Raw genomic sequence first — 57,671 nt, forward strand, 5'->3', positions numbered from 1 at the left:
TATAAATATTGCGGAATTCCTCTTCTTCCGTTTTTGCAGTACCCGTCATACCTGATAACTTTTCATACATACGGAAGTAGTTTTGGAATGTAATTGTTGCAAGCGTCATACTTTCGTTTTGAATTTCTACGCCTTCTTTTGCTTCAATCGCTTGATGTAAACCTTCGCTATAGCGACGACCTTTCATAAGACGCCCTGTAAATTGGTCTACAATTACGATTTCGCCTTCTTGTACAACGTAATCTGTATCACGGTGCATAACAACGTGTGCACGAAGGGCCTGATTAATATGATGAAGAAGTGCAACATGTTTTAAATCGAATAAGTTTTCAATATGGAAAGCTTTCTCTGCCTTATTGATCCCTTCTTCTGTTAACATAACGTTTTTCGTTTTCACGTCAAATGAATACTCTTTCTCATCTGTTAATGTACGTACAAATGCATTTGCAAACATATATAATTCTGCTGATTTTTGTGCTTGTCCAGAAATAATAAGCGGTGTACGTGCTTCATCGACTAAAATAGAATCGACTTCATCAATGATGGAAAAGTGAAGAGAACGCTGTACACGTTGTTCCTTATATAGCACCATGTTGTCACGTAAATAGTCAAAACCAAGCTCATTGTTTGTACTGTATGTAATATCTGCAGCATAAGCGGCTTGTTTTTCCTCACGTGACATGCTATTTAAGTTGATTCCTACTGTAAGACCGAGGAATTCATGTAGTTTTCCCATTTCGCTTGCATCACGCTGTGCTAAATATTCGTTGACTGTAACAACGTGAACACCTTTACCTGTTAAAGCATTCAAATAAACAGGTAATGTAGAAGTTAATGTTTTACCTTCCCCTGTTTTCATCTCAGCGATATTCCCTTCATGCAAGGAAATACCACCCATTATTTGTACAGGATACGGACGCATACCCAGAACACGTGTCGCTGCCTCACGAACAACCGCAAAAGCTTCTGGTAATAGATCATCTACTGTCTCACCTTTTGTAAGACGATTTTTAAACTCAATCGTTTTTCCTTTTAACTGTTCATCAGTTAGCGGTGTAATGGATGACTCTAGTGCTTCTACTTGATCCACGATTTTTTGCATACGTTTAATTTGGCGTTGGTTTACATCAAACACCTTTTTTAAAATACCGATCATGGGAAATACGCTCCTCTTTTATTAAAATAAAACTTCCGACAGTGCTATTTATTTCTGTTCACCAATCAGTCGTTATATAAATCTAAATTTATTTTTCTGCCATTTTCTCTCCTAATTTTAAAAACCCCAAAAAAGTATAAACCTAATGATAATTGTAACACTTGTTTTATAGCTATGACAACAATCGACCACGTGCACCATCCTAAAATAAAAAATAAGAAGCCTTCACATATTTCCCTGACCCTTACTTGAAGCCCTGCATGCAAATTGCACATTAAAAAAACGCAGCCTATTACAGCTGCGTTTTCTACTTATTATTTTGTTTCAATTAATCCATATTTTCCATCTTTACGGCCATATACAACATTAGTTTCATCTGTGTCCGCATTAGTGAAGACGAAGAAATTATGCCCTAGCATATCCATTTGTAGAATCGCTTCTTCTACGTCCATCGGTTTTAAATCAAACCGTTTTGTACGCACAAGCTCTAATTCATCCTCTACAACTTCCTCCTGAACTGTTGGTTGCTCTGGAAGAATGAAGACATTTTTAGTAGATCCTTTTTCACGGAATTTACGATTTACTTTTGTTTTATGTTTACGAATTTGTCGCTCAATTTTATCAACTACTAAATCAATTGCAGCGTACATATCGCTATGAGTTTCTTCTGCACGAAGTAATAAATCCGGGAATGGGATTGTTACCTCGACACGTTGCTTGTCAGAATATACTTTTAAGTTAACTTTAATCTCTGGAAATGTATCAAAATAACGCTCTAATTTGCTAATTTTTTTCTCTACATAATCCTTTAATGCTGGAGTTACTTCAATATTTTCACCACGAATGTTGAATTTCATAGATGAATTCCTCCTTTCAAGCCTATGTATACACTTTCGACAAAGGGTTAAAAACTCCTTCTAACTTTTTTAAAAAAGCTAGCGAAATTGCAATTTTTTATCGTTTTTTGTTGAAAAGAAAAGATGCATCGTTTCTACTATTAGTTTATCCTATTTACATCATAAATAAAGAATATAAGTATGGACAATTCGTTACAGAAAAGAAACAACTTTTTGACAATACTTTCTGTACAATAAAGACCCCCGCATTGCTACAGGGGTTTTCTAGCTATATGAAACGATTGCCACAAAAGCAGCTCTATGTTTGTATAGAAACAATTCTCTATAACCCTTACAACTTCACAACATTCGCTGCTTGTGGTCCACGCGCGCCTTCTACAATGTCAAATCCAACTTTTTGTCCCTCTTCCAACGACTTATACCCTTCTTGCTGAATTGCAGAAAAATGAACAAAAACATCATCACCGTCTTCACGCTCAATAAAGCCAAAACCTTTTTCTGCATTAAACCATTTTACTTTTCCTTGCATGTTCATTCCATTCCCTTCACTCTCAAAATAAGGGTATATGCCCCATGGTTTGACTATAACGAATGACAAACCATCAAGTCAAAGAAGACTTGTCGTCTTTTTATTGTACTTTTCGACATTCTCTCACCGTGAGGATAGCCTTTAATAATCTTATTTTATCCCCGGCAAAGAGTAAGACTAGAAACGGTTTTGGCTTTAGCTTCATACAAGCACCGCGCAACTTGTCTGATTGTAATCCCGGTCGTATACACATCATCAATGAGTAAAATATGTTGTCCAGCAAACGTTTCTTCTTTCTGAAAGTAAAAGGGGTTCGATTGCGAAAGTCTCTCTATCCGCGTTTTTTTACTTTGTTTTTCCGTATCTTTTCTACTTAAAGATGTTTGCAAAATCGGGATTGGTAAACAAGCGGCTAACAACTCCGCTTGATTAAACCCACGTTCATATTCACGCTCTGCACTAAGAGGAATTGGAATAATATGATGACAATCAGAAAAATACTTTTGGAACGAGGTGACAAAGGCAGCCGCAAAAACTTGAACGAGCACAGCATCACCCCGAAATTTAAAACGGGCTAACACTTCTTTCATCCAATCATTGTATGCATACAGGGATCGATTTTTTACAGGTTGAAATGTTTCGTCTTCCTTCCATCTTAAACAATCTCGGCAAATATCCCCTTCTCTATATTCACGAGAAAGAGCCTGAAAGGGACGTCCACAGTCGTCACAAATTTCTCCTATTACATAGGAAAGCTTTTGTTCACATTGTTCGCATATATAACGCATTTCTGCTTGTACAAAAAACGAATACCAACTAGCAAAGTTCGAAATTATATCGTCACAAAGTAAACAATGCATCAGTCAATCAAACCTTGCTTCTTCGCCCTTTTATTCATAGATTGAATATGCCTTTTTGCACGTAACATCGCCTCTGTTTTCCCATAATGAAAATAGAACACATCGCCTTTTGGTGCGCTACCGCTTCTGCCAACACGACCTGCAATTTGTACAAGTGCACTTTCTGAAAAAACGGCTTCCTCTGCCCCTAATACAGCAACTTGTAAATTTGCTACTGTCACGCCACGTTCTAAAATCGTCGTTGTTACTAGCAATGGAATATCCCCCTTTCGAAACGCAGCGACTTTCTCTTTTCGCCTTGGATCTTCTGCATGAACACCTTCAACTCGTACATCAAATTCTTTTAACAGCATACTTACTTCTTCGATATAACGTACATGTGGAAGAAATAAAAAGATGGGATATTGCTTGAGGAGACACATATGGAGCCATTCTAAGACAACGTGAGGTATTCTTTTTTTCCCTAGTGATTTCTTCCAATTTCCGCACCACCGAAAACGAGGAACTGGTAAAGGATGACGATGATAACGTCCTGGAATAATAGCACCTTTTTGTTTTCCATTCCAAAGTTTTCGTTTCCATTTATCTGATGGAGTTGCTGTTAAGTAAATGCGAGTTGCTCGCTCTTTACTCGCTTGCTGGACAGCATAATGTAGCGTCCTATCCATAGAATAGGGAAAAGCATCAATTTCATCGACAATCATGACATCAAATGCCCGATAATAGCGCAGCAACTGATGCGTTGTGGAAACGACAAGTCTAGCTTCCTTTTCACGTTCTAAACTCCCACCGTATAACGCAGCAATAGGTATACCTGGAAAAACCGTTTGAAGACGCGGATATAGTTCGAGTACAACATCGGTACGTGGTGTCGCAATACATATGCGCTTGCCTTTTCGAAGCGCTTCTTCTATACCGTAAAACAACATCTCTGTCTTACCAGCTCCGCACACTGCCCAGATAAAAAATGATTCTCTTTGCCGCACAGCCTCCGTTACGCCAAGCGCTGCCAGTTCCTGTCCTTGCGATAATGTTCCTTCCCACCGCAAGGTATGTTGCACTGGGATTCTTTCTAAATCCCGGATGCCCCGAACAAGTACTGTGCATTCTCCCACTCGTCCCATCATGATGCATTTTCGGCAATACGTACAATTCTGATTACATCGTTTACATAAAAATGAAGCAAACAACCGTTGTTCCGAATTTCCGCAGCGTTGACACAAATAGTAGGGCGATTTCCGTACAACACCTCTTTCCAAAGAAACATCCCCTTGCCGCTGCAAACGATCTAGTTCATCCTTTGATAACGAAAGTTCTTCTAATAGCATTTGCCGCCCTTCTAACATAGTAAAGCACCTCCTGCTTTACTATAATCTTTTCTATTCATCTCGTAAAAAATCAAAAAAGCCGATAACCTACCTTTAAAATAGTAAGCTATCGACTTTATACACATATTTTATATAAATCCATTTTGATTTTTCGACATATAAGCCGCGGCTATGAATAACAAAAGGTGACCTGCACTCGTTTTCTCTCTTTGTTTTCACTTGGCATGGGGCAGGAAAAGGATCTGACCGCTTCTATGCATGGCCGGATGCTCTCTCCCACCTAAAAAGAAGGGGTTTATGTCGGTTTTTTAATTTATATTTATATAGTTCTTTCACCTTTAAAATCTTATTGATATAAACGGATTTAAGCTACTTTAGCTGAAATTACAATATAACCTAAATTTTTAATCGTTTCCTCGATATTTTTTGCATTAGTTAGAGATTGATCAAATTGTGTTTTTACCTTGCCTAAGTTAAATAATACTTTTACTGATTCTACACCAGCTTTTTTAGTAAGTGTAGATTCAATTTTCTTAATACAAGATGGACATGTTAATGGTTCTAATTGAAATACTGCTTTTGTCATATTGTTTTCCTCCCTTTGTTTTATACTCCTATCTTAATGCCTCTTATGTTTAAAAGAATTGACCTCAATCAACCTTTTAGAAAATAGATGAAAAACTCAAATCAAATGAAAAGCGAACAGTGACACTGTTCGCTCGTCAACTACCCACCACTTACCCTCTAACGAGGCTTGAAGTGGGGGCTTGTAACTACCCAGTAGTACAAACGCCTTTCGACTCCTACCTTAGAGTGGTGTTACATTAAGGGCAGGTTGACAGCTACCCAACAAGAGAAGTCATGCTTCTTTTGTTACTGCAACGATGTACTCAATTCCTTTTCGATGCAGATTCATTGCTCCGATTCTGTCGTCATTTGATGTGTAGTTGCATGTTTTACAACAGAATGTATGTGTCTTTTTATTGCGGTTTGCCTTCTCTGTATGTCCACACTTTGGGCATATTTGAGATGTATACGCAGGGTCTACTGCAATTACTTTTGCTTGATGTAACAGTGCTTTGTATTCCAGCATTTGGCGCAATTGATAGAAAGCCCAAGAGACAGACACGTATCTATCTTTTACACGTACTTTTTCTGTTGCATGACGAACACCAGTTAAGTCTTCAATTACAAATAGCGTGTTTGCTCCGTATTTGGAAATGAGTGCCTTACTAACAGAGTGGTTAATGTCTGTCACCCAACGGTTTTCTCTATTTCCAATTACTTTCAATCGTCTACGAGCAGACGGAGTTTGTTTCATTTGTAATTGTTTGCGAAGACGTTTGTATTTCGCTCGTTTATGCTTCATTTCTTTTCCATTAAAAAAAGAAATTGAGCCGCTTGAATCATACGAAGTGGTAACAAAATCAATACCAAAATCAACACCTACTACTTGATTTATCTCATGCTCAGACGCTTCTTTATATTCTTTTGTCATTGGAATATGCAAAAACCATTTGTTGTATTTGTTTACTAATTTTGCAGTTCCGAACGACCAAGAACTGTCAAAGTATTGTTCCATTCCTTTTGTTTCAAATGGTACTTTGATACGTCCTTGAAGTGTGTTTACAGAAAAGACATAATTTTAGCTGTGGCGGGACGGTTAATGTACGAATGGATAAATTAGGCCACGGCTTCTCAATGAGCTCACTTAGGTTAACTCCTTGGTCTAATTCATTTAAAACCCAACTCGGTTGAAAAGAAGAATACACAAGTATACCGCCAAAAATGGACGCCGCAATATCGACACCGGAACCATTTTTTTGTGTTTTTAAATGAGCAAGTGCTGCTAGCTTAAAAACTTGGTCAAGTGTTGGTGGGGAGATCTTGCTACCATACAACATGAACATGGCGGAAATGACGGCTGCGACTACTGCCGCACTTGATCCCATACCATATTTTCGGCCTGTTAAAGGGTCATCAAGTTCACTTTTAATGATTAAATGAAACGACTGCAGTGGAACCGAATTTTCCGATAAAAATTGGTTAACGACTGCAATCGAATTTTGAATAAAGTTCAATCTTGAATCGGAAACATTGAATTGAACATATTTATCCCATGTAATGTGTTCTAACCCTAACTGTGGAAGGGAAAGTTGATTCTGTCTGCTCGGTTTGATATAAGCGGTAACATAGCGGTTAACCGCCATAACGACAGCTTGCTGTTTAGGTTCAAGAACGGCATATTCACCGGCAATAAGCAGCTTCCCTGGTACTTTGACACAATATCCTGAAAAAGTCATGATCATTCATTCCTTCACATGTGGTAGATTTATTTTTGATTTTTTACCATTCATCGCCCAACATTTTTTCAATTTGTTTTAACTTAATGAATTAGGTAAGTACGTGACGCTTGGCCCTGGATGGCACACATAAACGTCACGAACAGAAGGTATAGATAAAAGCTTATCACGAACAACCTGCTCATCCTTTGGTTGGCAAAGGACTTTGACATTTGGCCCGGCTTCAATCGTAAAATAGGCTTCAATCCCTGAGCTTCGGAGTGCTTGAACTTGCCCCATCACCTCTACTGTGGCACTTTGCCAGTAGAAAAACGGCGGTTTTGCACCAAGTGTCGTCACATGCATTTTCAATGCATTTGCCTCGATAGTCTGACCAAGTTTTTTTAAATTCCGTTCCTTAATGGCAGCTTTAGCGATAAGCAAATCTTTTTCAGCTTCCCTCACCCAACTAGAATAAAATGGAGATGTTTCTACGGTTCGTTTCATTCCTTCCCGGCTTGAAACTTGCTTTTGTTCGGTTGTCAAAAAAACAGAAAGAATGCTAAGGTTCCAGTTTTGTTTCTCTTCAATAGGCATTCCATAAGAATCCGTTCCATCTTCGTTTCTTCCTTTTTTCCATTCTACATAACCTCCGAATATGGATCGGCAGGCAGACCCTGAGCCTTGCCGTGCTAGTTGGGATAACTCCGTTTTACCTAACTCTAAGCCAATCGCTCTTGTTGCTGCCGCTGCTAATGCAGCGAAACCTGAAGCAGAGGAAGCAAACCCTGAAGCAGTCGGCACTTTGTTTGTCGATTGTACGATAGCATGGATTTCTTTTCCGGAGATTTCCCTAATTCGATTTAGAAATTGAGAAACTTTAAGGGTTTCAGCCTCACCAGCTATCATTTTATTAAGAATGAAAAGATCCTCCTTAAGCCTTGGGCAAAATTGAACGGTCGTTATTGTATAAAACTTATCCAGGGTAATAGAAAGGCTGCTATTCATTGGTAAAAAAAGCGACTCATCCCGTTTTCCCCAGTACTTAATCAGCGCTATATTGGTATAAGCTTTTGCGGTCGCTTTCATTAGATCCAATGTCATCTTATAAATCACTTCCTTCAATATGGTTAAAAACAACTAATCGAATGCAGCTTATCCATATAAAGTGAAACTTTAATCAGTGGGGTTTTCTCTATCCCCCACCTATTCTTAGAAACTTGAGGTGGGAGGATTACTGCCCGCGAATAGCGGGATAAATTCTGTAACCTCAATAAATGTAATGATAAAGATTAACAGAGCAATAGGACTACCATTTGCTTTAAACAGTAATATATAAATTCATTTTGATTTTTCGACATATAAGCCGCGGCTATAGATAACAAAAGGTGACCTGCACTCGTCTTCTCTCTTTGTTTTTACTTGGAATGGGGCAGGAAAAGGATCTGACCGCTTCTATACATGACCGGATGCTCTCTCCCACCTAAAAAAAGGGTTTTATGTCGGTTTTTTAATTTGTATTTATATAATAAAATCTGCTATAACCATTAAATATACTGTGACAGTGCTTCCTCTAATGTAAAATGTCTGCCAACAATAAATGGCCATTCATGCTTCGTATATAATCTAGCTTTACAATCTCTTAAACTTCGAACACAGTCTACCAAAGAACCTAAGTCATCTGTCTCAAACGACAGCAGCCACTCATAATCCCCTAATCCAAATGCGTGGACAGCATTTGTTAAAATCCCTGGAACAAATGCATGGCCTACTAACCCATGGTCACGCAGAAGTGCCTCCCTTTCCCATTTAGGAAGCAGGTAGTATTCAGGAGTACGAATAAATGGGTAGAAACAAAGATAATCCCGTGGCGGAATCCCCATTTGGAAGGAAGTGGGGTGCTCTGAGAATTCAAACGGCTTTGTCATCCCTGTAAAGGCATAAGGACTATCAACAGCCTTTCCAAAGGTAGAACGGCGCAGTTCCAATTGTAAATCCTGGATATCTTCAAAACGATCAGCATACATCCAAAGTAAAATATCGGTATGTGCTTGAAAAGCTTGTGTCACATAAGTTCCCCGCAGCCAAACTTTTCCTTCGTACTTAGCGAATAGCCCAACTACTTCCTTTATCGCAGCTTTTTTCTCTTGCTCTGCAAGTTCATTCCAACGTGGTGTATATTTCAATGCTAAATGATTTGTAAATTGTACCACCATACTTTTTGACTCCTCCTAAAAATAAACTCTATATCGTTTATGATAATGATTATTATTATTATTTATAGTTTAAGAACGATCTAAGCTTACAGCGGATAGGGAGATCCAACCTTGATATAGGTCAATTTTTTGCCATCAACATTGTTTTTTTCAAATGGCATAAAATAAAGTGAAACTTTAATCAGTGGGAGTTTTCTTTATCCCCCACCTAACTTCTTTGCTTCCGCTGAATTTTAAGGTAGGAGTATTACTGCCCCCGAATAGCGGGATAAATCTACGAGGATTGATAAATGGGGGGAAAACAGTAAAAAGCCGCACAGTTGACTAAATAACTGTGTGGCTTAAGGAACGCTCCAAACGGATTTTTTCTAACAAAAACGAGAATCGGTTGAAAAATACCAGGTTTTGTTCGCACCTGCCTTCATTAATACATCAGCAATGACTTTTGCATGCTCAAGATTAGGGGCGAGGGTAATTACACAGCCCCCGAGGCCGCTACCTGTCAATTTAGCTCCTAGTCCGCCCGCACTTCGGGCAGCCTCAACCAATCGATTAAGACCATCATCGCTAACACCAAGTGTAATGAGTTCTGCATGGTTTAAATTTAATAATCTGCCAAGTAAATAGGAATTCCCATCCGCAAGAGCACCGTTCGCTTCCAGTGTAATTCTCTCAATCCGTTCCAGTGACCTTTGCATTTTTTCCGGCTCTAAGAGAAATTTCTCCCTCACTTTTTTAACAGCAGTATGTGTGTTCCCGATCCGACCAGAATCAGCTACAACGATACTAAGGGGCGAGCCTACGTTTAGCGGAATTATCTCTTTTCCGTTTTTAAACCAAATCGGTAATTCACTCGATGCTGCAGCCATATCAATTCCACTGGGATTTCCATGGGCATAAATCTCCGCGATTTCAACAAGCGCCATTAATTCCTTTTGTGAAACCTTTTGTCCATAAAAAGAGAATAAACTTTTTACAATGGCGATGGCAATCGCTGCACTAGATCCTAAGCCCCGACCTATCGGTATTGATGAATGAAGTCGAATCAATAATCCATTAAGAGGTTTTTTCAAATCATTCAACGTTGCTCTGATACAAGCAGCGATACCTTGCATTCTCACTGGCATTCTGTTAATAGGACCAACGTAATGACCACAGGCAATCATAATCTCCCCTGCTTTCTCTTCAATGGTAGACGTTACCCCCAGTGGAAAGGGAATGGCAATCGCAGGCTTTCCGTAGACAACTGCATGTTCGCCAACTAAAATCAATTTACTATGTGCATAACCCACTGCTGCTTTAGGCGTAGATGTAATCATTACGAGTCCTCCTTCCCTCCAAACTAACTCACCAGTCATCAAATTCTTTTAAACAATAACTATGCTTTCCATTCTCCACAAAAGAAGTATGTTCTTTGGCTCTTCCTATTTTGGAAAAAGTATTTTTATCAATCATGCCGGTACCTCTTTTTATTACAGTTGTTTTCCTCTTTTAAGGTTTTTTACAAGCTCGTATTCACTTCTCCTAAATCCATTAAGGCAAACTTATCTTTTAACACAGCACAAGCATTTTCGCAGGATAATTTTACTAGTTCTTTTTTTTGCCCACGTTTTGGCACAATTAATTTCACTTGTGACAAATGTTGCGCTGACTCTTTATCAATTAACACGGGAAGCAATATCTCTTTTGGCATCATAATGTTGTCTCGCAAATAAAATTGTTTAAGAAAGGTGGCAAATTCTAAGTTTACCTTATCAGAAATCGGAAAAGTAGACACATCTCGTCCCATCACTTTCCCTTGTCGGACAAAAAATACTTGTACACACATCCAACCGTTTCTGACATCATAACCAAATACATCTCTTTCTGTATCGTCAGTTGTAAGCATTTTTTGTTTTTCCATTACTATTTCGATTTGGGCAATTTTCTTTTGATATTCCTTTGCTTTCTCAAAGTCTAATCTTTCTGATGCGAATTGCATTTTCCTTATTAATTGTCTCTTGATCTCTTTATAACCACCATTAAAAAAATGAACGATTCCGTCAGTGGCTTCCTTATATTCAGCTTCACTTACTTCTCTTGCACATGGACCAATGCATTGACCTAACTGATAAAATAAACAGGGGCGTTTGGACGAAGGCGGGCATCTTTTTAATGGATAAATATGTTCTAGTAGCTTTTTTGTTTCTATTGCTGCTTTAACATTCGGGTAGGGTCCAAAATACTTCCCTTTATCATTTTTCAGTTCTCGGGTGATAATAAGACGCGGATGACGCTCATCTGTAATTTTTATATAGGGATAGCTTTTATCATCCTTTAACATGACGTTATATTTAGGCTGATTCCTTTTAATCAAATTCATTTTAAGAATAAGTGCTTCAGTATTGGATGAAGTAATAATATAATCAAAGTCTTCGATTTCATTAATGAGACTCCGTGTTTTCCCCTCATGTGAACCCATAAAATAGGAACAAACACGATGTTTTAATACTTTTGCTTTTCCAACATAAATAATTGTGCCACGGCTGTCTTTCATTAAATAACACCCTGGCTCCTTAGGAAGAAGCATTAATTTATTTTTGATCGTTTTGTTCATTTCAATTACCTACCAATCATCCTCTAACAGTTCTTTCAAACGATAGCTATGCCTACCTTGTATTTTTATAATGTTCTGTTTTGACATACCTTGGATTAAACGGTCCGTAATTTTAGGCCCATATTCCAAATATATGTCTTCGATCTCCAGATTGGTTGTCACAAGAAGACTTTTTGATAATCTAGAATTGAGGATAGTGAACAATAATTCCTTCGTCCATGGTGTGTCCCCCTCTGCTCCTAAATCATCAAGTATTAACAAGTCAACTTCAGCAATTGCCCGCATGATTTCTAATTCTGTAAAAACACTATCTTTTGACCAAGAAGACTTAATCATATGTTTTAGTGTTGGAACTTCTAAAAATAAACAAGTTTTTTGTAATTTCGTTTCGACAATCTTGCTTATTCCCACTGACAAGTGTGACTTTCCTAACCCTGATTCTCCATAATAAATGGCACGAGCTATTTTATTTTGAGCTAATTGTTCAATGAACTCAATGGCTCTTTTAACTGCGTGAGATTGAGAATCGTTATGAGGAGAGTAATTTTGCAAGGTTGCATTTATTAAAGAATGATTAATTGTGGATAGCTCTTTAAAATATTTAATTTTTGTCCTTATAGTCGTTTCTAATGCTTGTTTTGCTAAATAGCAACTGCATTCCTCTGTTACGGCAGTACATTTACCTTTATTCGGACCGCCCACTAGCTTCACTCTGTAGGTTTTAAGCTCTCGACCGCAATTCTTACATGGTTCAGCCTTTATAATTTCTCTGTTTAAGTTCATCTCGTTTACACCGAAAAGTGTTTTTGTCATATCTAAAATTCGTCTCATATTCTCTCCAGCTTTCTAACCTTGCGGCAATCGATCTATTACACGGGAACCTTACATGTTTCTCTCAGTGAATAATGAAGTCACATGAGTCGTAGAATATTCCCCTCCTTACTATTTATTGATGGAGATTTCTCGGTTCTGGCACTATATCGTCATATTTAATACGTTGTTTCATTTCTATTACCTCATACAAATAAAGTGAAACTTTTATCAGTGGGGGGTTTTCTTCATCCCCCACTGATAATTAGTTGAACCAATCGGGCTTTTACGGGCAGTTATCCCCCACCTATCTTCTTTGTTTCTCTCTGAATCTTGAGGTGGGGGTCTTACTGCCCGTTAATGCGGGATAAGGCGTTTTATTTTCTAAAACATAGAGAATTAGTTTCATATGAAGCTGATACTATATATATCCATTTTAATTTTTCAACATATAGCCGCGGCTATGGATAACAAAAGATGACCTGCACTCGTTTTCTCTCTTTGTTTTCACTATGTCTGGGCAGGAAAAGGATCTGACCGCTTCTATTCATGAACGGATGCTCTCTCCCATCTAAAAAGAAGGGTTTTATGTCGGTCTTTTAATTTGTATTTATATAATTTTTAAATTCCACATGTAAAATGATACACCATCATACGAAAATTATTTTTGACCTATATCAAGTTATTGAATTTTTTTTTATGAAACAATGAGAGTAGCTTTACTTTAAATGAACGTACTATTTTTTTGCTATTTTCAGGTTCCACTGTTGGATTTTGAAGGGGGTTCTGCACAGAAAGGTTTGTTTTTATACAAAGTGAAACTTTAATCAGTGGGGGTTTTCTCCACCCTCCGCTGAATTTTGAGGTGGGAGGTTTACTGCCCGTTAATGCGGGATAAACAAATCGGAAGGAGAAAAAATGAAGAAAGAATATTTAAATAAATTCTATAAAAAAAATCGTGTTGAGAGAATTGAGGGATTAGCTTTAGCTAAAGTTATCTCTAAAGAAGATGCTATGCTCTTAAAAGATGGATTACAACTACCCGCAGAAGTTGCTGATCATATGATTGAAAATCAAATTGCAACTTATGAACTGCCGCTCGGTGTAGCTTTACATTTTTTAATTGATCAAAAGGAATATGTTGTACCAATGGCTGTCGAGGAACCTTCAGTCATTGCAGCAGCTAGTTCCGCGGCTAAAATTATTAATCAAGCAGGCGGCTTTCAAACAAGCATTCAAAAACGCACCATGATTGGGCAGGTAGCTTTAAAGGATATTCCAAATATGACATATGCTCAAAAAATATTAATAGAACACAAAGTAGACATTATACGAAAAGCAAATGAAGCACACCCTTCCATTGTAAAACGAGGCGGCGGGGCAAAAGAGGTCATGATTCGACCTATTGCCGCAGATGAAAAAGCAAATACGCCTTCCTTTTTAGTCGTCCATCTTCATATTGAAACCATGGAAGCAATGGGGGCGAATATCATTAACACAATGGTTGAAGCCATTAAACCCTATCTGGAGGAATTAACAAATGGAACGGCCTTAATAGGGATTCTCTCCAACTATGCAACAGAATGTTTAGCCTCGGCGAGCTGTCATATTCCTGTTTCTTTACTGAAAAAAGGAGACTATTCTGGCGAAGAGGTGCGTGACCGGATTATTGAAGCTTGCCAATTTGCTATTGTTGATCCATACAGGGCTGTCACCCATAACAAAGGAATTATGAATGGGATTGACCCAGTCGTTTTGGCGTCGAGAAACGATTGGCGAGCTATTGAGGCTGGAGCTCATGCCTATGCTGCACGGTCTGGACAATACCGTTCCCTATCAACTTGGAGTAAGGCAGAAAACGGAAACTTAATGGGCACTCTGACCATTCCCTTGCCAATTGGTGCCGTTGGTGGTTCCATTAACATCCATCCTGCTGCCCAATTTAGCAAGCAACTGTTAGGCTACCAAAATGCGAAAGAATTAGAATCAATTATTGTTTCAGTTGGACTCGGACAAAATTTTTCAGCCCTTAAAGCACTTGTAACCGAAGGAATCCAAAAAGGACATATGGGTCTTCAAGCAAAATCTCTTGCTATTAATGCCGGAGCTAAAGGTAAGGAAATCGACTATGTTTCGGAAAAATTAAAACAAAAAAAAGACATGGACTTAGCTACTGCAAAAGAAATTTTAAAGCAACTAAAATCATACGACTAAAAGAGAAATGTTAACAGGCTATATTTCTGAGTTAAAAAAGATGGCATCCCTAAGGCAAATTATTGACTTAAAGATGCCATCTTTTTTAATTGTTTTTATTCACATACTGACGCATATGCTCATTTATCCCTGCCAAGCAAATCACAGCTGAATCTTTTTCAATAGGCAATGTCACACTTGAACCATCAACAGGCAAAGTTTCTTGGAACATTTCTTCGTACTCAGAAATGCTGACTTCTCTACGTTCTGACAATAATTTCGCATGTTGATCAGTGTGTAAAGCATCCCGATAATGAGGCTGTAGAATGCCAGAAAAGAACTCGCCAACCGACCCTGAGCCATAGCTGTATAGGCCAATTCTTGAACCCGCTTCGATGTCTGTATTTAATTCAAGTAAAGAGAGCAGACTCAAGTACAAAGCACCTGTATAAATGTTGCCAACAACCTTGTTATAACTCTTGCTGATTTCAAAGTTGACTAATAGTCGTTCTCGATCTGCATCCGTTCCCTCGTCAATTACTGTTCTTAATGCTTTCAAGCCCATTTTTGTATAAGGCAAATGGAAACAAATAGATTCAAAATTTTTTAATTCGAACCCTGTTTTCTTCTTATACTGCCCCCAAACATTTTGGAAAAAGGCAATGTATTGTTTAACAGAATACTCGCCTTGGACAAAAGCCGTATCAGAGTATATAGGACGCCAAAAGTCCATAACATCTTCTGTATAATACGCACTTGAATCTTCTATAGTCATGATCCTCGGATTGGCACTCATTAAAATTGCAACAGCTCCGGCTCCTTGGGTAACTTCTCCAGATGTTCCTAAGCCATATTTGGAAATATCCGAACCCAGAACCAGCACTTTACTTTCCGGATTTAATGCAATATGCCCTTTTGCCATTTGGATGCCAGCTGTAGCCCCATAGCAAGCTTCCTTTACTTCAATCGAGCGTGCATTAGGATTTAATCCTAATAAATGATGAACATAAATGGCTCCTGCTTTTGAATTGTCAATGTCCGATTCCGTAGCAAAAATGACAAAATCAATTTTCGTCTTATCATCTTCATCCAAAATTTCCAATGCTGCGTTAGCCGCTAAAGTAACTGCATCCTGTGTAATAGGAGGAACAGCCATTTTTTCCTGTCCAATACCAATGGTGATTTTTTCTGGTTCCTCATCTCTTGCAACAGCTAACTTATTCATATCAACATACAGATGTGGAGTATAAAAGCTGATTTTATCAATTCCTATTTTCAAATACATTCAGACCTTTCTATATTATATTTTCATAAAATATACTGAAGCCTTTTTCATTCGTAATCAGCTTTACTATACTAAATCAATCATCCTAGTTAATTGAGCTAGGTCAATTATTTAAAATACAACAAGCATTATAATAGGAGCGTTCAAAAAGAGACAGTAGTTAAAGAATTTTAGTTTCAACAAAGGAATAAAAGACCTAAAAATCTTAATATAAAGGAGCGAATCATAGGATGGAAGAAGTCGCAATTATCAGTGCTGTTCGCACCCCCATCGGAAAGTTTGGGGGTAGCTTAAAAAATATATCTGCTGAAACATTAGGCGCATTGACGGTGAAGGAAGCCATCCGCAGAGCCTGCATCTCCACACAAGAAGTAGAATCTGTTATTTTCGGCAATGTTTTGCAAGCAGGGCTTGGTCAAAATATAGCACGGCAAATTGCAGTACGCGCGGGTATACCCTATGAAGCACCTGCTATGACAATCAATGAAGTTTGTGGTTCGGGTCTAAAGTCTGTCATTCTGGGTAATCAGGCTATTCAATTAGGAGAAGCAGATATCGTTGTCGTGGGCGGAACAGAAAATATGTCCCAGTCTCCGTATCTTTTGCCTAATCATCGTTGGGATCACGAATCAGGTGATACATACATGATCGATAGTATGTTACATGATGGCCTCACCGATGCCTTTGAGCAAATTCATATGGGAGTAACAGCTGAAAATTTAGCCGAAAGATTTCGTATTTCTCGTGAAGAACAAGATCAATTTGCTTTACATTCACAAAAAAAAGCTATAAACGCGAAAAGAAGCAACAAATTTAAAGAGGAAATCATACCCGTAAAAATTAAAAATGCTATGGGCGTAGAAAGCTTATTTAGCGAAGATGAATATGTGCGCCAAGATACGACTATGGAAGGTTTACAGAAACTCAAACCAGCCTTTATCGAAAATGGGACAGTCACTGCAGGTAATTCTTCTGGTATTAATGATTGTGCGGCAGCTCTTGTCCTCATGAGGAAATCAATAGCCGAAGCAAGAAATATCCCTTATTTAGCAACGATAAAGGGTTATATAGAAATCGGAATGGATCCGTCCCTAATGGGATACGCTCCATACTATTCCATTCGTAAGCTAATAGATAAAACAGGCATAACTTTAGACGATATTGATCTCTTTGAATTAAATGAGGCCTTTGCTTCCCAAAGTATCGCCGTAATAAGAGACTTAAACATTGATGTAGAAAAAGTAAATGTTAATGGTGGTGCCATAGCATTAGGACACCCCATTGGGGCATCCGGTGCAAGAATACTTGTTACCTTGTTATACGAAATGCAAAAAAGAGCATCTCATTTGGGACTTGCCTCTCTATGTGTAGGTGGCGGAATTGGTATTTCTATGTTAGTTGAGCATTAAGAGAAATTATCTTAACGAATTTACAGAATTTATGAGCGGGAAAGCCCATGTGCTTCAGCCGTGGGAGTGGTCAATGGACAAACGGAATCTAAAAAAGGGAGAATCACGATAATTCTCCCTTTTTTAGATTCCGTTAAAACATGTGGTCATCAATAATTTAAAATCAGTTTTATACTCCATTCATTAAACATTTTGTAGCACCTTAGCTTTTATGTAACACTTTTTCAGAAAAGCCAAGCATTACATTCACAAAACGAGCCGTTACAAATAATAAATCCGAAAGCCTGTTTAAATAAGAAAGCACAACAGGATTTACTCCATCTCCCAATGAAACCACACATCGCTCCGCTCTTCTAGCAGTTGTCCGAGCTACATGAAAGGCAGCACCTGCCGGATGACCTCCTGGTAAAATAAAATTCGTTAATGGAGGAAGCTTTATATCCCATTCATCAATTTGTTGTTCCAATTCTTCAACATCTGAATAGGAAACCGTCCATTTCACCTCTTTTCCTTTAGGTGTAGCAAGCTCTGCCCCAACATGAAAAAGATTGGTTTGTATTTTATGATATACATCTTCCAATTTATCTTTTCCAAGAAAACTTTCTCTATTTAAATAACTGAGAGCTAATCCAATCATGGAATTCGTTTCATCACAGGTTCCATAAGCTTCTACTCGAGCATCATTTTTCGCAACCCTTGACCCATAGATAAGGGAAGTTGTTCCCTTATCTCCTGTTTTTGTATATATTTTCATTAATACTACCCCCACTGATCAAATTTTCACTTTATTATCTAATTGGACAAACTCCATTTTCGCAACCTTCTTCTCCAATGTCTAAATCGACTTCTTTTAGCTCGTATTTCGTTAGTAATGAAGCATCAAAAGGCTTCATGTTTTCTTTTCGTTCCTCATATTCCCCTTTTGAAATTTTTTCATATGGCATTAATGGATATACACTGTCGTATAAAGATAAGAAAGATACGGCCACAAAGGAATCCCAATTATTCCAAACCCATTCTTCGACTTCATCCCATTCCTCTTCTCGCACGGTTACCGTAATTGATGTGTTATGCTCAACATATTCTTCTTGGAACATTTTATATGTTTCTAATTGCTCAATAGCCGATACATCATGTTTTGTCACTTTTGCAGGAGAGTGGACAGGGAATTCAACGACAAGCGTAGATGCGTTATCCCATGTTTGTCCATTCTCAGGAAATACAGGATAATTCAATTCTTGCACGACTTTTGCCAATGGGTCGAAAGCAGAGATGCGTACTCTACGGATGTAATAGTCTGCATGTGAACGATGTACGCCTGAAGATACAGTTGGCAAGCAAGAAATCGTACCTTCTGGCTTTACAGTTGTTGCTAATAGAGGGTGATTGACACCTAATCCGTCAGCATAGCTATTTGATTCATTCCGAACAATCTCTTTTAAATGGCGTAATAAAATACGTTGTTCTTTTATAGATAAATTAACAGCATCAACCATATCAAACCAACCTGTTACAGAACAACCAATTAAGCGGTCTTTCTTCTGTTGTTCGTTCCAAAGAGGCATTTCTAACTCGACTAATGTCATACGAAGACCAATACGAGCAGATAATTGAAATGCTCTATATAACCCCTGTATGTCTAACACACCATCTTTAACAAAAGCAAGTACATTCACTGTAGATAAGTTACACAGACCCTTGTTTGCAAGGATGATTTCAGCACATGGATTAAGACCCTCTGCATCTTTTCTACGCTTACGAGCAGATTCAGCATTGATGAGCCCTCGTTCTCCAGTCAATTGCATATTTTTAAATGATTGATGTAGTTGAGCTCTGGTTGGTTTCCTTTCAAAGAAAATAGAATTATTCGATACAGTACGGTGTTCAATCTCTGTATCAATTTTCCATTCACCATCTACTTCTTTAAAAAGATTTGTTTTTGCTAATTCAATATCCGTATCTTCTAATGCAGAAAGATTGATTTCAGCAGTTCTTCTTACACCACCTGAGACCACGTTTTCTCCAATGATGTTACCAATATCTAATGCGTGAATAGGGCTTAGTTTACCATTCGCCTTTTTCATGATTTTATCAATCTTAAAGAACATTTGTTGCAGGCTTGTATGTCCACTGGCTTTTCCACCGAAGCGAACAAGTTTTTCTCCTTTTGGTCGCACATTATCATAATTTAATTCGATATCGGTAATGTGTTGATATTCGTTTTTCGTCAAGATATCAAAATAAAGACTTAATGATTGAACCCAACCTTCTTTGCTATCGCCAACGTGAATCGTTGCTTTATTTTCTTTCATTTTGATAAAAGAAAATTCTTTTCGAAGATATTTAGGGACAGGAGTGTACTTTCGATGTGATAGAACAACCTCTGTTCGATAATTTGGAAGTTTGTCTACATCATTAGGCATTGTACGGAACCCAACACCACTACCAATCATGAGTAAATAGAACAACTCATTAAACGCATCAAACCCATCAATTACTAAGAAAGAGCAATTAAAATTAGCCGTAGGGTATATTTCTGATATAGGTGTCCCACCAATCCACATTGTACGACCACTTGTAAACTGCTTGAGATGAAACATATTATCGAATAATTCTTCCGCTTCTTCTTTTAGCTTATCCATATTTGCATTTGGATTGTGTTTTAGCTCTAATCCGATATTGTAATTTACCACCCGTTCAAGTGTTTCTACCCATGTTTCTCTTCTTTGTTCGTAAGGTAACCATCTACTATAAGTGCGGGTATATACAAAGGAACCTAAATCGGTCATTTGTGTTTGTTTATTTTTGTAGTTAGCAAGAAATTCTTTTGATAAAAACATAGCAATAGCTCCTTTTTTCATGAAAATATTTGTGATACTTTTTTACTCATTTTATAATTTCCCTAATCCCGATTTTCCTCTTATTGTATAAGAAATACCCTATAGAATAGACTTTTTTAAGTATCTACTCTATAGGGTCTCCCTCTCCTTCAAATCTTAGATGCACTCTTTCTCTCTTATGCTGTAGTATTCGGCATTCGCACTCACAATCAGGTTGTACATACTTTAATTTAGTTGCCTAATTTTTTAAAAACACAAGTTGAAATTCGGTAAGCTTAAATATTTTATTTAGCAATTATGAAATTGACTCAATTAAGAAGCTTTAGCTTTTATTATATTTTTGTCCCTCAGACAAGCAACAGTCCGTCTAAATCTAAAATTTCAAGTTTTTTATGTGCTTTCTGTTTGATATAACCTTGAATCTCAAGGTCAGACAACTTACGGCTAATGGTTTCAGGCGATGTTCCCAAATAAGAAGCTAAATCTTTTCTACTCATAGGCAGTGTAAACTCGTTTGATTGATCATCACTTAAACATTCGGCTAAGAAATGAGCCAACCGTGTTTCTACTTTCTCCGTCACGAATTTAGTCATTTGTTTTTCCGACTGTTCTAGTCGATTTGAAAATTCAGTTAGTATTTTTAATGAAATGGATGGGTATTTTAAAAGCAATTCTTGTAAGTCTGACTGCTTGATCATGCAAACATTGGTTTCTTCCATTGCTTCTGCAAATGATTCATAAAAATCCTTCTTAAATAAAGCAAGTTCTCCTGTGAACTCTCCTGGATTTAAAATTCGAACCAGCTGTTCTTTTCCTGATTCAGAAAGTCGATAAATCTTAATCTTTCCCTTACTTACAATATAAAGGGTGTCAGCTTGATCGCCTGCATGGTAAATGATTTCCCCTCTTTTGTACGAAATCGATTGAGCTGCTACCATAATCTCATCCATTTGTTCGCTTTCTAAATGATTAAATATTGGAACCAACGAAACACACCTATGATGACCACAATGAGCATTGTCATGGGTATGAATATTTTTTGTTTCCATAGTCACCTCTCCTTATTTTGAATGAATGCTGTCTGATTAATGTCGTCCTGTTTTTTACCTTCTTCTATCATTTCCTAGGTATAATTGTAACATCCCAAAATATAATTTTTTAAAATTGAAATCGCCCGCTTTTTCATGGTTGATTGCGTACTTCGCAACCTCTTCTAAAATCATGATATCCCCAGCAATTAAGAATCAGTCCAATTTAATCATATAACGCCTCACAGCGAGAAAATTTTAATCAAATATGCGAAATGCTAATTTTTGTATTTTATCGTCGATTTCCTCGGGTTGGATGATGTTTTCATTAAAGTTTATTTCCATTTTTCCGCTGCCTGATATAATCTTCACTTGTTCAACTCCGCAGTATTTTTTCATCTTTCTTTTTATTTTCCCGATGCATCCGATACAGGCAACATCGTTTAATGCCAATTGAATGGTACTCATTTAAGTGAAATACCTCCCATTCTTTCCACGAAGGATTGGCCGAACTGGATACTTTGTTCCTTCTCAGAATATGTTGGTGCAAGATCTATTTTCAACCCATCAAGGACCACTGCACCTAATTTAGCCAATTTATATGTTAAAGTATCGACTGCTCTCCCCCAATGTTCATAGGAAGAATCAGATGATCCAAAAGAAACAGCTATTTTTCCATTTAAATCTAAGCCGCTCATACTTACATAAATAATTAAACAAGTAGCATTCATGATAAAAACACCTCTTATTTTTTCTTTCATTTTAATTGAGAGTCCATCTCAATAACCTTGACCTACATCAAGAAAAGCAAAGAATTGGTGTCCATCACATCAATGAATTTTTAAAGAGGATAAAGTGAAACTTTAATCAGTGGAGGTTTTCTCCATCCCCCACTGATTATTAGTTGAACCAATCGGGCTTTTACGGGCAGTTTATCCCTCACCTAACTTCTTTGCTTCCGCTGAATTTTGAGGTGGGGGTATTACTGCCCGTTAATGCGGGATAAAATGGAGGTATCTCTTCCTTTTCCGCTACCTCTATCAAAATAAACTTTCAATTGTATATAAACCCATTTTGATTTTTCAACATATAGGCCGCGGCTATGGATAACAAAAGGGGACCTGCACTCGTTTCCTCTCTTTGTTTTCACTTGGCATGGGGCAGGAAAAGGATCTAACCGCTTCTACGCATGGCCGGATGCTCTCTCCCACCTAAAAAGAAAGGTTTTATGTCGGTTTTTTAATTTGTATTTATATATTTAGTTGAAACCCTTATAATCTGCCGTAACCTAAGAAATGTATGAGTCCTTTCACTTTTAAAATCCTATCTATATAAATCCATTTTGATTTTTCAACATATAGACCGCGGCTATGGATAACAAAAGGGGACCTGCACTCGTTTCCTCTCTTTGTTTTCACTTGGCATGGGGCAGGAAAAGGATCTGACCGCTTCTATTCATGGCCGAATGCTCTCTCCCACCTAAAAAGGAGGGCTTTATGTCGGTCTTTTAATTTGTATTTATATAATTTTGATTATGCATGTACAGCTTGTAATTCTATTTCTACTTTTGTGCTCTTATGATTAAATCTAACTAATCTCATCCCATTCAAAATAACAAGTAACACGCTGGCTTCGTGAATAAACATACCGAACGCTAAATGTACAGATCCATTTAATACACCAAGTAGTAAAACAAAGACAATTCCAACTGCGAAATACGTGTTTTGTTTCATGTTACGAATTGTTGCTTTTGATAGAGAGTAAGCATGCGAGAGTTGCGTAAGCTTATCGGCCATTAGAACGACGTCAGCAGTTTCCATTGAAATATCTGTACCACCTTCACCCATCGCTAAACCGATATCAGCTGTCGTAATCGCAGGTGCATCGTTAATTCCATCCCCAGCCATTGCCACGACAAGGCCTTTTTCCTTTAAATTTTTCACGTATTCTACTTTATCTTCTGGTAATAATTCTGCATGGTATTCATCTAATCTTAGTTTTTTTGCCACTAATTCAGCTGTATGTTGATTATCACCAGTCAACATAATGATTTTCTTAATACCATTTTTCCTCATTTCTGCTAGAGCTCTCGGTGCATCTTCACGGATCTGGTCAGCAATCGAGAACACGCCTGCAACTTTGCCGTCCACTGCTGCAAAAATAGCGGTGTTCCCAGCCTTTTCACGGTCGGCTGAATAATTCGCAATGACATTTGAAAGCCCAATGTTTTCACTGTTCAATAATTTACGGTTACCAATCACTAAGACATGGCCCTCAACTTTTGCACGAATTCCCTTTCCTTTAATGACTTCAGCAACTTCAGGCTCACTCGTAACGTTTAAGTTTCGCGCCTTCGCTTCCTTGACAATCGTTTGACCTAAATGATGCTCTGAAATAGTTTCAGCCTGCGCCACTAATCTTAGTAATTCATTAGCATCTATAGTTTCAAATGTTTTAATATCAGTAACCTCTGGTTTCCCTTTTGTTAAAGTACCTGTTTTATCAAAGACGAGTATGTCCACTTTCGAGAATTTATCCATGATTTCTCCGCCCTTAATCAGAACACCGTTTTTAGCTCCATTCCCAATTCCAGCAACGTTTGAAACTGGCGCTCCAATAACCAAGGCGCCCGGACAAGCAATTACAAGGAATGTGATGGCAATTTGAAGATCTCTTGTCAGGGCAAAGACTAGAATCGATAAGATAACAACCGCTGGTGTATAGATATTGGAAAATTTATTAAGAAATTTTTCCGTTTTTGATTTTGACTCTTGTGCTTCTTCCACTAATTCAATAATTTTTGCAAAAGTTGTATCATCGCCGACCTTTTCTGCGACCATTTCAATATAACCATTATCAACAAGCGTTCCACTAAAGACTTGATCATCTACCTTTTTCAATACAGGTACTGATTCACCTGTTACGGTTGCTTCATTTAATGATGCTTGACCAGATAAGACCCTTCCATCCACTGGAACCTTGCCGCCTGAGCGAATAACCACTCGGTCTCCTTCGACTACTTCTTCAATTGAAATCTTTATATGATTTCCATTACGGATAACGATGGCTTCTTGTGGGGCCATATCGATTAATTCCTTTAGAGATGAACGTGTTTTTTCCAATGTACGTGCTTCTAGATAATCCCCCAATAAGAATAGCAATGTAACAACTGCTGACTCTGTATACTCTTGAATATAAAGAGCACCAATTACTGCAATTGTTACCAATAGCTCAATACTAAAAGCTTTCATGCGTAATGATTGATAGGCCTTCATTGCAATCGGAATACCAGCGATTATCGTTCCAATGATTAGGATTATATTTTTGATATCACCATTTGCAATTGCTCCAGTAGCAAAACCAATTACGATTAAAATAAATGAAATCGCAGTAATATAATTTTTATTTTTATATATGGTTTCAATCATTTTTTCTCCCCCTTATTTATATAAATCCATTTTGATTTTTCGACATATAACCGCGGCTATGAATAACAAAAGGGGACCTGCACTCGTTTTCTCTCTTTGTTTTCACTATGTCTGGGCAGGAAAAGGATTTGACCGCTTCTATGCATGGCCGGATGCTCTCTCCCACCTTAAAAGAAGGGTTTTATGTCGGCTTTTTAATTTGTATTTATTTAGTCAATTTGTTTGATTGAACCGGGTACCAAGCTTGTCAGAATTTTTTCTAATTATTCTACAAATACCTTTGTTTCATCGAATTCGGCTGGGCCTTTCCTAATCTAGGAGAAACTTTGATCGATATGATTTCGTTTGATGCTTTAACTAATCATCAAATTTTTACCGCAACTAACACAACCAATTGTTACCAATTGAAAGAGTCCTTTCGCCAAATTGGTTATTTCTTTCTTTTGTTTTTTTATTTCTGCTCTTTATACTCCTATGATACGGTTCTTTCCTTTTAAAAGAGATGACCATCATCAAGTATTTTTATTTTCCTTTTCCAAGTTCTTGAACTATATGATACTAAATATGAGGGAAACGAAAGAAGCCTGGTGGGGGTCGATTGGAACGGTTTGATTTCTCTATTTCAGGAGAGAATCTGGATAAGTTACACTCTTTTTCTCTCTTTGTTTTCACTTGGCATGGGGCAGGAAAAGGATCTGACCGCTTCTATGCATGGCCGGATGCTCTCTCCCACCTAAAAAGAAGGGTTTTATGTCGGTTTTTTAATTTGTATTTATATATAATCTTTTCTATTCCGCTCGTAAAAAATCAAAAAAGCCGATAACCTACTATTAAAATAGTAAGCTATCGACTTTATACACATATTTTATTTAGTTAAAAATCTTATAATCTACCGTAACCTAAGAAATGCTTTTGGTTATAACTGCTGTTCAAGCTAGAGTATGCAATCCCTTTATCACCAGCGTGAATCATTTGTCCGTTACCAACATAAATGCCAATATGAGATGGACCTGCTTTATACGTACCTTGGAAGAATACTAAGTCTCCAGGTTGTGGGCTAGATAATTTTTGAACAGAATTCCAGTAACCCGCAACATCTTGACGGCCTACACCAAAGATGTAAGAAATGAAACCACTGCAGTCAAAACCACCGTTTGATGGGGATGCACTACCCCAAACATATGGCATACCAAGGTATTTTTGCGCTTTAGCAATTACACCGCCCTCTGCAGGCTTCGATGGTTCTGGTGTTGGCGCTGGTGCTGGCTTAGATTCTTCTTTTTCAGCTTGTCCACCACCATTATTTCCTGGAGCTGGAGCAGCTGGTTGTGGTGCCGGTGCTTCTTTTTCTTGTGCTGGTGCTGCTGGAGCAGCTGGTGCTTGCTCTGCTTGTTTCTGCGCTGCTGCTTCTTGTGCTGCTTTATCTTGCGCTTCTTTTTCAGCTAAGCTTTGTAAGTATAACGCTTGTTTTTCAAGCTCTTTTAATTGATTTTCTGTGCTTGTCATGCCGTTTACAACTGTATCCATCTTACCGCTTAAATCGTTTACTGCTGTTTGTTTTTTCGCTTTTTCAGCGTCAAGTTCTTTCTTAGCATCTTCGATTTTTGCTTGTGCTTCTTTTAATTCTTTTTGTTTTTCTTTTACAAGTTCAACATCTTTTTTCACGTTCGCTTGATCTTCTTGTTGTGTTTTCATGATATCTTCATCAGATTCAAGAATCTTAGAAATAGAAGTTAAACGATCTACCAAATCAGAAATGTTTTTAGAGCCTACAACAACTTCTGTTACAACATTCGTATTTGGTTGCTCTTGAAGTGCAACTAAACGTTTTCTTAAAAGCTCTTCACGCTTTGCAATTTTCGTTTGTAATTCTGCGATATCTTTATTTTTTGTATCGATTAATTTTTGTGTATCTTCAACTTTTTTTGTTGTGTCAGCAAGTTTCGATTCGTTCTCTTTAACAGACTTATCTAAACCTTCAACTGTTTTATTTAATTCGTTCATTTGTTTTTGAAGCTCATCACGTTCTTGTTGTTGTTTATGTAAAGTGTCATTTTGTGAGTTGATTTCTGTTTTTACGTCCTCAATCTTTTCCGCAAATACATTTGGTGTTACTACTGAAAACATCATAAATCCTGCCGCTAATGCGCAAGATGCGATTTTTAATTTTTTCATTTTGTTTTTTACACCGCTTTCTTTTTTTCTTTTCCGTCTTTATCTACTAAAATTTATACCATAATCCGGAAGGTTTTTTATCAATGTTACGCTTTTGTAAAATAAATGTAATATTACGCTTGTAACTTATTGGCACAATTCTAGCGATTTTGTTTTATTTTGTAGAATTCTAAGAAAATATCATGACTACTTTTCTTATCCCAAAGCTCTTTATGAATAAAAATATTTTTTATAGAAATGTCATTTCTTTGTTACACAAATAAAAAAGATGTAAGGAAACTTCCTCACACCTTTTCATTATTTCACCCATTTTTCAGCCCAATTTTGGACTTCATCCATAACACTTTCTAACGCTTTACCTTTATCTGTTAACCCGTATTCAATACGAACAGGCACTTCTGGATAAACCGAACGTACGACTACACCTTCACTCTCTAATTCCTTTAAACGCTCCGATAACATACGATCGCTCATATTTGGGATAATATCTGCAATTTCTCGAAATCGCTTCGGCTCTTCTAACAAAGATTTAATAATTAATCCCGTCCACTTTTTACTTAGAAGTGTAAAAGCCGATTCAAACTTTGGACATAAACAAGAATTATGCTCCATACGTTTCACCTCTCCTCTATTATAAAATAGTTTCTTATAAAAAGTAAGTAATAAAACTTTCCGTATGAAAGATTACGTACATTTTATCACTTCCAAATATTAACTTGTCAAATACACATACATCTATCTGTAAAAAAACTCTCTACAACAAGAGAGCTTTTACATTTCTATTATTTTGTATACCATCCTAAACCGAGTGCTCCCTCTCCTAAATGCGTTCCAATTACTGCACCAAAATAACTGATGCGAATTGTAACATGAGGGTACTTTTCTTGTAATTCTTGCTGCCATTCTTTTGCTTCCTCTTCACGATTCGCATGAATAATAACAGCCTCCATCGGTACACCTTTGCTTGCTTGCTCATCAAAAATTTCAACGATACGCTTCAATGCTTTTTTACGCGTACGAATTTTTTCAAACGGAATAATGATTTTATCTCTAAAATATAAGACTGGTTTCACTTGTAATAAACTGCCGATAAACGCCTGTGCACTATTTAAACGGCCTCCGCGCTGCAAATGATGCAAATCATCCACAACAAAATAAGCGTCCATTGTTTGTTTCATTTCATCAAATCGAGCTAAAATCTCTTCTGGCGTTTTCCCTTCGCTTGCCATTTTTGCACCTTCACGTACATAGAACCCTTGCACTTCACAACTAATTTCAGAATCATACGTATATACGTCTATTCCTTCAACCATTTGTCCAGCTGCCGTCGCTGTTTGATATGTACCGCTAATTCCACTTGAAAGATGGATACTAATAACAGCATCGTATTCTTTTGCTAGTTCTTCAAATTTCTCCACAAATTTTCCAATAGCTGGTTGAGAAGTCTTTGGAAGTTCTTCATGTTCACGCACTTTTACATAAAAATCATCCGCTGTAATTTCCGCTTCCTCTTGATAAGAATTTGTACCAAAAATAACATTTAATGGGATCATATATATATTAAGTGCTTCACGAATATGCTTTGGTATATATGCTGTACTATCAGTAACAATAGCTGTTCTCATTTTCGTACCTACCTTATAAAAAAGTTTTTATTATCCAATTGTACGTCAACTATCCCCGCTTAACAACTTTACAGTCTGTGTGAAGTGGGGGCTTGTGACTACCCAGTAGTACGAATGTCTTACGACTCCTACTTTAAATTTGTGTCACATCAAGGGCAGGTTGACAGCTACCCAACAAGAGAAGTCATGTTTCTTTCGTTACTGCAACAATGGACTCAATTCCTTTTCGTTGCAGATTCATGGCTCCAATTCTGTCATCATTAGATGTGTATTTACAGTTCTTGCAACAAAAAGTATGTGTTTTCCTACTGCAGTTCGCTTTCTCAGTGTGCCCACATTTCAGGCATGTTCGAGAAGTGTATTTTGGATCTACTGCAATTACTTTTGAACCTTCCATTAATGCCTTGTATGCAAGCATTTGACGCAGTTGGTAGAAAGACCAAGACACAGAGACATATCTTAAAAGGAGAGAAATGAAGGAGTTTTTGTTTTTGCTTTTGCTTACGCCAACGCACATTCCTTCCCCACCTAAAGCTGACACTACCGTACCTTCATGCTTTTGTGGAAAGGGTATCCTATGCGAAAAAGATGAAAATAGGAAAATCGTACATTAATGTATAAAAAATACCAATTTAAGATTATAATAAAAATTTCAATAATTTACAACAAAAAGATTAAATTTATAATAAAAATTGCTACATTTCTACAAAAAAGGTTTGAATCTGAAAACCAGCCCTTTTACAATAAAAAGTACTAGTCATTTTGGAAGATAGGGGCGTATACCATTGCTATTACAATATTTAACAATAAAAGGCTACGGTGAACACGAAATTATTATTCAAAAGTCACGGTTCATTTGCCATGTAAGCCGGGCTACAACAGAAGACGAAGCACAAGAATTTATTCAAAAGATAAAAAAGCAACACTGGAATGCAACGCATAACTGCTCTGCCTATTTAATTGGAGAACATGATCAAATCCAAAAGGCAAATGATGATGGTGAACCAAGTGGTACAGCCGGCGTACCGATTTTAGAAGTATTAAAAAAACGTCATCTAAAAGATACAGTTGTTGTGATCACACGTTATTTTGGCGGCATTAAACTTGGTGCTGGTGGTTTAATTCGCGCATATGGAAAATGTACAAGTGAAGGTGTAAATCACGTAGGTGTTGTGGAACGTAAGTTGATGCGTGTCATGAAGACTGAAGTAGATTATACATTACTTGGAAAAGTGGAAAACGAATTACGTCACTCCGCTTACGCACTTAAAGATATACATTACCTAGAAAACGTAACGTTTGACACCTATGTGGAAGAAGACAAAAAGCAAACATTCACAGAATGGATGATTGAACTAACAAATGGGAAATGTACAATTAAAGAAAACGACATGCTGTATTTAGAGCAGGATATAGCAAAACAATAATTTATAAAATTAAAGGAGATCATGTATGGATGAGCGTTATTATCATCTCCAAAAAAGAAGAGTTAAAAAGAAACGGAGACGCAAATTTTTCATCTTTCTCATTTTCGCTAGCCTGATTGGTAGCGGCGTACTCTATCTTTTTAATTCCTATTCTTCTCTTATGGAAATATATAGTGGATTTACTCGTGATAAGTCAAAATTACGTGCGGAAGATGTAGAAATTACAAAAGAACCTTTCAGTATACTCATTATGGGAATTGAAGATTATGCAACAGATGGACAAAATGGACGGACGGACTCCCTCATGATGGCAACAGTTAATCCGAAAACGAAAAACATTTCAATCATGAGTATTCCACGTGATTCCCGCGTTACCATTGCAGGAAAAAATCAAAAAGATAAAATAAACGCCGCACATGCTTACGGCGGGGAAAAAATGGCATTGGAAACTGTCGAAAACTTTTTACACGTGCCTGTAGATCATTATATTAAAATTGACTTCAAAGGCTTTAAAGGTATTGTCGATGCCGTTGGTGGCATTACTGTCGATGTTCCTTTCGATTTTTGGGAACGTTCTGATGTAGATTATTATAAACAAATCCACTTTAAACAAGGGAAGCAAGAGTTGAATGGCGAAGAAGCATTGGCCTACGTCCGCATGCGAAAACAAGATCCACAAGGAGATTATGGACGCGCTGCAAGACAACGACAAGCACTTGCTGCGGTGGCGCACAAATTAAACTCCGCTTCAACAGTCTTTAAAATTAAAGATTTAACAACCGTAGTCGGCAAATATGTAAAAACCGATATACCTGTATCTGATGGACTTGCATTATATAACAAGTTGTCCGGATTTGATCCTTCTAGCATACAAACAGTTAAATTAGAGGGTGAAGACAAAAAGCTAAACGATGTGTATTACTTTATTCCAGATGAAATGAGCCTACAAGCTGCTCGTCAAACATTTATGCAAAACTTAGGACAAGAACAATCAAACACAAATGAGAATACACCGAACTCATCTCATGAACAACAAGAAGAGCCATCATCTAACAGTACGAGTACAGAATGGAAAATGAAGACAGGTTCTTGAATAAAGTGAAACTTTAATCAGTAGGGGGATTACTGCCCGCAAATAGCGGGATAAAAAAAGAGCTGATTCTAGTACCAATATAGTGGTATTTGAATCAGCTCTTTTTGTTTGTTTTTTATTTATTGAAATACTGTAAGATCGCTTCAACAATACGCTCAGACGCATGACCGTCACCGTAAGGATTCGATGCCTGTGCCATTGTATCATGCGCTTCTTTGTCTGATAATAATTCATCTGCTAGCGTAAAGATTGTTTCTTCTTCTGTACCAGCTAGTTTTAATGTGCCAGCTTCAATACCTTCCGGACGTTCTGTCGTATTACGAAGAACAAGAACCGGTACACCAAGTGAAGGTGCTTCTTCTTGTACACCACCAGAGTCCGTTAACATTAAGTATGAACGTGCTGCAACGTTATGGAAATCAATTACATCAAGTGGTTCAATTAAATGAATGCGGTTATGATCCCCTAAAATCTCACTTGCTGTTTCACGAACAACAGGATTCATATGAACCGGATACACAACTTGCACATCTTCATGCTTTTCAACAAGACGTTTAATGGCACGGAACATATTACGCATTGGTTCACCTAAGTTTTCTCGGCGGTGCGCTGTCATTAATACAAGACGATCATTTCCAAGCTGCTCTAATACCGGATGACTATATTCTTCTTTTACTGTTGTTTTTAGCGCATCAATTGCTGTATTTCCTGTTACGAAAATACGTGCTTCATTTTTATTTTCTTGTTGTAAGTTCGTTGCTGATTTTGCTGTAGGAGAGAAATGAAGATCTGCCATTACACCTGTTAATTGGCGGTTCATTTCTTCCGGATATGGAGAATATTTATCCCATGTACGAAGCCCTGCTTCAACGTGACCAACAGGAATTTGATTGTAGAATGCAGCAAGACTCGCAATAAACGTCGTTGTTGTATCACCGTGCACAAGAACGATATCTGGTTTCGCTTCTTTCATTACTTTATCTAGACCTTCTAAACCACGTGTTGTAATATCGATTAATGTTTGACGATCTTTCATGATATTCAAATCAAAATCTGGCGTAACACCAAAAATTTCTAATACTTGGTCTAACATTTGGCGATGCTGTGCCGTTACTGTTACAATCGATTCGATTTGCTCTGGGTGTTTTTGCAACTCTAACACAAGGGGTGCCATCTTAATTGCTTCTGGGCGCGTCCCAAAAATTGTCATAACTTTCAAACGCTTTGTCATTTCATTGCCTCTTTTCTCTCACTAATTCACATATATGTTAGCATTATTACATTGCCATTATATATGAAAAGGTAAGATGATAAAAGGAATCATTCCTAATAGATAGTGGAAGTCTTCCTATTACGAATCCTTTTTCTTCCAACAGAATAATAATCCATTCCGTATTTCTCAGCATCTTTTAGGCTATAACAATTTCTCCCATCAAATATAATAGGTTCACGCATAAGCTTCACATACTTTTCTATAGGATACGTTCGTATATCCTCCCATTCGGTTACGATAAACGCCGCTTCCGCTCCTGTAATTGCCTCATCCATACAAGTTGTATATCGCACTTGCTTCGCAAACAACTGCTTCATATGAGGAATGGCCTGTGGATCATATACAATAACGTTAGCGCCTATCTTTAAAAGCTCCTTGATAATAAGAAGAGAAGGTGCTTCTCGTATATCATCTGTATTTGGTTTAAAAGCCGCTCCCAGCACCGCAATACGTTTCTCGTTTAAATTCATCATCTTTTTCGCTTTATTCACAAGCATCATTTGTTGCTTATTATTCACCTCAATGACTGCTTTTAGTAATTGAAAATCATGCGCAATATTCCCTGCGATTTGAACAAGAGCATTTGTATCCTTTGGAAAACACGAGCCGCCATAGCCAATACCGGCTTGTAAAAAATGTGGACCGATTCGCTTATCCCTTCCCATACCGGCCGCTACTTCTAACACGTCCGCTCCTACCTTTTCACATATATTTGAAATTTCATTTATAAAACTAATCTTTGTAGCTAAAAAAGCGTTTGAAGCATATTTTATCATTTCCGCACTTCGAATATCCGTAACAAACGTTTCAATCGCTAACTCTCTATATAAGTTCTCTACTTTCTTCGCAATTTCTGCTTTTTCGGCCCCAATCACAATACGGTCACCATGAAAAAAGTCATACACACCAGAACCTTCTCGTAAAAATTCCGGATTCGATACAATATGTATCCTGTGTTTTCGCTCTAACTTCTCCAAAATCCATTCCTTTATTTTGTCATTGGTCCCTACAGGAACAGTACTCTTCGTAATCACAATCACATCCGAATTTACATACGTTCCAATATCATGACACACATTACGAATATAAGTTAAATCTGCAGTTCCATCAGGCAATGAGGGCGTTCCTACTGCTACAAATAAGTAATCTACCCCTTCAAACGCCTGAGCTTGACTTGATGTGAATGTTAAAAGTTTCTTTTGAACAGCCTTATCTACTAATTGTTGTAGACCTGGCTCATAAATCGGTAATTCGCCTTGCATCATTCTTTCAATTTTCCCTTGATCAATATCAAAACAAGTAACTGGATGACCTAATGTCGCTAAACCTACGCCAGTGACTAATCCGACATACCCAGTACCTATAACGGTAATTTTCATACTTCACCTCTTATTTCTTAACTTTGCGTACAATCATAAAGTGAAACTGTGATTAATGGAGTTTTCTGCATCCCCCACTGAGAATTAGCCCTCACCTATCTTCTTTAGTTTCCTTAAAATCTTGAGGTGGGGTATTACTACCCGCGAATAGCGGGATAAAAAAGACTATCACTTCACATTTCCTGATTATGATTTATTAGGTTCGCATACACAATAGTTCATTCGCTTTCTCACTTCTTTATTATATGAAACGTCTTCTCTTTCTTTTTTTAAGATTTTGTAAAATAAAACTTTCCATATTTTAACGCGGAACATACGGATATGAACGTGCAACACTTATAATAAAGAAATCCGCTATCGTCCATACAATCTATAATCCCTGCTAGAAAAAACATTCAAATATAACTTTCAGCCCAGCACAGTAAGCCGTACTACACCTATATAAATCCATTTTGATTTTTCGACATATAGCTGCGGCTATATGGATAACAAAAGGTGACCTGCACTCACTTTCTCTCTTTGTTTTCACTATGTCTGGACAGGAAAAGGATCTGACCGCCTCTATGCATGGCCGGATGCTCTCTCCCACCTAAAAAGAAGGGTTTTATGTCGGGTTTTTAATTTGTATTTATATAAACAAAAAACAAATGATTTAAAGCAAAAAATCTTTACAACGTATATTGTAAAGATTTTGTAACCTTTTTATATGAATTAACATTCGTCATGGATTTGTCATATATTTTACCTATTTCCAATTACAGTGAAAAGAAAAAAAGATTGAATTCTAGTCTTTTTGTGATAACATATGTTTGAGTCAAAAAATAAACGTCATAATTTTCAATTAACTTTTAAAAATTTACGTTAAAATATAAAAGGTGGGGTATTCATGGACTCACAAGTGATTTATGCAATTTTGGCATCCTTCATTACCGTACTGGTCATTACTCCCTTTATAATTAAGTTAGCATTTAAAATTGGAGCAACGGATAAGCCAAACGCACGTAAAGTACACCAAAAAATCATGCCTCGTCTTGGCGGATTAGCAATCTTTATTGGCGTAGCTGTCGGCTATTTCATTAGTGGATTATACGAGCAGAGAATGATGTCAATTAGTGTAGGTGCCATCATCATTGTTGTTATCGGTATACTAGATGATATGTACGAATTATCTGCAAAAGTAAAATTTGGTGGCCAACTATTAGTCGCAGCACTCATTGTAAAAAGCGGCTTATTAGTTCAAGTGCTATATATTCCAATCTTGGGAGAGACTGAGCTTGGGATACTTGCTTATCCAATTACAGTCTTTTGGATCGTAGGTATTACAAATGCCATTAACTTAATTGATGGATTAGATGGATTATCAGCTGGAATTTCATCTATCGTCCTTGCAACGTTAGCATATATGGCTGTTACGAGTCCGATTGGTACTGGCGCTGTCATCATTCTGCCACTCGCATTGATTATCCTTGCAAGTACAATTGGATTTTTATTCTATAACTTCCATCCAGCAAAAATTTTCATGGGAGATACAGGCGCATTATTTTTAGGATATTGCATTTCTGTCATATCGTTACTCGGTTTATACAAAAGCGTAACGTTATTCAGTTTCATCGTTCCAATTATTATTTTAGGCGTACCTGTATTTGATACAACGTTTGCGATTATCAGGCGCGTTGTCAATAAAAAGCCGATTTCTGCACCGGATAAATCACATTTACATCATCGTCTATTAGCAATGGGCTTCTCTCATCGTATGACGGTTCTCATCATTTACGCATTCGGTATTTTCTTTAGCGTAAATGCTATTATTTTCTCTAGTGCAACTTTATGGTTATCCATTATCCTTCTGTTCGCTTTAATCTTCGTTACTGAACTTGTAGCAGAAGTAATTGGCCTTGTGCACGATCGCTATAAACCAATTATCGCATTCTATAAAAAAGTAAAAAAGCGCGAAGAATAAAAATAGTATAACCCGTATCTTCATAAAATATTCAAATGGCATCCTTTTCTAGAAAGGATGCCATTTTTCATTTCCAAAATATAGTTTGTTTGAGAGTCCCTCTATTGGAGAAAGATATAAATACAAAAGTGATAGTAGAAAAAGTATCTTTATTTCTTTCTTTACATTTTTGACTGTTAAACTGAGGGTGAGTATCATGACAAAGCAAATGTTTCGATGTATTTGTTTGTGTTTGAGTATTATTACATGTTCTATATCTTATACTGAAGCAGCCGCTAACTCCTCAAGTGAACATCGCTCTACTATTCATACTACTACCAGTCTTCCACAAAAAATAGCGTACTTAACATTTGATGATGGACCAAACAAATACACATCACAAATTTTAAACATTTTAAAACAAAAAAACGGGAAGGCAACCTTCTTTGTAATTGGTGGAAAAGTTTCACGCTATCCACAAACCGTAAAACGACTTATACAAGAAGGCCATTATATTGGTTTGCATAGCATGTCTCACGACGTAAAACGTTTATACAATGGTGATCCATCCGTTTTGATTGCAGAAATGGAGCAAGCCCGAACAATCGTCCGTCATGCAACAACTTTAGACTCACACCTTGTTCGTGTTCCTTACGGTAGCATGCCTTATTTAAAGAAAAATTATCGCGATGCACTTGTTTCCGCTCAATATAAAATGTGGGATTGGACAATCGATACATATGACTGGAAAAGCTATCATAATCCGTCAGCTGTACTAGAACGGATTGTGAATCAAAGCGATGAACAAGTAGAGGTCATATTAATGCACGATTCTAACGTTACCGTACAAATTCTCCCAAAGGTAATTGACTATCTCCTAGCAAAAGGATATACACTTCTGTCCTATAATCCTTCTTCTCATGTAGAAGTAAATTTCTGGAGGGACGCAAGATTGTAACAGCTTTAGTAGATACTAAAGCTGTTTGCTGTTTTTCCCTTCCCACAATTCCTATTTTTGTGTAAAATTTTAAATAGTGATGAAGTTTCGAGGTGAAAAATAATGAAAAGAATGGACCTCATTTATGACGCAATACAAAAGGGTATATATCAAGAAGGTGTAACAGCATCTGAACTCGCTACACTTTTACAGTTAGACCGTGCAAATGTAAGCAGTGATTTAAATAAACTTGTGAAAGATGGCCGTTTATCTAAAACAGGAACACGTCCCGTCCGTTTCTATTTAGGAACTAATGCTTCTATGGAAACGCATTCACAGGATGAAACTTCACTTGATGCCTTTGCGAGAGAAAATCAAAGCTTGAAAATTGTGGTTGAAAAAGCAAAAGCAGCTGTTCTCTATCCTCCAAACGGCATGCATACGCTTCTTCTTGGGGAAACGGGTGTCGGGAAATCTATGTTCGCCTCTTTAATGCATGAATACGCGATTGAAGTGAATCAGCTTCCAAAAGATGCACCGTTCATTGTCTTTAACTGTGCTGATTACGCCAACAACCCACAGCTCCTACTGGGACAACTTTTTGGGATTAAAAAAGGAGCTTACACAGGTGCGAATGATCAAAAAGGCTTAATCGAAAAAGCACACGAAGGCATTCTCTTCCTTGATGAAGTACATCGCCTTCCACCAGAAGGACAAGAAATGCTCTTCACATTTATTGATCGCGGTGTATATCGTCGTTTAGGAGAAACAGAGAATGAGCGCCGTGCACAAGTATTAATTATTACCGCAACAACAGAAGAACCGAACTCATTTTTACTCAAAACATTCACAAGACGCATCCCGATGACTGTAACACTTCCACCGCTTCGTGAGCGGACTCATCAGGAACGCTTCGCATTGTTACAACTCTTTTTTACAAGTGAAGCGATTCGGTTGCGAAAAGAAATTCATGTTAGTCCAAATGCAATGCGCGCTTTCGTCTTTTATCAATGTCCAAACAACATCGGACAGTTAAAAACGGATGTACAAATCGCCTGTGCCAAAGCCTATTCTGACTTTGTAACAAAAAAACGAGAGCACGTCCGTGTTTCTAGTACCGACCTACCATGGTACATGAAAGAAGGCTTATTTATCGAAAGAAAAAGTCGACACCTGTACCAAGTGCCAAATGAGACATTTGTATTTACAAGTGATGAAGGATGGAGCCGGCACAAAACAGAAAATACCCGTTCCTCCATTTATGATTACATCGATCATAAATATGAAGAACTGCAAGCACGCGGTATTGAGGAAGAAGAATTAGAACTACTAATAGAAAATGATATTCAAAGCTTTTTTGTCCATTACTTTAATCAAATGTCCAAAAAGACAATTCATGAAAACGTCTTTAAAATTGTGGATCGAAATATTGTTGCAGTATGTGAAAAAATTGCAGCGTTAGCAGAAAAACATTTAGCTAAGACGTTTGACGAAAAAGTATTTCTTACTTTAAGTTTACATGTACAGACAACTTTACAACGATTGCAGAGCGGCAAACAAATTCATCACCCGCAGCTGGGTCAAATTCGTACGAAATACAAAGATGCTTTCTCAGTAGCGATGCAGGGCATTCAGCTTTTAGAAGAAGAATTACAAATAACAATGCCGATTGATGAAGCTGGATTTTTAACGATGTTTTTCGTCGTTGATCCCATCCCGACTTCCCAAACAGAAGTGAAAGTATTAATTTTGGCTCATGGCAATGGCATTGCAACGGAAATGGCAAATGTCGCTAACGAATTGCTTGGTATTGATGAAGTAACAGGAATTGATATGCCACTTCACGAGTCACCAAAAGACTTCCTAGAACGAGTAAAAGTGTACATGAAAACCTTGCAGCATATCAACGGACTTCTCTTGCTTGTTGATATGGGATCACTCGCTTATATCGGGGATATATTAGAGACAGAATTTCATATTCCTGTACGCGTTCTTTCCATGACGAGCACACCGCATGTGTTAGAAGCAGCCCGAAAAGCTCAGCTTGGCTATTCATTAGATGCGCTATATGAAACTGTGAAAAACTTAACGCCGTTTTATCTCAACATACAAGAAGAGAAGAAAATGCCACTCTCTCCAATGAAATCGGTCATTTTAACAGCCTGTTTAACAGGTGAAGGAAGTGCACTCGCTATTCAAAAAATGCTCGAAAACTATTTACGCTTTGATAAAGATCTAATTGAAATTATTCCAATAAGTATCGTTCATGAAAAAGATTTAACAAAAATGATTGAAAACATTAAGAAGGAACGCAATATGATCTGTATTGTGACAAACTTTGATGTACAAGTACCGTGCTTAACCTACCATTTCCAAGATATCTTGAATTACAAAGCAATTCAACCAATTCAAGAGCTGATTACGTACGAGGAAACATATGCAAAAATGGCTGATATTCTCGGCCAACAAATGCAGCGCGATGATGGCGCACTTATGATTAAAACGATTCGTTATTCATTAAATACAATTCAAGAGCTCATCTCCTTGCAGCTAAACCCTAATAGTTTAATGGGCGTTATTCTGCATATGAGCTGTATGGTTGATCGTCTCCAAAAGGGAGAAGAACTCCTTCCTTATCCCGACAAAGAAACGCGTAGACATGACGAATATTGGATGTACATGAAAATTAAAAAAGCACTGCAACCCATCGAAAACACGTTTGAAATACAAATTCCAGATGATGAAGTATTTTATATCATGGACTTTTTCATTAAAAATCAACCAGACAAAAAAGAATAAAATAAAAAACATTCCTGTGAATCTCGACCTTCACGGGAATGTTTTATTACAGAGAGTTTTTCCTATTTCGTAACGAAAAGAATTATGAACCAATTTCCTTTATCGCTCCTCGAATTTCACCTCTTTTATATTCCTCTGTATGAACATTTACATAGGCATTCGCCTCATAGAATTCGTGTACGAGGTTCTCAAGCGTCTTTCCTTGCAAAGGACCTTCTAAATCCTCATTCGTTACCATACCCCTAATCACGCCTCCATTCACGCTAATTCCCGGCTTAACAGGACCAAATAGAAATGCAACAACTGGACCATTCTGCGTTGCTGTTCCTAAATGAATATGACAAGCGGTTACCTTCTCAATATCCTTCAATGTGACCCTGTAATGCAGCCTTGTAAAATTATCATTAAAGATAAATTCTGTTACGCCATACGCTTTTGTTTTCACAGGAGGTATTTCATATCGTCCTTTTAGTCTAGCAAAGAAATGTTTTATCATGCTAGCAACCTACTCCTTATATAAATTTCATCGCAATGCTCACATCTCTTTAAGTACGTGTTCAAAAAGGAGGATAAAGATAGCCGAGCAGTTCGAGGCACGGAAGCTAGGAGAATACGGAGTGTAGCTCGAACTACATGAGTACCGGACTGGCGATGCAACGAAGAAATAGGGCGGCTCTCTTTACCGGACTTTTTGAATATCCTCTATTTCGTGTTCAAAAAGGAGGATAAAGATAGCCGAGCAGTTCGAGGCACGGAAGCCAGGAGGATACGGAGTGTAGCTGGAACTACATGAGTACCGGACTGGCGACGTAACGAAGAAATGCGACAGCTATCTTTACCGGACTTTTTGAATATCCTCTTTAACTAACTTATGGCTAGGACACGATCAATTATGCCTCATTCACGATTGATTTTTTCATGAGGGTACCTAATTCCTCTTCTGGAACATTTACAAAATCATTACATTCCAGTTATTCCATTCACCACTGTAAGTCCTGTATAATTCATCGTAGATTTGATGATTCTTTAGGAGGTTCACTTGAAAACGCTAAAACATTCCGTGCACTCGTTAATAGAAATCTTTCTCGTTTCGCTCAAACTTGGGCTCACTTCGTTCGGAGGTCCTGTCGCTCATCTCGGTTATTTCCATCATGAATATGTACAAAAGCGAAAATGGATGGATGAGAGAAGCTATGGAGATTTAGTGGCACTCTGTCAATTCCTGCCCGGCCCTGCAAGTAGCCAAGTTGGTATCGGGATTGGCTTGTCACGCGGAGGAATACTAGGAGCAATTGTCGCTTGGATTGGCTTTACACTTCCATCCGTTCTTGTCCTTGTGTTTTTCGCTTTACTACTGCAGTCATTTTCTGTAACAGAAGCCGGCTTTATTCATGGGTTAAAGCTTGTAGCAGTAGCGATTGTCGCCCATGCATTATGGGGCATGGCGCAAAAGTTAACGCCTGACCGAAACCGGGCAACAATTGCCATTATTACCGCGGCGATTGCTTTATTATGGCCAAGTGCTTGGACTCAAGTTGTGCTTATTCTGCTTGCAGGTGGCATCGGCTGGCTCTTATACCGTGAGCATACGATTCCGCCTGCTACTGAAACGCGTATTCCTGTTTCACGTACCATTGCCGTCACATGTATTCTATTATTTTTTAGTTTATTATTCTTTTTACCAATCTTACGACCACTTTCCGATTGGATCGCCATGTTTGATAGCTTCTATCGTTCTGGCGCACTCGTATTTGGCGGTGGACACGTTGTTCTTCCCCTTCTTGAAAATGAATTTGTTTTAAATGGCATCATGACAAAAGAACAGTTTCTAGCAGGATACGGCTTAACCCAAGCTGTTCCAGGCCCTCTCTTTACATTTGCTGCTTATATAGGGGTCTCGCTCGATGGAATACCTGGAGCCACCCTTGCAACAATTGCGATCTTTCTTCCTGCATTCTTACTCGTCATTGGTGTTTTGCCATTTTGGGATTACTTGCGACGTCAGCCATCGATACAAGGCGCACTCTTTGGCATCAACGCCGCTGTTGTCGGTATTTTACTAGCTGCCTTCTACAACCCTATTTGGACAAGCTCTATCATGAGTACAATTGATTTTGTCATCGCTTCTCTCTTATTTAGCCTGTTAGCATTTTGGAAGGCTCCTCCTTGGACCGTTGTCCTCTTAGGTGCTTTCAGCGGATATATGCTTTCGTTCATATAATAAAGTGAAACTTTTCTCAGTAGGGATCTTCTTCATCCCCTACTGAAAATTAGCCCTCACCAATCAGGCTTTTACGGGCAGTTTATCCCCCATCTATATAAATCCATTTTGATTTTTCGACGTATAGCCGTGGCTATGGATAACAAAAGGTGACCTGCACTCATTTTCTCTCTTTGTTTTCACTTGGCATGGGGCAGGAAAAGGATCTGACCGCTTCTATGCATGGCCGGATACTCTCTCCCACTTAAAAAGAAGGAGTTTATGTCGGTTTTTTAATTTGTATTTATATATCTTCTTTGTTTCTCTCTGAATCTTGAGGTGGGGATCTTACTGCCCGAAAATAGCAGAATAAAAAAGACGACTTTTCGATAGTCGTCTTTTCTTATGTTTAAAACTTTACAAGTTCTATTCCTTCTGGCAAAGAACTTTCTGTTAAAATTCGTAGCTCCTTCACGCGATCCATCACGTAAGAAGAACGCTTCACAAGCTCTGGATCAATATACGCAGGGTGTACCATAATTTCGACTGTTTTCCCATCTAAAACACGTTCTTTCAGCCTCATGAAGTAATCCTCCTGCACCCCATCACTGTAGAAATCACTATAAAACACATCAGAAAATGGTCGCACTGCTCGATCTTGTTCGCAGCGACGAATCGGTACATTATACTTTTCAGCTAATCTCTCTAGCACATCATGCAAAATCGGCAAGGAATGTACATGATGATGACTATCTAAATGCGTCGGTGTTAATCCGTAAGATAAAAACTTTTCAATTTGCGCGGTCCACTCTCTCTCGACATCTTCTGAATCGATATCGCTTTCCCACACAGTGGCTTGTTTATGAAATAAACCATCTTCTTTCACAAGTGATGGCACATCTGTAAGAAGAGGTTTTCCAGCAGTTAATACAAGATGGACCCCAACTCCTAATGTTGTATATTCCTTTGCCAGACGTGCAGCATGTTCCGTTCCTGGCATGTTCATCATCATCGTTGTAGAATTCACAATCCCGTTTACATGCCCTTCAATAATTCCGTAGTTTGTACCTTCTGTAAGGCCAAAATCATCTGCATTTACGATTAATCGAATCATGTATTTCCCCTCCTACTGAATGAAAAAAAGCGGGCTCAGTAAGCGCCGCTTTTTACTTCCCTACTTTTTTGAAGAATTGCGGAAGATACTCTTTATGTGCTTCCAACATCTCATCTAAAATTTGTTTTGCTACTTTATCTGATGGTACAAGTGGATTGATTGTCATAGCAAGCAGCGCTTTATGATAATCACCTGTAACAGCAGCTTCAATTGATGTGCGCTCGAATGATTTAATTTGCTGTACTAAACCGCGAACAGGAACTGGTAAATCACCTACTGCAATCGGTTTTGGGCCGTCTTTTGTAATAACACAGTTCACTTCAACAGCAGAATCATGCGGCAAGCTTGCAATTGTACCATTATTTCTTGTGTTAACAGGTTGAATATCACCTTTGTTATTATAAATCGATGTAATTAAGCTACATGCTGCATCACTGTAATAAGCTCCGCCGCGTTTTTCTAATTGCGGTGGCTTAATATCTAAATTCGGGTCTTTATATAACTCGAATAATTCATCTTCTAATTGTTTCACGACTTCTGCACGTGTACCTTTTTCGATTGAAGCTTGTTTTTCTTCTTCTAGCATTTCACGTGTTTTATAGTAGTAACGATGGTATGGACATGGAATTGCACGAAGCGCACGAATGAAATCTGGCTCCCAATCAAGCGCTGCAATGTTTTCCATTGTAATTTGCTTTTCTGGATCTGTCATTAATTCTAAAACACGATCCATTACACTTACGCCATCTAAATACACATTCAATCCGTAGACCATATGATTTAAACCAGCAAAGTCAACATGCACGCGGCTTTCATCTACTTCAAGAAGCTTTGCAAGTCCCATACGAATACCAATCGGAACGTTACATAACCCAACTACTTTTTGAATATTCGTATAGCGAAGTACAGCCTCTGTTACCATTCCAGCTGGATTTGCAAAGTTAATGAGCCAAGCATTTGGACAAAGCTCCTCCATATCCTTACAAATATCTAAAATGACAGGAATCGTTCTCAATGCTTTAAACAAACCACCTGGACCGTTTGTTTCCTGACCGATTACATCATATTTCAACGGGATTGCTTCATCTTTCCCGCGCGCTTCTAATAAACCGACGCGGAGCTGTGTTGTTACAAAGTCAGCATCCTTTAATGCCGCACGGCGATCAAGTGTCAAATGAACATCAATTGGTAATCCTGCTTTTTTCACCATACGCTTTGCTAAGTTACCAACAATTTCTAATTTCTCTTTCCCAGCTTCAATATCTACTAACCAAATTTCACGAACAGGAAGTTCATCGTAACGCTTAATAAAACCTTCAATTAACTCTGGTGTATAACTAGATCCACCGCCAATTGTAGCAATTTTTATTCCACGCATATCCTATTCCCCTTTCGCTTCTAACTTTTTGTAAAGGTCGATAAATTCTGCTGCTAATTCTTTTACTGTAATCGCATTCATTAAATGATCTTGTGCATGAATTAAGAGAACGCTAATCTCTGTTTTTTCTCCCCTTGCTTCTGATTGTATGAGCTCTGTTTGGAAATGATGTGCTTCATTGATCGCTTCTTTCGCTTTCTCCATTGCTTCATCAGCATCATCTAATTTCCCCTGTTTCGCATATTGAAGTGCTTCCATTGCGAAGCTTCTTGCGTTACCGCTGTTTAAAATAAGTTGGAATGGGATTTGTTCTGCTGTAGTCATCATAATTTACCGCCTCTCTCTATAAAGTTCAACTGATTCAAGTATCTCCTTCAGTTTGAACATGTCTATTAAGGTATGATTTTATTTATCTAGTTTTGGTGTTCTTCCAAATGTGTGCCATCCTTCTGAACAGGATATAAAGTTATTATTCTCGCGGACAACTATTGTCCGCGAGAACAATCATGTATTACATAGGTACAGATTGATTATTTCCTTGTGCTGTAGCTTTTTCAGTACGAACAACAGAACGGTCACATAACACAACGAATGGATAGTAAATTACCATCGCAATTACAAAGTTGAATAACTGTAGAATTGCACCGGAGAAATGTCCGCCTGTTACAAGGTAACCACTAATGATTGGTGGCGTTGCCCATGGAATCATCGCAACTGTTTTTGGCACCCAGCCAAGAGAAATAGCTGTATAAGAAGTAATAACTAGTACAAGTGGTGTCACAATAAACGGAACGAATAAAATCGGGTTTAAAATAATCGGTGTACCAAAGATTACTGGTTCGTTAATGTTGAATGCACCAGGTCCGATTGATAATCGTGATACCCCGCGCAATTGTGCACTTTTTGCTACGATTAATACAACAACTAAGAATGCTAATGTTGCACCAGAGCCACCAAGATATACGAAAGTATCAAAGAATGGTTTTGTAATTATGTTTGGAACATCAAATGCAGATGTACCATTTTGGAATAAGTTGATATTTTTTTCTAGTGCCGGTAAGTATAATGGCTCGATAATACCACCAACGATATTTGGACCATGTAAACCAAAGAACCAAAGAAGATGAACAAGAAACACAATAACGATGGCACTTGGCAATGTACCTGCTAAACTTTGTAACGGTAATTGAATTGTATTAAAGATGAATTCATGAATTCATGAACACTGGTACCTGCTAATTTCACTGCTAATTGTATTCCTGCAACAACTGTTAAAATAACAAACGCTGGAACTAATGCTGCGAAAGATCTTAACACTGCTGGTGGCACACCGTCTGGCATTTTGAAAGTAATCTCTCTTTGTACAAAGAAACGGAACGCCTCAGTAACAAGAAGTGCCACAATGATTGCTACGAATAAACCTTGCGCACCTGTCCAAAGGAGGTTGAGGCCGCCTTCTTTCGGTGTTGTTGGTGTAAGAATAATTAACGCACCAAATGAAATAATACCTGCTGACAATCCATCAACACCGTAAGATTTTGCTAAGTTATAACTTGTAGTAAACGCTATGATGAGTGCTAAAACCGCGAAAGAACCAGTCCACATTCCACCGCCAATTTGTTTCCATGTTTCTCCAAACATATCTTTCATAAAGTTTTGGAAAACTTCAGATGGGAAACCATTAATTAATGATGCAAATGTACCCACTAAGATAAGCGGCATAACTGCAATAAAACCATCACGTATTGCAGCCAAATGACGTTGCGATCCTATTTTCCCTGCGACTGGAACAATATACTTTTCCATAAATGCAATAAATTTTTGCATTATTTCTCCCCCCTAATTATTTTTTAAGTGTTAATGCATGATCTAAAACTGCTTCACCATTCATCATGCCGTAATGCATTGAATTAATAACATCGATTCCAACATTCCTCTCATCAGCAAGCGCTTTCATAGATGACAGCATGTAACGAACTTGTGGTCCTAATAATAATACGTCTGCTTGATCGATGTTGTTTTTTACTGCATCCCCAGATACAGCCCAAATCTTTCCTTCTAATCCGCGAGCTTTTGCAGCTGTTTCCATTTTTGTAACTAATAAACTTGTAGACATTCCTGCTGAACAACAAAGTAAAATATTCATTAATAAGTCCCCCTATGCATATAAACAATTTTGTTTTTTTATTTATTTTTCTTTACGCCTTTTATTAATGCAAGTGCCGTGCCAACTTTTAAAATCGCTTTAAATAGGCGTTTTATCGTGTGTTTTTATTGTGTGTTACCGCTTTCAAAGTGTGTGTTATCCGAAACACAGGTAGTGTGTTGTAAAAATAACACACTATTGGTACATATCGACATAAAAATGGGTTAGTGTTTAGTTTCTAGTTGTGTGTAGGAACAGAACAGAAAATATTTTTATATTTAGAAGATAATATTCCGCATATTGATATGCTAAAAAAATAAGAAGGGAAATCTCCCTTCTTATTTCAATTGATTATTTAATCCTGCAATTTTTTTCTTCCAATAGATTGTCATCACAAACCATATAATGAAGTAAATGATGATAAAGCTACCTGTGCAAATGAGAATCGGGACAAGATGATTTGGAACCCAGCCAATCCAAAGTGCAATCGGTAAGAATGTTCCTAACAAAATGATAAAATGAATAATTGTTTGTTTTAAAATGCTCCAATCTTCTCTCTCAAAGACAAAGGAAGCGAACGAGAAAATCAGCCCCACAATATTTGCTGTAACGAGATAAGTAAGCAATGTCTTTGCTTCTATAATCTCCATTCCATTTGCATAACCGACTGCTTTTCACACACAAAAAAGCCTTGCACTTGCAAGGCCTAATTCTTCTCTGACATCTTCCTATATAATTCCACAAATTCACTCGCTAGTTCCTTCACTGTTATGGCATTCATTAAATGATCTTGTGCATGAACCATTAACAATGTAAGCTCTACCTTTTCTCCGCCTGCTTCTTTTTGAATGAGTTCTGTTTGCAAACGATGCGCTTCTTGCAATTCTTGCAGTGCCTCTTGTAGTTTGGCGTCCGCTTCGGCAAACTCCCCTCGCTTCGCATAATCGATTGCTTCCATCGCACTGCTTCTCGCATTTCCCCCGTGTAAAATCAAATGAAAGGCCTTCGTCTCTAATGTATCCATTTCGATTCTTTACTCCTCCTGTTCTTCGGCTGCCTTTTGCTTATCCCATATTTTTAAGAATGGAAGATAAATAAGGAAGGCCAAAATAAAGTTAACAAGCTGCAATACAACACCTGAAATTTTACCACCCGATCCTAAATATCCACTAAACAGAATCGGTGTGGTCCATGGTACAGCCGCTCCGCTTGGTCTTGCAACAAGACCCCATTCCATCGCAAAATACGATACAACCGTTAAAACAACTGGAGCAAGTATAAACGGAATAAGAAGAAGCGGATTTAACACGATTGGCATCCCAAATGTCACCATCTCATTAATATTAAAAATACCAGGCGCAATGGATAGCCTACCTAAGCTTTTTAATTGCTGACTTCGTGCAAATAATAACATTGCCACAACAAGTGCAAGCGTGGCACCAGAGCCACCTGTATAAATCCATAAATCAAAGAATTGTGCTGTTATCGTATTTGGTACGTCTTGCCCTGCCTGAAAAGCAATGCGGTTTTGATCCATTAACGATAACCAAACCGGGCTCATGACTCCGCCCACAATCGCAGCTCCGTGAATCCCACATGCCCAAAGCACATGGACAACAATTACCGCCGCTACCGCACCAAAAAGACTTGCGCCAAGTACACTAAGTGGTGCTTGCAGAAGTTGCCCCACAATATTATGAATACTACCAAAAGTAGTATGTTCCATAATTAAGCGCAAGATCCAAACAGCAGTCACAACAATAAATCCTGGAATGAGTGCAGCAAATGAACGTGTTACAGCTGGTGGAACATTTTCTGGCATTTTAATAATCAGCTTTCTTTGTACAATAAACCTATAAATTTCGGTAGATATAAGTGCTAAAATCATTGCCACAAATAACCCTTGGCTCCCCATTAGTACAGCGGGGATTACACCTTCTACGATCACACTCTCCTTCGTACCAGTTATCATATGTGAAACTTGGAATGGTGTCGCTAGCAAGAAAGACACCATCGATAGCGCACCTGCTGCTAATGCATCAACTTTATATTGTTCCCCAAGCCTGTAAGCGATTCCAAAACTTGCTATTAAAGACATTATATTGAATGTTGCGTTAACTGGATACCCTAATGCTTTTTGCCAACCATCTCCAAACAGATTTGCCATAAAGTCATTGTAGCCTGGTATTGGCAAAGAACTGATAATAAGGAAGAATGATCCGATAATTAAGAAAGGCATCGTTAAAATAATTCCATCTCGAACAGCTTGTAAATGGCGCTGTCCTGCAATCTTTCCTGCTACCGGCATCACGTACTTCTCCAAAAACCCTATCATCTACTCCACTCTCCTTATGTCTTCATTAACAATGCTGCTTGCAGAACGGCTTCTCCATTACAAAGCCCATAGTGTACAGAGTGAATCACATCAACAGGTATTCCTTTTTCTTTACACAATTCTTTCATCTTTGGCAATAAATAACGTACTTGTGGTCCAAGTAAGAGCACATCCGCTTCATCAATATGATTCCGTACTTCCGAACCTGATACAGCCCAAATTCTCACTTCAACGCCTTTTGTTTGTGCCGCCTTCTCCATTTTCGTTACAAGTAAACTTGTAGACATTCCTGCTGCACAGCAAAGTAAAATATTCATCGAAATCCCTCCTCTCTTTCTTCATTCTTATATACAATGCCTATCTTGATCCGGCTCGAATCGCAACTGGATTACCAATATATATGTCTAGATTTTTTTCCATATGACAAGCATGAAAAACAAAAATTCCCTATACAAAAAGTTCTCGTTTTTCGCGCTATTCTATCTATCTGTATTTTCCTAGTAAACAGCAGTACAACTCGCTATAATAAATCAGTATGATTTTTTATAAATATATAAATCCATTTTGATTTTTTATAAATATATAAATCCATTTTGATTTTTCGACATATAGCTGCGGCTATGGATAACAAAAGGTGACCTACACTCATTTTCTTTCTTTGTTTTCACTATGTCTGGGCAGGAAAAGGATCTGACCGCTTCTATGCATGGCCGGATGCTCTCTCCCACCTAAAAAGAAGGGGTTTATGTCGGTTTTTAAATTTGTATTTATATAAATTGGAGGGAATATATATGAAAGCTTATCGCTTTCCACTTATTTTATTATCTTCCATCCTGATTGGTGGTTTCATTGGTTATTTCATGGGTACCGATGCAGTTGCTTTAAAACCGCTTGGTGACATTTTCTTAAACTTAATGTTTACGATTGTTGTACCGCTCGTTTTCTTTAGCATTGCCTCATCTATTGCCAATATGGATGGATTAAAACGTTTGGGAAAAATTATGTCGAGCATGGCTGGGACTTTCCTATTTACGAGTATTATTGCCGCAATTTTTATGATTATTGTTGTGAAAGTATTCCCACCAGCACAAGGCGTTGTATTAGAATTAACAAGACCTGATAAAGTTGAAAATATTAGCGTAGCCGATCAAATCGTTGGTATTTTTACAGTTTCAGATTTTGCAAAACTACTATCTCGTGAGAATATGCTTGCCCTTATTTTCTTCTCTATCTTAATGGGTGTAGCCACTTCAGCAGTAGGAGAAAAAGGAAAGCCATTCGCTACCTTCTTACAATCTGGTGCAGAGATTTCGATGAAAGTTGTATCGTTCATTATGTACTACGCTCCGATTGGACTTGCTGCATACTTTGCCGCTTTAGTTGGTGAATTCGGACCGCAGCTACTTGGAACATATTTCCGAGCAGCAATGGTATACTATCCAGCTTCTATCGTATACTTCTTTGTTGCTTTTACATTTTATGCTTACCTTGCTGGACGAAAGCAAGGTGTACAAATCTTTTGGAAAAACATGGTCTCTCCTACCGTTACATCACTTGCAACTTGTAGTAGTGCCGCAAGTATTCCAGCAAACCTAGAAGCTACAAAAAAAATGGGTATTTCTTCTGACATTCGTGAAACAGTCGTCCTGCTTGGTTCTACTCTTCATAAAGACGGATCTGTTTTAGGCGGTGTGATAAAAATTGCCTTCTTATTCGGGATTTTCAATATGGAATTCTCTAGTCCAAAAACGTTAGCAATCGCACTTGTTGTTTCTCTATTAGTTGGAACAGTAATGGGCGCAATTCCTGGCGGCGGTATGATTGGTGAAATGTTAATCGTTTCTCTATATGGCTTCCCACCAGAAGCTCTGCCAATCATTGCAGCGATTAGTACAATTATTGATCCCCCAGCAACGATGTTAAACGTAACAGGTGATAACGTTTGTGCGATCTTAACAGCACGCCTTGTAGAAGGTAAAGATTGGGTTAAAAATAAACTTGCATAAAGTGAGACTTTGATCAGTGGAGTATTACTACCCGCAAATAGCGGGATAAACAAAAAGAGCGTTGGTTTTCATAAACCGAACGCTCTTTTTTATCATTGCCACAAATTTGTTATAACTTTCACAAAGTTTCCACAGTACTTCCCCTTACTTCGTACTATAATCATGTATGGAAAAGGAGATGGGACTCATGACACAAAATGCCCCAGAATTTAAAATTTTGCAAAGTATCGCTTTCCTAGCCGTTGTTTTGCAAAGTTCATTAATGTATACAATGAGCCAAGGCAATTTAGTATTAGAACAATCTATTATTATCGGTATGCTATTCAACCTTGCAAAATTCTCTGCACCAGCCTTTATCTTTATCGTTGGTTTTCATCTCATTGGCCAGTATACAAAGCAAATACTATATAAAGAATACATCTACGAAAAAACAGCAAATCTACTTGCCCCTTACCTTTTCTGGTCTATCATTTACCTATTCACAACAAAAGACGCACTCACAATGCAAAGTGCAATAAAAAGTCTATTACTTGGAACAGCTGCACCTCACCTTTGGTATGTCATCATGATGTTTCAAATCCATTTATTGTTCCCGCTATTATGCGTCACTTTTTATTGGTTTCAAAAACGGACACATAATCAGCAGGATATATACAAGTACATGGCTGTCTTCGCCATGATTTATTTTCTTTTAATGTGGTACTCTTCTAATTATATATTTAATGGAGAAATATTAACCCGTTCAGCTGTTTTGCATTATACAGACCGATCCTTCTTTTTCTATTCCTTTTATTTTGTCATGGGAGGAATCGCGGCTGTTGCCCTTCGTGCTTGGCGTTTATTTGTCATAAAACGTATACCGCTTCTTACAATCCTATTTTTCATTTTATTCTTATTCATTAATTATGAATTATTTAGTTTTCACGGTGTAGATTCCATTCATCTAACAGTATCTACATACTTGAAGCCTTCCATGTTTTTATACATTGTATGTGAAATTTTAATACTGTACGCTTTATCCATTACAATCGCTCAGCATCGCAGTGGTTTATATAGAGCATTGCGCTTTATTGGAAACTATACATACGGTGCCTATTTAGCACACTTCTTCTTCTTACAAATAAGTATTAAAATACTCTCAATGTTCGCATTACAAACAAATTCAATTCTCTATAGTTTACTGCTATTTCTTTGCACTGGGGTACTATCTATCACAATAATGGTCGCATGCAGTATCATTCCATTCCATACATGGATTACAGGACCAGCCCCAAACCCCGCATTAAAATGGCCAGCTAGTATACCGTCACTACTACTGCTAAGAAGTAAAAAATAAAGTGAAACTTTGATCAGTGGGGATTCTTCATTCCCACTGATCAAAGTTTCACACATCGGGCTTTTACGGGCAAGTTTATCCCCAATATAACTTCTTTTCTCCATTTGTTGTAAGTTCTTTATTATTTTTCATACTTCGCTTGTTCTAAAATGTACTCTCTTTCTTGCTCCGGTGTAGCTAATTCATACGCACTGCCATTGCTGGTATTTCCCCATTCCCATAATAAGTTATGCTCCTCAACTGCTTGAGAGAAATCACCTTCATCCCAACGTGTAAAAATCTTGAGGTACTGTTCTTTATGCTGTAAGGAACCGCTATTACTTTCATCGATCATTCTTCGCACTTCTTCGATGTTCTCCGAAGTCATTTTGATAAATCCTTGTTTTTCGTGAGATAATACTTTTTGATGCACCATTTTGTGCATTGCATTGATTATATGACGATCAGAATTGAGGTCAAATACTATTTTTTCCCCTTTAACTGCATCGATCTGATTTTCCTTATCGTCATAACCCAAATACGCACCGACTTTGTAACCAATAAAAGCAGCCCCTACAAAAAAAACAACTATAATAAGCAAGGTTTTAACCCACCTGTTCATATTTTTAATCCCCCTTCCCATCACACTCCTATAGCAAGGATATAACATATAATTTAGAATATTTAATTTAAATAAGTATATCTTAATAAAGTGAGTCTATAATCAGCAGAGTTTTCTTCATCCTCTACTAAGAATTAGTCCTCACCAATCAAACTTTTACAGATAGTTCCCCCCACCTAAACTGATAGGCAACATCTGATTGATCAGAGCATACAGAAACAATAAAAAGAGGCTGTTTCCAAATTAGTACTTTTGGAAACAGCCTCTCTTTTATTCACTATCCTTTGCACACTTCATTTGTAGGACGATATAGTGCTTGTACAAGATGGTCATATTCACGCCGCGTGATTTCCTTATTATAAAGCTTTAATAACAAATCTCTATGCTCTTTCGAAAATGCCATTTTTTTAATGACTTCAGGATACATAATAACATGCCCTCCGTTTCACGTGAACTTTTCTATCCGGTTATCCCTAACAGAACTTACGTTCGCATAAGCATTATAAAAGATTTTGTCCTAAAACACAAATAAAAAGATTTTTTATTGTCTCTAAAAGTTTTCTGAATATTTCAAAATCATGATATCATAATTACTTTTTAAAATACATATATATTTTTTGGAAGTTTTTTGAATAATTTTTCCAGACCAATCAGAAAATAATGGTAAAAAAGAAGAGGAGTAACATTATGGATACCGTTACGTTATCACGCGCTTTCTTCGGATCGTCACTAGCTTTTCATATTATATTTGCAACGCTTGGTGTCGGACTATCTTTAATGATTTTTATAAGTGAAGTGTTATATCACTGGAAGAAAGATTCCGATTATGCTGTCATGGCCAAACGGTGGACGAAAGCATTCGCCATTTTGCTTGGCGTGGCCATTCCAACTGGAACAATTGTCGGTGTACAAATTTCACTTCTTTGGCCCGGATTTGCAAAAATTGTAGGACAAGTCATTTCTGTGCCATTCCAAATTGAAATTTTCGCCTTCTTTTTAGAAGCTTTATTCATGTCTATTTACGTGTATGCCGCAGATAAATTGCCGCCATTTATGAGATTGATCTCGCTCTTTTTCGTCATGCTCGGTGCCACTGCATCTGCTATCTTAATTACATCGGCGAATACGTGGATGAACACACCTGCTGGTTTTTCCATGAACCCAGATGGCTCCGTCTTTAATGTTGATCCATGGAAGGCCTTTTTTAATCCAAGCTTTTTCACAAGTGCCTTTCACGTTACAATTACCGCTTATGCAACAGGGGCTGCTGTCATCGCTTCTATCGCTGGATTTAAATTACTCGGGCGAAATAAAAGTGTACGTGAAATCGCCTACCATAAGAAAGGATTGTTTTTAGGACTCACTGTCACATTTATTACTGGCGCTATCCTTTGGCTCTCTGGGCACGAATCGGCTATTGCTTTACATAATCATTCCCCGGAAAAATTAGCATCCGCGGAAGCATTATTTGATACACAGTCACACGCACCGCTATCTATTGGTGGAGTTGTTGATCGTGAAACACACGAGTTAAAATACGCACTGGAATTCCCGAACATGTTAAGCATGCTCGTGGGGTTGAATCCAAATACTGTCGTAAAAGGATTAAATGAATTCCCACAAGAAACGTGGCCACCCTTTTACACCCATACTCTGTTTAACTTAATGGTCGGTACCGCAGCCTTCACTTTTGCTGTCGCCGCAATCGGTCTTTTATATTGGTACCTTATTTATCGTAAAAAAGGTACTGAATTTCCGAAATGGCTATTATGGGGGGTTGCCGCATGCGGCCCAGTTATGATGCTCGGCATTGAATTTGGGTGGATTTTCAGCTGTAGCGGCCGGCAACCGTGGACCATTTATGGAATGCAGCGCACAATGGATGCCGCAACACGTGCTGACTTTGTCGGACCTTTGTTCGCTTTATTTGTCATTTTATACATCGGGCTTGGTGCTTTAACGATTTTCGTACTTCGAACATTCTTCAAGCGCCATCCACTGCAGAATGACTTACAACATCAGGGGGGTGGGCCACGTGCATGAAGCAAGTATTGCCATTATCATTTTATGGGCGATTATCTTTGTATACAGCATTTTAGGTTCCATTGATTTTGGAGCTGGGTTCTGGGGAATGGTATATGCGAAGCACCCAACACTAGCAGGAAAGCTCGCCAACCGTTACTTATCGCCAACTTGGGAAGTAACCAATACATTTCTCGTCTTTGTCGTTGTCGCATTTCTTGGCTTCTTTCCAAAGGCAGCTTTCACATTGGCAACAGTCATGTTCGTACCGGTGACATTAATTCTAGTCCTTGTTGCCATTCGTAGCACATTCATGGTTTTTGCTTATTCCTTGCCAAAGTATGAGCATTTGCTTCGCCTTATTTCTGGCATTACCGGGCTCTTAATCCCAGCTCTATTAATTACCGTTCTTCCGGTAACAGAAGGTGCTTACATTACGATGTCTGGTGGAAAAGAAACACTATTATACGGGAAGCTTCTATCAAGCCCCGTTATTTATTGGTATATGTTATTTGGATTAACTTCTGAATTATTTCTCTCCTCTCTTTTTCTAGCTGATTTTGCGAGGGAACAAGGCTCAGAAGATACGTATCGGATTTACAGGCGCAATGCTATTGTACTTGGACCAGCAACACTCGTTACTGCGATCATTGCTCTTGTTGTCATGGATCCAGAAACAAATTGGCTCATGCAAGGATTAATTAAACAATTTCCATGGTTTACAGTTTCACTTATTTTGTTTGCAATCGGTTATTCTTCCCTTTGGTGGACGAATCAAAAATACGATGCACTTGGTTGGCCACGCATCGCTGTTTTAGCGATTGTCGCACAATATGCCTTTGCAAGTTACGCTTACGGTGTCGCGCATTTACCGTATATCATCTATCCAGATGTTACTGTATTTACAAGCTTTACAACGAAAGAAACATTCTATGCCCTGCTTGTTCTCTATGCAGTCGGTATCGCGATTTTACTACCAGGCTTTATCTTCTTCTGGAATTTATTCTTAAAGGACCGAACGTTCTTAAAAGAAAAATAATAATAGCCCCCTCTGCTACCGTCTTAGCAAAGGGGGCTTCTATGTTTAAGTTAGGTACACGTGATCAAACGATGAAAAAGGTGTTCAGAAAGATCTATTTCTATTAGAGGATGTTCAGAAGGTCCGATAAAGATAGCTGTCGTATTTCTTTATCCTTCTTTTGAACACGTACTATTATTGATATAAATGACTACCTGTTTCTTTAAATTGTTCTGCTTTTTCTTTCATGCCTTGCTCAATTGCTTCTGTTGTTTCTAAATCATTCTCTTTTGCATATTCACGAATGTCATGTGAAATTTTCATACTACAGAACTTCGGACCACACATCGAACAGAAATGCGCAGTTTTTGCGCCTTCTGCTGGCAATGTTTCATCGTGATACTCTATTGCTCTCTCAGGATCTAATGATAAATTAAATTGATCGCGCCAGCGGAATTCAAAGCGTGCCTTTGAAAGTGCATCGTCGCGTTGTTGTGCTGTTTTATGCCCTTTTGCAAGGTCAGCAGCATGCGCCGCAATTTTGTAGGTAATAACGCCTTCGCGAACATCATCTTTGTTCGGTAAGCCTAAATGCTCTTTCGGTGTTACATAGCACAGCATTGCTGTACCAAACCAGCCGATCATCGCTGCTCCAATTGCAGATGTAATATGATCATAACCTGGTGCAATATCCGTTGTTAATGGTCCGAGTGTATAGAACGGTGCACCTTGGCAAATATCAATTTCTTTCTCCATATTTTCTTTAATTAAGTGCATTGGTACATGCCCTGGTCCTTCAATCATGACTTGAACATCATGCTTCCAAGCGATTTTTGTTAATTCCCCAAGTGTTTCAAGCTCAGAGAATTGTGCTTCATCATTCGCATCCGCAATCGAACCTGGACGTAAGCCATCTCCAAGAGAGAAGGAAACATCATATTGTTTCATAATTTCACAAATTTCTTCAAAGTGAGTATATAGGAAGTTTTCTTTATGATGGAATAAACACCACTGCGCCATAATAGAGCCACCGCGTGAAACAATTCCCGTTACACGTTTCGCTGTAATTGGAATGTAACGAAGCAATACACCTGCATGAATCGTAAAGTAATCTACACCTTGCTCTGCTTGTTCAATTAATGTGTCACGGTATACTTCCCACGTTAAGTTCTCAGCGATACCATTCACTTTTTCAAGCGCTTGATAGATCGGTACAGTTCCAACTGGTACAGGTGCATTCCGAATAATCCATTCCCGCGTTGTATGAATGTTTTTTCCTGTAGATAAATCCATAATTGTATCTGCGCCCCAGCGCGTTGCCCATGTCATCTTCTCTACTTCTTCTGCAATAGAGGAAGATACGGCAGAGTTCCCGATATTCGCATTTACTTTCACGTGGAAATTGCGGCCGATAATCATCGGTTCTGCTTCTGGATGGTTAATGTTTGTTGGTAAAATAGCACGACCTTCTGCAATTTCTTTACGAACAAACTCCGGTTCTACACCTTCACGAATCGCAACATATTCCATCTCAGACGTAATGATGCCTTTGCGAGCATAATGCATTTGCGTTACATTTGCCCCTTCTTTCGCACGAAGTGGTTTACGATCCATTTGCGGGAACACAGGTGTATGTTCTGATGTAGCTTTCACACCATCATCTTCTGGTTTCACTTCACGACCTTCATACTCCTCCACATCTCCGCGCGTAACAATCCACCCGTGACGAGGCGTTGGAATTCCTTTCTCAAGCTCCACTTTGTATGCAGGATCTGTATAAGGACCACTCGTATCATACACGCGAATCGGCGGATTTGGCACACCGTTTGTTTCGCTTTGTGCAATCTCACGCATCGGTACTTTCATACCTTCACGCGTGCCTTCTACGTAGACTTTCTTACTCCCTGGTAAACTCGACTTCAATTCAATTTGCTCAGCTGAAACAGATTGCTTCATAATTTGTGTTTCCTCCCCTTTATCATTTCAGGCAAATCTAACTTGCTCAGAATCTCCAACCAACTTCTGGGCAATTCGATTCTCACTTCAGCGAC

46 protein-coding genes and 5 pseudogenes (1 of these 51 cut by a window edge) are annotated in these 57,671 nt (G+C 38.0%); 12 read left to right on the forward strand and 39 right to left on the reverse strand.

Annotation, left to right across the window (positions count from 1 at the left end; genetic code table 11):
• From secA to QRE67_RS24165, 13 genes and pseudogenes are all read right to left on the reverse strand, one after another.
• A protein-coding gene (gene secA, locus QRE67_RS24105) for a preprotein translocase subunit SecA (protein WP_286122678.1) crosses the window boundary here: on the reverse strand, positions 1–1,156 show its beginning. Its footprint begins 1,355 nt before the window's first position; 1,156 of the gene's 2,511 nt are visible here — the first part of the coding sequence; its start codon is at positions 1,154–1,156; its stop codon lies beyond the left edge, outside the window.
• 314 nt (positions 1,157–1,470) lie between these two features.
• A complete protein-coding gene (gene hpf / locus QRE67_RS24110; RefSeq protein WP_286122679.1) occupies positions 1,471–2,013 on the reverse strand; it encodes a ribosome hibernation-promoting factor, HPF/YfiA family in 543 nt (180 codons plus the stop codon).
• Between the two features lie 331 nt (positions 2,014–2,344).
• The gene (cspD, locus tag QRE67_RS24115) at positions 2,345–2,542 is read right to left on the reverse strand and encodes a cold-shock protein CspD (protein ID WP_286125370.1); all 198 of its coding nucleotides are present in this window, start codon (positions 2,540–2,542) and stop codon (positions 2,345–2,347) included.
• A 155-nt stretch (positions 2,543–2,697) separates the two neighbouring features.
• Complete coding sequence (locus tag QRE67_RS24120) at positions 2,698–3,402, reverse strand: ComFC family protein (protein ID WP_286122680.1); 705 nt, start codon at positions 3,400–3,402, stop codon at positions 2,698–2,700.
• Positions 3,402–4,748 (reverse strand): ATP-dependent helicase ComFA, encoded by a 1,347-nt coding sequence (locus tag QRE67_RS24125; RefSeq protein ID WP_286122681.1) that lies wholly within the window; start codon positions 4,746–4,748, stop codon positions 3,402–3,404. The genes QRE67_RS24120 and QRE67_RS24125 overlap by 1 nt, the downstream gene beginning before the upstream one ends.
• 346 nt (positions 4,749–5,094) lie before the next feature.
• Positions 5,095–5,316 (reverse strand): heavy-metal-associated domain-containing protein, encoded by a 222-nt coding sequence (locus tag QRE67_RS24130; protein ID WP_286122682.1) that lies wholly within the window; start codon positions 5,314–5,316, stop codon positions 5,095–5,097.
• A gap of 273 nt (positions 5,317–5,589) precedes the next feature.
• Positions 5,590–6,369, reverse strand: a pseudogene (locus QRE67_RS24135) (RNA-guided endonuclease TnpB family protein); the annotation flags it as partial.
• Positions 6,323–7,039, reverse strand: a complete 717-nt coding sequence (locus QRE67_RS24140) for a phosphomevalonate kinase (RefSeq protein ID WP_353507047.1) — start codon at positions 7,037–7,039, stop codon at positions 6,323–6,325. The pseudogene QRE67_RS24135 and the gene QRE67_RS24140, both read right to left, overlap by 47 nt.
• A 72-nt stretch (positions 7,040–7,111) precedes the next feature.
• Positions 7,112–8,101, reverse strand: coding sequence for a diphosphomevalonate decarboxylase (mvaD, locus tag QRE67_RS24145; RefSeq protein ID WP_286125371.1), 990 nt, complete (start codon positions 8,099–8,101; stop codon positions 7,112–7,114).
• A gap of 458 nt (positions 8,102–8,559) precedes the next feature.
• Complete coding sequence (locus tag QRE67_RS24150) at positions 8,560–9,228, reverse strand: chlorite dismutase family protein (protein ID WP_286122684.1); 669 nt, start codon at positions 9,226–9,228, stop codon at positions 8,560–8,562.
• Positions 9,229–9,596: 368 nt separating this feature from the next.
• Positions 9,597–10,547, reverse strand: a complete 951-nt coding sequence (gene mvk, locus QRE67_RS24155) for a mevalonate kinase (RefSeq protein ID WP_286122685.1) — start codon at positions 10,545–10,547, stop codon at positions 9,597–9,599.
• A gap of 191 nt (positions 10,548–10,738) precedes the next feature.
• Positions 10,739–11,824, reverse strand: a pseudogene (gene uvrC / locus QRE67_RS24160) (excinuclease ABC subunit UvrC); the annotation flags it as partial.
• Positions 11,825–11,833: 9 nt separating this feature from the next.
• Positions 11,834–12,655 (reverse strand): ATP-binding protein, encoded by an 822-nt coding sequence (locus QRE67_RS24165; protein WP_286122686.1) that lies wholly within the window; start codon positions 12,653–12,655, stop codon positions 11,834–11,836.
• 897 nt (positions 12,656–13,552) lie between these two features.
• Here QRE67_RS24165 and QRE67_RS24170 point away from each other — a divergent pair.
• Entirely contained in the window at positions 13,553–14,848 is a 1,296-nt protein-coding gene (locus QRE67_RS24170; RefSeq protein WP_286122687.1) for a hydroxymethylglutaryl-CoA reductase, degradative, read from the forward strand.
• An 85-nt stretch (positions 14,849–14,933) separates the two neighbouring features.
• Here QRE67_RS24170 and QRE67_RS24175 read toward each other — a convergent pair whose 3' ends face one another.
• Complete coding sequence (locus QRE67_RS24175; protein ID WP_286122688.1) at positions 14,934–16,106, reverse strand: hydroxymethylglutaryl-CoA synthase; 1,173 nt, start codon at positions 16,104–16,106, stop codon at positions 14,934–14,936.
• 236 nt (positions 16,107–16,342) lie between these two features.
• On the opposite strand from QRE67_RS24175, the gene QRE67_RS24180 reads away from it, so the two are divergent.
• Entirely contained in the window at positions 16,343–17,521 is a 1,179-nt protein-coding gene (locus QRE67_RS24180; RefSeq protein ID WP_286122689.1) for an acetyl-CoA C-acetyltransferase, read from the forward strand.
• A 202-nt stretch (positions 17,522–17,723) separates the two neighbouring features.
• Here QRE67_RS24180 and QRE67_RS24185 read toward each other — a convergent pair whose 3' ends face one another.
• The 10 genes and pseudogenes from QRE67_RS24185 to QRE67_RS24230 form a co-directional block, all read right to left on the reverse strand.
• Positions 17,724–18,275 carry a cob(I)yrinic acid a,c-diamide adenosyltransferase gene (locus tag QRE67_RS24185; protein ID WP_286122690.1) on the reverse strand — a complete coding sequence of 184 codons (552 nt, stop codon included), beginning with the start codon at positions 18,273–18,275 and terminating at the stop codon, positions 17,724–17,726.
• 34 nt (positions 18,276–18,309) lie between these two features.
• Positions 18,310–20,361, reverse strand: coding sequence for a ribonucleoside-triphosphate reductase, adenosylcobalamin-dependent (gene nrdJ / locus QRE67_RS24190; RefSeq protein ID WP_286122691.1), 2,052 nt, complete (start codon positions 20,359–20,361; stop codon positions 18,310–18,312).
• A gap of 347 nt (positions 20,362–20,708) precedes the next feature.
• Positions 20,709–21,410: a Crp/Fnr family transcriptional regulator gene (locus QRE67_RS24195; RefSeq protein WP_286122692.1), complete on the reverse strand. Its 702-nt coding sequence runs from the start codon at positions 21,408–21,410 to the stop codon at positions 20,709–20,711.
• A 237-nt stretch (positions 21,411–21,647) separates the two neighbouring features.
• Positions 21,648–21,857 (reverse strand): heavy-metal-associated domain-containing protein, encoded by a 210-nt coding sequence (locus QRE67_RS24200; protein WP_286122693.1) that lies wholly within the window; start codon positions 21,855–21,857, stop codon positions 21,648–21,650.
• Entirely contained in the window at positions 21,854–22,120 is a 267-nt protein-coding gene (locus tag QRE67_RS24205; RefSeq protein WP_286122694.1) for a flavodoxin domain-containing protein, read from the reverse strand. Before QRE67_RS24205 ends, QRE67_RS24200 begins: the two co-directional genes overlap by 4 nt.
• An 801-nt stretch (positions 22,121–22,921) precedes the next feature.
• Complete coding sequence (locus tag QRE67_RS24210) at positions 22,922–24,817, reverse strand: heavy metal translocating P-type ATPase (RefSeq protein WP_286122695.1); 1,896 nt, start codon at positions 24,815–24,817, stop codon at positions 22,922–22,924.
• An 882-nt stretch (positions 24,818–25,699) separates the two neighbouring features.
• The gene (locus QRE67_RS24215) at positions 25,700–26,992 is read right to left on the reverse strand and encodes a C40 family peptidase (protein ID WP_286122696.1); all 1,293 of its coding nucleotides are present in this window, start codon (positions 26,990–26,992) and stop codon (positions 25,700–25,702) included.
• Positions 26,993–27,289: 297 nt separating this feature from the next.
• Positions 27,290–27,604: a winged helix-turn-helix transcriptional regulator gene (locus QRE67_RS24220; protein WP_286122697.1), complete on the reverse strand. Its 315-nt coding sequence runs from the start codon at positions 27,602–27,604 to the stop codon at positions 27,290–27,292.
• Positions 27,605–27,774: 170 nt separating this feature from the next.
• Positions 27,775–28,617 carry a DegV family protein gene (locus QRE67_RS24225; protein WP_286122698.1) on the reverse strand — a complete coding sequence of 281 codons (843 nt, stop codon included), beginning with the start codon at positions 28,615–28,617 and terminating at the stop codon, positions 27,775–27,777.
• Between the two features lie 184 nt (positions 28,618–28,801).
• Positions 28,802–29,077: pseudogene (locus QRE67_RS24230) on the reverse strand (zinc ribbon domain-containing protein); the annotation flags it as partial.
• Positions 29,078–29,402: 325 nt separating this feature from the next.
• Here QRE67_RS24230 and QRE67_RS24235 point away from each other — a divergent pair.
• Positions 29,403–30,044: a YigZ family protein gene (locus tag QRE67_RS24235; RefSeq protein WP_286122699.1), complete on the forward strand. Its 642-nt coding sequence runs from the start codon at positions 29,403–29,405 to the stop codon at positions 30,042–30,044.
• Positions 30,045–30,069: 25 nt separating this feature from the next.
• Positions 30,070–31,137, forward strand: a complete 1,068-nt coding sequence (locus tag QRE67_RS24240; RefSeq protein ID WP_286122700.1) for an LCP family protein — start codon at positions 30,070–30,072, stop codon at positions 31,135–31,137.
• A 115-nt stretch (positions 31,138–31,252) separates the two neighbouring features.
• On the opposite strand, the gene wecB is transcribed toward QRE67_RS24240, so the two are convergent.
• On the reverse strand, positions 31,253–32,368 hold the full coding sequence (gene wecB / locus QRE67_RS24245) for a non-hydrolyzing UDP-N-acetylglucosamine 2-epimerase (protein WP_286122701.1): 1,116 nt from the start codon (positions 32,366–32,368) through the stop codon (positions 31,253–31,255).
• Positions 32,369–32,463: 95 nt separating this feature from the next.
• A complete protein-coding gene (locus QRE67_RS24250) occupies positions 32,464–33,789 on the reverse strand; it encodes a UDP-glucose dehydrogenase family protein (protein ID WP_286122702.1) in 1,326 nt (441 codons plus the stop codon).
• 886 nt (positions 33,790–34,675) lie between these two features.
• On the opposite strand from QRE67_RS24250, the gene tagO reads away from it, so the two are divergent.
• The 3 genes from tagO to QRE67_RS24265 all read left to right on the forward strand — a co-directional run bounded on the left by tagO (position 34,676) and on the right by QRE67_RS24265 (position 39,464).
• The gene (gene tagO, locus QRE67_RS24255; RefSeq protein WP_286122703.1) at positions 34,676–35,749 is read left to right on the forward strand and encodes a UDP-N-acetylglucosamine--undecaprenyl-phosphate N-acetylglucosaminephosphotransferase TagO; all 1,074 of its coding nucleotides are present in this window, start codon (positions 34,676–34,678) and stop codon (positions 35,747–35,749) included.
• Positions 35,750–35,945: 196 nt separating this feature from the next.
• On the forward strand, positions 35,946–36,686 hold the full coding sequence (locus tag QRE67_RS24260) for a polysaccharide deacetylase family protein (protein ID WP_286122704.1): 741 nt from the start codon (positions 35,946–35,948) through the stop codon (positions 36,684–36,686).
• 102 nt (positions 36,687–36,788) lie between these two features.
• Complete coding sequence (locus QRE67_RS24265; protein WP_286122705.1) at positions 36,789–39,464, forward strand: sigma-54-dependent transcriptional regulator; 2,676 nt, start codon at positions 36,789–36,791, stop codon at positions 39,462–39,464.
• 82 nt (positions 39,465–39,546) lie between these two features.
• Here QRE67_RS24265 and QRE67_RS24270 read toward each other — a convergent pair whose 3' ends face one another.
• Entirely contained in the window at positions 39,547–39,960 is a 414-nt protein-coding gene (locus QRE67_RS24270) for a CHRD domain-containing protein (protein ID WP_286122706.1), read from the reverse strand.
• A 543-nt stretch (positions 39,961–40,503) separates the two neighbouring features.
• Between QRE67_RS24270 and QRE67_RS24275 the strand changes: the two genes are divergently transcribed.
• Positions 40,504–41,685 carry a chromate transporter gene (locus QRE67_RS24275; protein WP_286122707.1) on the forward strand — a complete coding sequence of 394 codons (1,182 nt, stop codon included), beginning with the start codon at positions 40,504–40,506 and terminating at the stop codon, positions 41,683–41,685.
• A 388-nt stretch (positions 41,686–42,073) separates the two neighbouring features.
• On the opposite strand, the gene chbG is transcribed toward QRE67_RS24275, so the two are convergent.
• From chbG to QRE67_RS24320, 9 genes and pseudogenes are all read right to left on the reverse strand, one after another.
• Positions 42,074–42,778 carry a chitin disaccharide deacetylase gene (gene chbG / locus QRE67_RS24280; RefSeq protein ID WP_286122708.1) on the reverse strand — a complete coding sequence of 235 codons (705 nt, stop codon included), beginning with the start codon at positions 42,776–42,778 and terminating at the stop codon, positions 42,074–42,076.
• Between the two features lie 52 nt (positions 42,779–42,830).
• The gene (celF, locus tag QRE67_RS24285; RefSeq protein WP_286122709.1) at positions 42,831–44,156 is read right to left on the reverse strand and encodes a 6-phospho-beta-glucosidase; all 1,326 of its coding nucleotides are present in this window, start codon (positions 44,154–44,156) and stop codon (positions 42,831–42,833) included.
• A gap of 3 nt (positions 44,157–44,159) precedes the next feature.
• Positions 44,160–44,483 (reverse strand): PTS lactose/cellobiose transporter subunit IIA, encoded by a 324-nt coding sequence (locus QRE67_RS24290; RefSeq protein WP_286122710.1) that lies wholly within the window; start codon positions 44,481–44,483, stop codon positions 44,160–44,162.
• Positions 44,484–44,667: 184 nt separating this feature from the next.
• Positions 44,668–45,983 (reverse strand): annotated as a pseudogene (gene celB, locus QRE67_RS24295) (PTS cellobiose transporter subunit IIC).
• 16 nt (positions 45,984–45,999) lie between these two features.
• Positions 46,000–46,302, reverse strand: coding sequence for a PTS sugar transporter subunit IIB (locus QRE67_RS24300; RefSeq protein WP_286122711.1), 303 nt, complete (start codon positions 46,300–46,302; stop codon positions 46,000–46,002).
• Positions 46,303–46,640: 338 nt separating this feature from the next.
• Positions 46,641–46,970: pseudogene (locus QRE67_RS24305) on the reverse strand (DUF3021 domain-containing protein); the annotation flags it as partial.
• Between the two features lie 38 nt (positions 46,971–47,008).
• Positions 47,009–47,326, reverse strand: a complete 318-nt coding sequence (locus QRE67_RS24310) for a PTS lactose/cellobiose transporter subunit IIA (protein ID WP_286122713.1) — start codon at positions 47,324–47,326, stop codon at positions 47,009–47,011.
• A gap of 9 nt (positions 47,327–47,335) precedes the next feature.
• Positions 47,336–48,637: a PTS cellobiose transporter subunit IIC gene (gene celB, locus QRE67_RS24315; RefSeq protein ID WP_286122714.1), complete on the reverse strand. Its 1,302-nt coding sequence runs from the start codon at positions 48,635–48,637 to the stop codon at positions 47,336–47,338.
• 14 nt (positions 48,638–48,651) lie between these two features.
• Complete coding sequence (locus QRE67_RS24320) at positions 48,652–48,954, reverse strand: PTS sugar transporter subunit IIB (RefSeq protein ID WP_286122715.1); 303 nt, start codon at positions 48,952–48,954, stop codon at positions 48,652–48,654.
• Positions 48,955–49,428: 474 nt separating this feature from the next.
• Between QRE67_RS24320 and QRE67_RS24325 the strand changes: the two genes are divergently transcribed.
• Both QRE67_RS24325 and QRE67_RS24330 read left to right on the forward strand, forming a co-directional pair.
• On the forward strand, positions 49,429–50,643 hold the full coding sequence (locus QRE67_RS24325) for a dicarboxylate/amino acid:cation symporter (protein ID WP_286122716.1): 1,215 nt from the start codon (positions 49,429–49,431) through the stop codon (positions 50,641–50,643).
• A 166-nt stretch (positions 50,644–50,809) separates the two neighbouring features.
• Positions 50,810–51,979 carry an acyltransferase gene (locus tag QRE67_RS24330; RefSeq protein WP_286122717.1) on the forward strand — a complete coding sequence of 390 codons (1,170 nt, stop codon included), beginning with the start codon at positions 50,810–50,812 and terminating at the stop codon, positions 51,977–51,979.
• A 121-nt stretch (positions 51,980–52,100) separates the two neighbouring features.
• Here QRE67_RS24330 and QRE67_RS24335 read toward each other — a convergent pair whose 3' ends face one another.
• Together QRE67_RS24335 and QRE67_RS24340 are read right to left on the reverse strand one after the other, a co-directional pair.
• The gene (locus QRE67_RS24335; protein WP_286122718.1) at positions 52,101–52,580 is read right to left on the reverse strand and encodes a DUF6241 domain-containing protein; all 480 of its coding nucleotides are present in this window, start codon (positions 52,578–52,580) and stop codon (positions 52,101–52,103) included.
• Between the two features lie 277 nt (positions 52,581–52,857).
• Positions 52,858–53,007: a hypothetical protein gene (locus QRE67_RS24340; protein ID WP_286122719.1), complete on the reverse strand. Its 150-nt coding sequence runs from the start codon at positions 53,005–53,007 to the stop codon at positions 52,858–52,860.
• A 260-nt stretch (positions 53,008–53,267) separates the two neighbouring features.
• Between QRE67_RS24340 and QRE67_RS24345 the strand changes: the two genes are divergently transcribed.
• Together QRE67_RS24345 and QRE67_RS24350 are read left to right on the forward strand one after the other, a co-directional pair.
• The gene (locus QRE67_RS24345; RefSeq protein WP_286122720.1) at positions 53,268–54,623 is read left to right on the forward strand and encodes a cytochrome ubiquinol oxidase subunit I; all 1,356 of its coding nucleotides are present in this window, start codon (positions 53,268–53,270) and stop codon (positions 54,621–54,623) included.
• The gene (locus QRE67_RS24350; RefSeq protein WP_286122721.1) at positions 54,616–55,641 is read left to right on the forward strand and encodes a cytochrome d ubiquinol oxidase subunit II; all 1,026 of its coding nucleotides are present in this window, start codon (positions 54,616–54,618) and stop codon (positions 55,639–55,641) included. Before QRE67_RS24345 ends, QRE67_RS24350 begins: the two co-directional genes overlap by 8 nt.
• A gap of 174 nt (positions 55,642–55,815) precedes the next feature.
• Here QRE67_RS24350 and thiC read toward each other — a convergent pair whose 3' ends face one another.
• Positions 55,816–57,576 (reverse strand): phosphomethylpyrimidine synthase ThiC, encoded by a 1,761-nt coding sequence (gene thiC / locus QRE67_RS24355; RefSeq protein WP_286122722.1) that lies wholly within the window; start codon positions 57,574–57,576, stop codon positions 55,816–55,818.
• Between the last annotated feature and the right edge of the window lie 95 nt (positions 57,577–57,671).

This window comes from Bacillus sp. DX3.1, assembly GCF_030292155.1.
Classification (GTDB): Bacteria; Bacillota; Bacilli; order Bacillales; family Bacillaceae_G; genus Bacillus_A.

Excerpts from the sequence above, each read along its gene's own strand:
- QRE67_RS24325 (WP_286122716.1), top strand. The coding sequence starts at position 49,429 with ATGAAAGCTTATCGCTTTCCACTTATTTTATTATCTTCCATCCTGATT.
- QRE67_RS24170 (WP_286122687.1), top strand. The coding sequence starts at position 13,553 with ATGAAGAAAGAATATTTAAATAAATTCTATAAAAAAAATCGTGTTGAG.
- QRE67_RS24250 (WP_286122702.1), bottom strand. The coding sequence starts at position 33,789 with ATGAAAATTACCGTTATAGGTACTGGGTATGTCGGATTAGTCACTGGC.
- QRE67_RS24240 (WP_286122700.1), top strand. The coding sequence starts at position 30,070 with ATGGATGAGCGTTATTATCATCTCCAAAAAAGAAGAGTTAAAAAGAAA.
- QRE67_RS24140 (WP_353507047.1), bottom strand. The coding sequence starts at position 7,039 with ATGATCATGACTTTTTCAGGATATTGTGTCAAAGTACCAGGGAAGCTG.
- QRE67_RS24185 (WP_286122690.1), bottom strand. The coding sequence starts at position 18,275 with ATGAAAATATATACAAAAACAGGAGATAAGGGAACAACTTCCCTTATC.
- QRE67_RS24125 (WP_286122681.1), bottom strand. The coding sequence starts at position 4,748 with ATGTTAGAAGGGCGGCAAATGCTATTAGAAGAACTTTCGTTATCAAAG.
- QRE67_RS24150 (WP_286122684.1), bottom strand. The coding sequence starts at position 9,228 with ATGGTGGTACAATTTACAAATCATTTAGCATTGAAATATACACCACGT.
- QRE67_RS24165 (WP_286122686.1), bottom strand. The coding sequence starts at position 12,655 with ATGAGACGAATTTTAGATATGACAAAAACACTTTTCGGTGTAAACGAG.
- celF (WP_286122709.1), bottom strand. The coding sequence starts at position 44,156 with ATGCGTGGAATAAAAATTGCTACAATTGGCGGTGGATCTAGTTATACA.
- QRE67_RS24335 (WP_286122718.1), bottom strand. The coding sequence starts at position 52,580 with ATGAACAGGTGGGTTAAAACCTTGCTTATTATAGTTGTTTTTTTTGTA.
- QRE67_RS24300 (WP_286122711.1), bottom strand. The coding sequence starts at position 46,302 with ATGAATATTTTACTTTGTTGTTCAGCAGGAATGTCTACAAGTTTATTA.
- QRE67_RS24205 (WP_286122694.1), bottom strand. The coding sequence starts at position 22,120 with ATGAATGCTACTTGTTTAATTATTTATGTAAGTATGAGCGGCTTAGAT.
- QRE67_RS24180 (WP_286122689.1), top strand. The coding sequence starts at position 16,343 with ATGGAAGAAGTCGCAATTATCAGTGCTGTTCGCACCCCCATCGGAAAG.
- QRE67_RS24345 (WP_286122720.1), top strand. The coding sequence starts at position 53,268 with ATGGATACCGTTACGTTATCACGCGCTTTCTTCGGATCGTCACTAGCT.
- QRE67_RS24265 (WP_286122705.1), top strand. The coding sequence starts at position 36,789 with ATGAAAAGAATGGACCTCATTTATGACGCAATACAAAAGGGTATATAT.
- QRE67_RS24290 (WP_286122710.1), bottom strand. The coding sequence starts at position 44,483 with ATGATGACTACAGCAGAACAAATCCCATTCCAACTTATTTTAAACAGC.
- QRE67_RS24130 (WP_286122682.1), bottom strand. The coding sequence starts at position 5,316 with ATGACAAAAGCAGTATTTCAATTAGAACCATTAACATGTCCATCTTGT.
- QRE67_RS24120 (WP_286122680.1), bottom strand. The coding sequence starts at position 3,402 with ATGCATTGTTTACTTTGTGACGATATAATTTCGAACTTTGCTAGTTGG.
- celB (WP_286122714.1), bottom strand. The coding sequence starts at position 48,637 with ATGATAGGGTTTTTGGAGAAGTACGTGATGCCGGTAGCAGGAAAGATT.
- mvk (WP_286122685.1), bottom strand. The coding sequence starts at position 10,547 with ATGATTACATCTACGCCTAAAGCAGCAGTGGGTTATGCACATAGTAAA.
- QRE67_RS24210 (WP_286122695.1), bottom strand. The coding sequence starts at position 24,817 with ATGATTGAAACCATATATAAAAATAAAAATTATATTACTGCGATTTCA.
- cspD (WP_286125370.1), bottom strand. The coding sequence starts at position 2,542 with ATGCAAGGAAAAGTAAAATGGTTTAATGCAGAAAAAGGTTTTGGCTTT.
- wecB (WP_286122701.1), bottom strand. The coding sequence starts at position 32,368 with ATGACAAAGCGTTTGAAAGTTATGACAATTTTTGGGACGCGCCCAGAA.
- QRE67_RS24215 (WP_286122696.1), bottom strand. The coding sequence starts at position 26,992 with ATGAAAAAATTAAAAATCGCATCTTGCGCATTAGCGGCAGGATTTATG.
- QRE67_RS24310 (WP_286122713.1), bottom strand. The coding sequence starts at position 47,326 with ATGGATACATTAGAGACGAAGGCCTTTCATTTGATTTTACACGGGGGA.
- chbG (WP_286122708.1), bottom strand. The coding sequence starts at position 42,778 with ATGATTCGATTAATCGTAAATGCAGATGATTTTGGCCTTACAGAAGGT.
- QRE67_RS24220 (WP_286122697.1), bottom strand. The coding sequence starts at position 27,604 with ATGGAGCATAATTCTTGTTTATGTCCAAAGTTTGAATCGGCTTTTACA.
- QRE67_RS24340 (WP_286122719.1), bottom strand. The coding sequence starts at position 53,007 with ATGTATCCTGAAGTCATTAAAAAAATGGCATTTTCGAAAGAGCATAGA.
- QRE67_RS24195 (WP_286122692.1), bottom strand. The coding sequence starts at position 21,410 with ATGGAAACAAAAAATATTCATACCCATGACAATGCTCATTGTGGTCAT.
- mvaD (WP_286125371.1), bottom strand. The coding sequence starts at position 8,101 with ATGAAAGCGACCGCAAAAGCTTATACCAATATAGCGCTGATTAAGTAC.
- QRE67_RS24225 (WP_286122698.1), bottom strand. The coding sequence starts at position 28,617 with ATGAGAACAGCTATTGTTACTGATAGTACAGCATATATACCAAAGCAT.
- tagO (WP_286122703.1), top strand. The coding sequence starts at position 34,676 with ATGGACTCACAAGTGATTTATGCAATTTTGGCATCCTTCATTACCGTA.
- QRE67_RS24260 (WP_286122704.1), top strand. The coding sequence starts at position 35,946 with ATGACAAAGCAAATGTTTCGATGTATTTGTTTGTGTTTGAGTATTATT.
- nrdJ (WP_286122691.1), bottom strand. The coding sequence starts at position 20,361 with ATGTTTTTATCAAAAGAATTTCTTGCTAACTACAAAAATAAACAAACA.
- QRE67_RS24200 (WP_286122693.1), bottom strand. The coding sequence starts at position 21,857 with ATGAGTACCATTCAATTGGCATTAAACGATGTTGCCTGTATCGGATGC.
- QRE67_RS24330 (WP_286122717.1), top strand. The coding sequence starts at position 50,810 with ATGGAAAAGGAGATGGGACTCATGACACAAAATGCCCCAGAATTTAAA.
- thiC (WP_286122722.1), bottom strand. The coding sequence starts at position 57,576 with ATGAAGCAATCTGTTTCAGCTGAGCAAATTGAATTGAAGTCGAGTTTA.
- QRE67_RS24270 (WP_286122706.1), bottom strand. The coding sequence starts at position 39,960 with ATGATAAAACATTTCTTTGCTAGACTAAAAGGACGATATGAAATACCT.
- hpf (WP_286122679.1), bottom strand. The coding sequence starts at position 2,013 with ATGAAATTCAACATTCGTGGTGAAAATATTGAAGTAACTCCAGCATTA.
- QRE67_RS24320 (WP_286122715.1), bottom strand. The coding sequence starts at position 48,954 with ATGAATATTTTACTTTGCTGTGCAGCAGGAATGTCTACAAGTTTACTT.